This window comes from [Bacillus] enclensis (assembly GCF_001456935.1).
GTDB classification, from domain to species: Bacteria; Bacillota; Bacilli; order Bacillales; family Bacillaceae_B; genus Rossellomorea; species Rossellomorea enclensis.
Genome location: NZ_KQ758491.1, coordinates 2,219 through 59,889, shown reverse-complemented (window position 1 = coordinate 59,889; position 57,671 = coordinate 2,219). Strand labels below are relative to the sequence as shown.

Annotated in this window: 53 protein-coding genes, 2 tRNA genes, 1 pseudogene, 2 riboswitches and 1 other annotated feature (1 of these 59 cut by a window edge); of the genes and pseudogenes, 16 read left to right on the top strand and 40 right to left on the bottom strand. The window is 45.5% G+C overall.

Annotated elements, in window-relative coordinates:
• From AS034_RS20520 to AS034_RS20485, 8 genes are all read right to left on the bottom strand, one after another.
• Window positions 1-104, bottom strand: partial view of a PH domain-containing protein gene (locus AS034_RS20520; protein ID WP_058299998.1) — the beginning only. 376 nt of this gene lie to the left of the window's left edge; the window shows 104 of its 480 coding nt (coding positions 1-104); it begins with the start codon at window positions 102-104; its stop codon lies off the left edge, out of view.
• A gap of 163 nt (window positions 105-267) precedes the next feature.
• Complete coding sequence (gene uvsE / locus AS034_RS20515; protein WP_058299997.1) at window positions 268-1,230, bottom strand: UV DNA damage repair endonuclease UvsE; 963 nt, start codon at window positions 1,228-1,230, stop codon at window positions 268-270.
• 240 nt (window positions 1,231-1,470) lie between these two features.
• Window positions 1,471-2,439, bottom strand: coding sequence for a nuclease-related domain-containing protein (locus AS034_RS20510; RefSeq protein WP_058299996.1), 969 nt, complete (start codon window positions 2,437-2,439; stop codon window positions 1,471-1,473).
• 152 nt (window positions 2,440-2,591) lie between these two features.
• Entirely contained in the window at window positions 2,592-2,717 is a 126-nt protein-coding gene (locus tag AS034_RS23385; RefSeq protein WP_272867415.1) for a hypothetical protein, read from the bottom strand.
• 287 nt (window positions 2,718-3,004) lie between these two features.
• Window positions 3,005-4,516 (bottom strand): degradosome RNA helicase CshA, encoded by a 1,512-nt coding sequence (gene cshA / locus AS034_RS20500; RefSeq protein WP_058299994.1) that lies wholly within the window; start codon window positions 4,514-4,516, stop codon window positions 3,005-3,007.
• Window positions 4,517-4,851: 335 nt separating this feature from the next.
• Window positions 4,852-5,541, bottom strand: a complete 690-nt coding sequence (locus tag AS034_RS20495; protein WP_058299993.1) for an alpha/beta hydrolase — start codon at window positions 5,539-5,541, stop codon at window positions 4,852-4,854.
• A 96-nt stretch (window positions 5,542-5,637) separates the two neighbouring features.
• Window positions 5,638-7,014: a UDP-N-acetylmuramoyl-tripeptide--D-alanyl-D-alanine ligase gene (locus tag AS034_RS20490; protein ID WP_058299992.1), complete on the bottom strand. Its 1,377-nt coding sequence runs from the start codon at window positions 7,012-7,014 to the stop codon at window positions 5,638-5,640.
• Between the two features lie 94 nt (window positions 7,015-7,108).
• Window positions 7,109-8,188, bottom strand: a complete 1,080-nt coding sequence (locus AS034_RS20485) for a D-alanine--D-alanine ligase (RefSeq protein ID WP_058299991.1) — start codon at window positions 8,186-8,188, stop codon at window positions 7,109-7,111.
• 301 nt (window positions 8,189-8,489) lie between these two features.
• On the opposite strand from AS034_RS20485, the gene AS034_RS20480 reads away from it, so the two are divergent.
• From AS034_RS20480 to AS034_RS20475, 3 genes and pseudogenes are all read left to right on the top strand, one after another.
• Window positions 8,490-9,677, top strand: a complete 1,188-nt coding sequence (locus tag AS034_RS20480) for a dicarboxylate/amino acid:cation symporter (protein ID WP_058299990.1) — start codon at window positions 8,490-8,492, stop codon at window positions 9,675-9,677.
• A 137-nt stretch (window positions 9,678-9,814) separates the two neighbouring features.
• Window positions 9,815-10,005 (top strand): annotated as a pseudogene (locus tag AS034_RS23250) (hypothetical protein).
• A 28-nt stretch (window positions 10,006-10,033) separates the two neighbouring features.
• Window positions 10,034-10,585, top strand: a complete 552-nt coding sequence (locus tag AS034_RS20475; RefSeq protein ID WP_058299989.1) for a GNAT family N-acetyltransferase — start codon at window positions 10,034-10,036, stop codon at window positions 10,583-10,585.
• Window positions 10,586-10,617: 32 nt separating this feature from the next.
• Here the strand turns inward: AS034_RS20475 and AS034_RS20470 are convergent, their stop codons facing one another.
• Window positions 10,618-11,274, bottom strand: coding sequence for a TVP38/TMEM64 family protein (locus tag AS034_RS20470; protein ID WP_058299988.1), 657 nt, complete (start codon window positions 11,272-11,274; stop codon window positions 10,618-10,620).
• Window positions 11,275-11,454: 180 nt separating this feature from the next.
• On the opposite strand from AS034_RS20470, the gene AS034_RS20465 reads away from it, so the two are divergent.
• Window positions 11,455-11,949, top strand: coding sequence for a BsuPI-related putative proteinase inhibitor (locus AS034_RS20465; RefSeq protein ID WP_058299987.1), 495 nt, complete (start codon window positions 11,455-11,457; stop codon window positions 11,947-11,949).
• Window positions 11,950-12,110: 161 nt separating this feature from the next.
• On the opposite strand, the gene AS034_RS20460 is transcribed toward AS034_RS20465, so the two are convergent.
• The gene (locus tag AS034_RS20460; protein ID WP_058299986.1) at window positions 12,111-12,884 is read right to left on the bottom strand and encodes a hypothetical protein; all 774 of its coding nucleotides are present in this window, start codon (window positions 12,882-12,884) and stop codon (window positions 12,111-12,113) included.
• 505 nt (window positions 12,885-13,389) lie between these two features.
• On the opposite strand from AS034_RS20460, the gene AS034_RS20455 reads away from it, so the two are divergent.
• The 3 genes from AS034_RS20455 (at window position 13,390) to AS034_RS20445 (ending at window position 18,126) form a co-directional block, all read left to right on the top strand.
• A complete protein-coding gene (locus tag AS034_RS20455; protein ID WP_058299985.1) occupies window positions 13,390-14,565 on the top strand; it encodes an FtsW/RodA/SpoVE family cell cycle protein in 1,176 nt (391 codons plus the stop codon).
• 55 nt (window positions 14,566-14,620) lie between these two features.
• Window positions 14,621-14,828 (top strand) — a binding site (T-box leader).
• A 218-nt stretch (window positions 14,829-15,046) separates the two neighbouring features.
• Window positions 15,047-16,735: an arginine--tRNA ligase gene (gene argS, locus AS034_RS20450; RefSeq protein WP_058300010.1), complete on the top strand. Its 1,689-nt coding sequence runs from the start codon at window positions 15,047-15,049 to the stop codon at window positions 16,733-16,735.
• 809 nt (window positions 16,736-17,544) lie between these two features.
• Window positions 17,545-18,126 (top strand): YqaA family protein, encoded by a 582-nt coding sequence (locus AS034_RS20445; protein ID WP_058299984.1) that lies wholly within the window; start codon window positions 17,545-17,547, stop codon window positions 18,124-18,126.
• Window positions 18,127-18,199: 73 nt separating this feature from the next.
• Here AS034_RS20445 and AS034_RS20440 read toward each other — a convergent pair whose 3' ends face one another.
• The 3 genes from AS034_RS20440 to AS034_RS23245 all read right to left on the bottom strand — a co-directional run bounded on the left by AS034_RS20440 (window position 18,200) and on the right by AS034_RS23245 (window position 19,756).
• Window positions 18,200-19,102, bottom strand: coding sequence for a diacylglycerol/lipid kinase family protein (locus AS034_RS20440; protein ID WP_074440096.1), 903 nt, complete (start codon window positions 19,100-19,102; stop codon window positions 18,200-18,202).
• A 155-nt stretch (window positions 19,103-19,257) separates the two neighbouring features.
• Window positions 19,258-19,539, bottom strand: coding sequence for a hypothetical protein (locus AS034_RS20435; RefSeq protein WP_231937980.1), 282 nt, complete (start codon window positions 19,537-19,539; stop codon window positions 19,258-19,260).
• 67 nt (window positions 19,540-19,606) lie between these two features.
• Window positions 19,607-19,756 (bottom strand): Lmo0850 family protein, encoded by a 150-nt coding sequence (locus AS034_RS23245; protein ID WP_098351100.1) that lies wholly within the window; start codon window positions 19,754-19,756, stop codon window positions 19,607-19,609.
• 225 nt (window positions 19,757-19,981) lie between these two features.
• On the opposite strand from AS034_RS23245, the gene safA reads away from it, so the two are divergent.
• The 4 genes from safA to AS034_RS20415 all read left to right on the top strand — a co-directional run bounded on the left by safA (window position 19,982) and on the right by AS034_RS20415 (window position 23,342).
• Window positions 19,982-20,542, top strand: a complete 561-nt coding sequence (gene safA, locus AS034_RS20430) for a SafA/ExsA family spore coat assembly protein (RefSeq protein ID WP_232354006.1) — start codon at window positions 19,982-19,984, stop codon at window positions 20,540-20,542.
• 137 nt (window positions 20,543-20,679) lie between these two features.
• Window positions 20,680-21,096: a CBS domain-containing protein gene (locus AS034_RS20425; RefSeq protein WP_032085336.1), complete on the top strand. Its 417-nt coding sequence runs from the start codon at window positions 20,680-20,682 to the stop codon at window positions 21,094-21,096.
• Window positions 21,097-21,237: 141 nt separating this feature from the next.
• The gene (locus AS034_RS22845; RefSeq protein ID WP_156416157.1) at window positions 21,238-21,402 is read left to right on the top strand and encodes a hypothetical protein; all 165 of its coding nucleotides are present in this window, start codon (window positions 21,238-21,240) and stop codon (window positions 21,400-21,402) included.
• 509 nt (window positions 21,403-21,911) lie between these two features.
• Complete coding sequence (locus AS034_RS20415; RefSeq protein WP_058299980.1) at window positions 21,912-23,342, top strand: alanine/glycine:cation symporter family protein; 1,431 nt, start codon at window positions 21,912-21,914, stop codon at window positions 23,340-23,342.
• Window positions 23,343-23,466: 124 nt separating this feature from the next.
• On the opposite strand, the gene AS034_RS20410 is transcribed toward AS034_RS20415, so the two are convergent.
• From AS034_RS20410 to AS034_RS20390, 5 genes are all read right to left on the bottom strand, one after another.
• Complete coding sequence (locus AS034_RS20410) at window positions 23,467-24,492, bottom strand: ABC transporter permease (protein ID WP_058299979.1); 1,026 nt, start codon at window positions 24,490-24,492, stop codon at window positions 23,467-23,469.
• The gene (locus AS034_RS20405) at window positions 24,489-25,757 is read right to left on the bottom strand and encodes an ABC transporter permease (protein ID WP_058299978.1); all 1,269 of its coding nucleotides are present in this window, start codon (window positions 25,755-25,757) and stop codon (window positions 24,489-24,491) included. Before AS034_RS20405 ends, AS034_RS20410 begins: the two co-directional genes overlap by 4 nt.
• A gap of 12 nt (window positions 25,758-25,769) precedes the next feature.
• On the bottom strand, window positions 25,770-26,702 hold the full coding sequence (locus tag AS034_RS20400) for an ABC transporter ATP-binding protein (RefSeq protein WP_058299977.1): 933 nt from the start codon (window positions 26,700-26,702) through the stop codon (window positions 25,770-25,772).
• Window positions 26,703-27,015: 313 nt separating this feature from the next.
• Window positions 27,016-27,648 carry a response regulator transcription factor gene (locus tag AS034_RS20395; protein WP_058299976.1) on the bottom strand — a complete coding sequence of 211 codons (633 nt, stop codon included), beginning with the start codon at window positions 27,646-27,648 and terminating at the stop codon, window positions 27,016-27,018.
• The gene (locus tag AS034_RS20390; RefSeq protein WP_058299975.1) at window positions 27,645-28,748 is read right to left on the bottom strand and encodes a sensor histidine kinase; all 1,104 of its coding nucleotides are present in this window, start codon (window positions 28,746-28,748) and stop codon (window positions 27,645-27,647) included. The genes AS034_RS20395 and AS034_RS20390 overlap by 4 nt, the downstream gene beginning before the upstream one ends.
• Window positions 28,749-29,140: 392 nt before the next feature.
• Here AS034_RS20390 and AS034_RS20385 point away from each other — a divergent pair, with 392 nt between their 5' ends.
• Window positions 29,141-29,410, top strand: coding sequence for a DUF2533 family protein (locus AS034_RS20385; RefSeq protein WP_058299974.1), 270 nt, complete (start codon window positions 29,141-29,143; stop codon window positions 29,408-29,410).
• A gap of 44 nt (window positions 29,411-29,454) precedes the next feature.
• Here AS034_RS20385 and AS034_RS20380 read toward each other — a convergent pair whose 3' ends face one another.
• The 3 genes from AS034_RS20380 to AS034_RS20370 all read right to left on the bottom strand — a co-directional run bounded on the left by AS034_RS20380 (window position 29,455) and on the right by AS034_RS20370 (window position 32,377).
• Window positions 29,455-29,727 (bottom strand): DUF2187 family protein, encoded by a 273-nt coding sequence (locus tag AS034_RS20380; protein WP_058299973.1) that lies wholly within the window; start codon window positions 29,725-29,727, stop codon window positions 29,455-29,457.
• Between the two features lie 133 nt (window positions 29,728-29,860).
• Window positions 29,861-30,715: a phosphotransferase family protein gene (locus AS034_RS20375; protein ID WP_058299972.1), complete on the bottom strand. Its 855-nt coding sequence runs from the start codon at window positions 30,713-30,715 to the stop codon at window positions 29,861-29,863.
• Between the two features lie 489 nt (window positions 30,716-31,204).
• Window positions 31,205-32,377: an MFS transporter gene (locus tag AS034_RS20370; protein ID WP_032085327.1), complete on the bottom strand. Its 1,173-nt coding sequence runs from the start codon at window positions 32,375-32,377 to the stop codon at window positions 31,205-31,207.
• A gap of 268 nt (window positions 32,378-32,645) precedes the next feature.
• Window positions 32,646-32,750, top strand: a riboswitch (SAM riboswitch).
• Window positions 32,751-32,834: 84 nt separating this feature from the next.
• Between AS034_RS20370 and AS034_RS20365 the strand changes: the two genes are divergently transcribed.
• Window positions 32,835-34,151, top strand: a complete 1,317-nt coding sequence (locus AS034_RS20365) for a Na+/H+ antiporter NhaC family protein (protein ID WP_058299971.1) — start codon at window positions 32,835-32,837, stop codon at window positions 34,149-34,151.
• Between the two features lie 45 nt (window positions 34,152-34,196).
• Here the strand turns inward: AS034_RS20365 and AS034_RS20360 are convergent, their stop codons facing one another.
• The 7 genes from AS034_RS20360 to AS034_RS20330 form a co-directional block, all read right to left on the bottom strand.
• The gene (locus AS034_RS20360) at window positions 34,197-34,955 is read right to left on the bottom strand and encodes a (S)-benzoin forming benzil reductase (RefSeq protein WP_058299970.1); all 759 of its coding nucleotides are present in this window, start codon (window positions 34,953-34,955) and stop codon (window positions 34,197-34,199) included.
• Between the two features lie 145 nt (window positions 34,956-35,100).
• Complete coding sequence (locus tag AS034_RS20355) at window positions 35,101-36,468, bottom strand: LVIVD repeat-containing protein (RefSeq protein WP_058299969.1); 1,368 nt, start codon at window positions 36,466-36,468, stop codon at window positions 35,101-35,103.
• 224 nt (window positions 36,469-36,692) lie between these two features.
• Window positions 36,693-37,163 carry a helix-hairpin-helix domain-containing protein gene (locus tag AS034_RS20350; protein ID WP_058299968.1) on the bottom strand — a complete coding sequence of 157 codons (471 nt, stop codon included), beginning with the start codon at window positions 37,161-37,163 and terminating at the stop codon, window positions 36,693-36,695.
• Window positions 37,164-37,178: 15 nt separating this feature from the next.
• A complete protein-coding gene (locus AS034_RS20345) occupies window positions 37,179-39,158 on the bottom strand; it encodes an ABC transporter permease subunit (RefSeq protein WP_058299967.1) in 1,980 nt (659 codons plus the stop codon).
• Window positions 39,159-39,291: 133 nt separating this feature from the next.
• Window positions 39,292-40,002 carry an EAL domain-containing protein gene (locus AS034_RS20340; protein WP_058299966.1) on the bottom strand — a complete coding sequence of 237 codons (711 nt, stop codon included), beginning with the start codon at window positions 40,000-40,002 and terminating at the stop codon, window positions 39,292-39,294.
• A gap of 82 nt (window positions 40,003-40,084) precedes the next feature.
• Window positions 40,085-40,166: riboswitch (cyclic di-GMP riboswitch) on the bottom strand.
• Window positions 40,167-40,274: 108 nt separating this feature from the next.
• Entirely contained in the window at window positions 40,275-40,877 is a 603-nt protein-coding gene (locus tag AS034_RS20335; RefSeq protein WP_058299965.1) for a DNA-3-methyladenine glycosylase, read from the bottom strand.
• Window positions 40,878-40,955: 78 nt separating this feature from the next.
• A complete protein-coding gene (locus AS034_RS20330) occupies window positions 40,956-42,011 on the bottom strand; it encodes a DmpA family aminopeptidase (RefSeq protein WP_058299964.1) in 1,056 nt (351 codons plus the stop codon).
• 496 nt (window positions 42,012-42,507) lie between these two features.
• On the opposite strand from AS034_RS20330, the gene AS034_RS20325 reads away from it, so the two are divergent.
• Window positions 42,508-43,296 (top strand): CAP domain-containing protein, encoded by a 789-nt coding sequence (locus AS034_RS20325; protein ID WP_052011216.1) that lies wholly within the window; start codon window positions 42,508-42,510, stop codon window positions 43,294-43,296.
• Window positions 43,297-43,412: 116 nt separating this feature from the next.
• Here AS034_RS20325 and AS034_RS20320 read toward each other — a convergent pair whose 3' ends face one another.
• The gene (locus AS034_RS20320; protein WP_058299963.1) at window positions 43,413-43,859 is read right to left on the bottom strand and encodes a GNAT family N-acetyltransferase; all 447 of its coding nucleotides are present in this window, start codon (window positions 43,857-43,859) and stop codon (window positions 43,413-43,415) included.
• A 218-nt stretch (window positions 43,860-44,077) separates the two neighbouring features.
• On the opposite strand from AS034_RS20320, the gene liaG reads away from it, so the two are divergent.
• A complete protein-coding gene (gene liaG / locus AS034_RS20315) occupies window positions 44,078-44,941 on the top strand; it encodes a LiaG family protein (RefSeq protein WP_032085322.1) in 864 nt (287 codons plus the stop codon).
• Between the two features lie 43 nt (window positions 44,942-44,984).
• On the opposite strand, the gene AS034_RS20310 is transcribed toward liaG, so the two are convergent.
• The 8 genes from AS034_RS20310 to sigW all read right to left on the bottom strand — a co-directional run bounded on the left by AS034_RS20310 (window position 44,985) and on the right by sigW (window position 55,514).
• Window positions 44,985-45,683 (bottom strand): YqcI/YcgG family protein, encoded by a 699-nt coding sequence (locus tag AS034_RS20310; protein ID WP_058300008.1) that lies wholly within the window; start codon window positions 45,681-45,683, stop codon window positions 44,985-44,987.
• Window positions 45,684-45,814: 131 nt separating this feature from the next.
• A complete protein-coding gene (locus AS034_RS20305) occupies window positions 45,815-48,013 on the bottom strand; it encodes an FUSC family protein (RefSeq protein WP_244888212.1) in 2,199 nt (732 codons plus the stop codon).
• 267 nt (window positions 48,014-48,280) lie between these two features.
• Entirely contained in the window at window positions 48,281-50,083 is a 1,803-nt protein-coding gene (gene glmS, locus AS034_RS20300; protein WP_032085320.1) for a glutamine--fructose-6-phosphate transaminase (isomerizing), read from the bottom strand.
• A gap of 511 nt (window positions 50,084-50,594) precedes the next feature.
• Entirely contained in the window at window positions 50,595-51,944 is a 1,350-nt protein-coding gene (gene glmM, locus AS034_RS20295) for a phosphoglucosamine mutase (RefSeq protein WP_032085319.1), read from the bottom strand.
• Between the two features lie 25 nt (window positions 51,945-51,969).
• Window positions 51,970-53,214: a CdaR family protein gene (locus tag AS034_RS20290; RefSeq protein WP_032085318.1), complete on the bottom strand. Its 1,245-nt coding sequence runs from the start codon at window positions 53,212-53,214 to the stop codon at window positions 51,970-51,972.
• The gene (gene cdaA, locus AS034_RS20285; protein ID WP_032085317.1) at window positions 53,207-54,043 is read right to left on the bottom strand and encodes a diadenylate cyclase CdaA; all 837 of its coding nucleotides are present in this window, start codon (window positions 54,041-54,043) and stop codon (window positions 53,207-53,209) included. Before cdaA ends, AS034_RS20290 begins: the two co-directional genes overlap by 8 nt.
• A 244-nt stretch (window positions 54,044-54,287) precedes the next feature.
• Window positions 54,288-54,935, bottom strand: coding sequence for an anti-sigma factor family protein (locus AS034_RS20280; protein ID WP_058299962.1), 648 nt, complete (start codon window positions 54,933-54,935; stop codon window positions 54,288-54,290).
• A gap of 15 nt (window positions 54,936-54,950) precedes the next feature.
• On the bottom strand, window positions 54,951-55,514 hold the full coding sequence (gene sigW / locus AS034_RS20275) for an RNA polymerase sigma factor SigW (protein ID WP_058299961.1): 564 nt from the start codon (window positions 55,512-55,514) through the stop codon (window positions 54,951-54,953).
• Between the two features lie 169 nt (window positions 55,515-55,683).
• Here sigW and AS034_RS22540 point away from each other — a divergent pair, with 169 nt between their 5' ends.
• Entirely contained in the window at window positions 55,684-55,848 is a 165-nt protein-coding gene (locus AS034_RS22540; protein ID WP_071617040.1) for an aspartyl-phosphate phosphatase Spo0E family protein, read from the top strand.
• An 89-nt stretch (window positions 55,849-55,937) separates the two neighbouring features.
• Here AS034_RS22540 and rocF read toward each other — a convergent pair whose 3' ends face one another.
• The 3 genes from rocF to AS034_RS20255 all read right to left on the bottom strand — a co-directional run bounded on the left by rocF (window position 55,938) and on the right by AS034_RS20255 (window position 57,649).
• Complete coding sequence (gene rocF / locus AS034_RS20270; protein ID WP_032085314.1) at window positions 55,938-56,840, bottom strand: arginase; 903 nt, start codon at window positions 56,838-56,840, stop codon at window positions 55,938-55,940.
• Between the two features lie 606 nt (window positions 56,841-57,446).
• Window positions 57,447-57,522 (bottom strand) — tRNA-Ala (locus AS034_RS20260).
• A gap of 54 nt (window positions 57,523-57,576) precedes the next feature.
• Window positions 57,577-57,649 (bottom strand) — tRNA-Lys (locus tag AS034_RS20255).
• Window positions 57,650-57,671: the final 22 nt, after the last annotated feature.

The window sequence follows — 57,671 nt, the reverse complement described above, 5'->3', positions numbered from 1 at the left end:
ACACCTGCCACCGCAAGCGCCAGCACCGCTGACTGGATCACACCATGCAGCTTCCAAACCTTCAAAGCCTTCGGTGATATCCGTTTCTGAGGCTCTCCTCTCATACCCGCTTCCTCCTTCATGTCTCTCTTTATGTATAAATCTTACAGTATATTTACGTTTGAGGATAGGATTGGTTTCGCCGCGCGGGTGGAAAAGTTCGGTTGGATGCTGCAGCTGTTAAAAATGCCTGCAGCATTCCAGCTATGATAAAGATGGGTATTGTCGTTAAGTGATTTCAAAAGAGGTTTCGTCCACCCAGTCCAAACCTTTTTCACCTTTCAGTTCCTCCGCCAGCCGGAAAAGGGCATCATCCTTTTTCTTCGCTTCAATCATACAGTCCACTTGATCGACCGTGCCCTTGATTCCCTGGAGGAATTCCATGAACATTTCCGGTTCGATAAAATCGGCATGGGCTTTATACTCGTTTTGAGAGCGGGGACTCGATATATGCATTTTGACAGGAAGCGGCGACTGGCTCCACGAGGAGACGATCCGTTCCCAATCTTCCTGCCAATCCCGCTCATGATGGGCTAGGTGATGATGATAATCGAACACCTGCGGAACACCGAGCTTCTCACACAAATAGAGGGCATCCGCAGCACTGAACACGGTATCGTCATTTTCAAGGATGATCATTTCCTGCAGGGAAGCAGGCGTCAGCCCCCAATTATGGATGAACTGTTCAAGTGCCTTTTCCTTATCATCATACGCCCCTCCCACATGCAGCACACAGCGGTGCACCGGATCGACACCCATTCCCCTGAGCAGATCCCGGTGCATCTTCAATGTCTGAAACGTATTCTTGAGTACATCAGTATCACTCGTATTCAGCAGGACAAAATGATCCGGGTGAAATCCCACCCGCATCGGATGCTCCTCCAAATACTCTTTTATTTTGTTCAGTTCCGGCTTTAACGGCGAGATAAAATCCCACCCCTTCAGATCAGGGTGGTTCGCAAGCGGAATCAGCTTCGAGCTGAAACGGAAAAAATGAATCTCATGAAGAACATTATGCTTCAACAGGCGCAGACAATTCTCCAAATTCGAACGGGCAATCCTCTCAAGCTTCGCAATCGCCGCTTCCCGGTCTTTTAGCGAAGAAAACTGCTTATATGTCATCGTCTGTGACGGCGAAGCGTTCTGAAGATTCATGCTCATGGCAACATAGCCGAGTCGGATGAGGGTCATGGTGGGCGGATCTCCTTTTTTAGTGGTAGTATGTGCGTGGCGATCGTGATTCATGTTTATTATGAAGGCTCTTTTTGCATATTTTGTTGCTTTGGATATTAGAAAATACCGAAACTTGGGTATTTTCGGCTTGTCCGCCCCTTTTTAGTTTGGACTAGTATTCAAAAAGAGCACGTCCAGAAGCTATTTTTAGGCTAGAAGCCAATTGACGAAAAGCAACAATCTTTTAATAAGCAGCCTTTATGAAAATTCTTTGTGGTAGGTTGTGCTTTTTCCTGTGCCTTGGATTTTTAGGTTGGAAGAGTTTAATAGAAGATGAGCTGTTCTTGGCGACGGAATATCTAAGAAGGTCCTTAGTTCTCTGTTTGTGATAAATGGTTTAAACAGAAGGAAATAATCTTCCATTGCCCGCTCATGAGCTGTTTTAGAGGAGAGGTTGCATTGGGGACAGTGCCAGCAGCCAAACTTCCGAGTCATGATGGAAGCACAATATTCACATTTGACTCCGTTGATAATTTCATGTTCTTCAATCCCAAATGTTTTTAGCACACTTGTCATGCTCGTATCATGTTGGGCGAGAAGCACCCTTTTTATTTTTCTAAGATCCTTTTTTGTCGCAGCCATTTCGTTATAAGAAGAATTTAATTTACTGATTTCACTGATTAAATTCTGGGCATGGATGATTTTATTATAGGGGGTATAAAGCTTTTGACCCGGGGCCATTTTTAGTATCGTAGATGGATTACTGATCACAACAAGGTATTTGATTGGCGGAAGCACCAAATTATGTTCGTAGAAAAAACGTTGAAGAAAAAGTCTTTGGCGATTGGCTTGTGTTATGGGATCGGAAAAGCCTGTTTCGATCCCATTAAAATTCCTTGTTAATTGATTAAATTCCGAGTCGATCGTCAACGTTCCGGAAATGTTTTTAATTTCTAGGATCAAAGTGTAGAAAGGGGTGAAAAGCAGCGAATCTATTTGAAAGTGGTAGGGAGTCAACGGGAGCTTTAAATCGTTGAAAATCATATACTTTTGGCTATCAAGAAAACTTAAGTGGTAGTCAATCGATTTTTCTCCGTTATAGCCGGCGTTTCTTCTCTTTAAATCCTGTTCAATGAGGGGAATCTTCGAATGGTGGCGGTTTAAATTTCTTATTAATGCTTCATTTTGTTCAATTCTTATTGGTATTTTCCTCTCTTTTGCAAACAATTGATCACTCCTTCAATATTTATCTATAATTACTTCTTTTTAAATTGCGAAATTCCTCTTTTGGATTGCTACAATAGATACCATTTTAGTTTTTCATTCCACTTTCAGAGATTACCGTGCAGGTTTTGAGATTTTCATGCAAGATTTCAGATTTACATTCCCTTTTTTAAAAATACATTCCACTTTTCAAAAATACGTGCATCTTGTCGAATTTTCTTCACCCCACGCACGCCACTACACCCATCACAAACCCCAAAACCCCAATTTGTCAAAACCATTTTCCAATCCCCCATCCCTCTACACCACTCCAATCAAAATCACCATCTCCAACCCAGCGCCAACCCAGCCAAAACAGACAATCATCGTTTTTACCCGCCAAGTGCGTGCCCCGTACATCTGGTTGAACAGAAAAACCTGGTCCAAATGCCACCCCGGGCTTCTGGTCAAAACTCGGAACCCCAGTCCTAACGCCAGTTCCCTTCGCACACCCCTTCCCCCAATCCAATCCCCCCAAACAAAAAAAACACGACAACCCAAAAGGGTCATCGTGTTCTCACCAACCATATTAGTTATTATTATAAGACTTGCGTCGGCTGCCTGATGATTGTGGTCTGCCGCCGCCGCGACGATCGCCGCCACGGGATGATCCACCGCGTGAACCACCGCCGCGTGGGCCGCCGCTGCCTCCGCGTCCGCCGCCTTTGCCGCTGCGTGATCCGCCTTTGTAGCCGCCGCGGTTACCGCCGCCGCCTCTAGATGGCAATGGACGCTCTTCTGTGATTTCTACAGGAGTTGTGTCCGGCTCTTTTGTAAGGACTTTGATCGCTGCTGCCACTGCCTGAATTGGATCTTGATCATTCAGGAATTCCTCAGCAAATTGGTAGTAATCCTTGATGTCATTTTCTTTTGCCGCTTCAATCAGCTTTTCCAAAGCAAGACGCTGCTGGCCTTCTAGTGCTTCGTTATGGCTTGGCGGCTTAAGGCCCATCATTTTCTTCTTCGTTGTTTGTTCAACTACACGAAGGTAACCCATTTCTCTTGGTGTTACGAATGTGATGGACATACCCTTCTTGCCTGCACGACCTGTACGTCCGATACGGTGAACGTAGCTTTCAGGATCTTGCGGGATATCGAAGTTGTATACGTGTGTTACGCCGGAGATATCAAGTCCGCGGGCTGCAACGTCCGTTGCGATCAGGATATCGATGCGGCCTTCTTTGAACTTCTTAAGAACCGTCATACGGCGTGCCTGTGAAAGGTCTCCGTGGATTCCTTCTGCAAGGTAGCCGCGGATGCTGAGTGCACGGGACAGTTCGTCAACACGGCGCTTTGTGCGTCCGAATACAATCGCAAGTTCTGGTGATTGCACGTCGATCAGACGGGACAATACATCGAACTTTTCTTTTTCTGTTACTTTTGTGAAGTACTGTTCAATATTTGAAACTGTCACTTCTTTTGATTTCACCTTGATCAGTTCAGGTTCTGTCATGAAGCGTTCTGCGATGCGGCGGATCGGATCCGGCATTGTTGCAGAGAACAGAAGTGTCTGTCTTGTGCTTGGTACGGTTTCAAGGATGCTCTCGATGTCTTCGATGAAGCCCATGTTCAGCATTTCATCCGCTTCGTCAAGAACAAGCGTTTCAACGTTATCAAGCTTCAGCGTGCGGCGCTTGATATGGTCGAGAAGACGTCCTGGAGTACCAACGATGATGTGCGGGTTCTTTTTCATCGCACGGATTTGGCGCTGGATATCCTGTCCGCCGTATACAGATAATACGCGCGCACGCTTATCTGCTCCAATGCGGTATAATTCTTCAGAAACCTGGATCGCAAGTTCACGTGTCGGAGCGATGACAAGAGCCTGGACGTTCGGGTTCTTCATATCGATCTTTTCGATCATCGGGATACCGAATGCAGTCGTTTTACCTGTTCCTGTCTGTGCCTGGCCGATGATATCCTTGCCTTCAAGACCTGCCGGGATTGTACTTGCCTGAATTGGGGTTGCTTCTTCAAAGCCCATACGTTTGATTGATTTCAACGTAGATGCGCTTAAGTTTAAATCTGAAAACTTTGTCAATGCTATTCATTCTCCTTTTAATTTACATCTTTTATAACTAATCAATTATGCTGATTATATTTTTAAATCGGAACGAAATCTCACACACCGAAAGACTTCGGTATCTAATCTAAAATCGTCTATTTGAGATGTTTATTTGTTTGATATTCCATTGGAATGTTTGCTGCAATGTGTGTGCCGGCCCAGATTACAGGGCGGTTGAAGGATCCTGCATGTTCAATGCAAAAAAATACACTCTTCTAAATCGAAGAGCTGCACGTCCAACAAATAGAACAATGTTGTAGTTATGTTACCACTTATAGAGATGAATTTCAATCTATTGTAAAATAGTCAATCTATTCACTCTGCAGGAAATGGTAGATCTCTCCAAATAATTCGTGCTTATCTTCACTGTGACAAATTAAGTGTTTCGCTTTCGGGGAATAAAAAAGGTTCTTTTCCTCAGACGAAATGGTCTCATAAATATATTGGGCACTTTTGGGAGGAACAATCCCGTCGATTTCCCCCTGGGCGATAAAGGTAGGGATGTTCACTTCTTTAAGGAGCGGCCGTGCAATACGGACCACCTTTTTGAACTCATAGGCAGAAAGGATCGGGGTATTGGTCATTTTAAATTTATAGCGGTTGTAAAGTTCATTTTCAAGTATTTTTCCCTGGAGCCCTTCCTTGATTAAATTACCAATATCTTTTGCCAGCTGCCTGTAATTTATATAGTAGGCAGCCGCACTCAATAAGACAAGTTTGTCTACCTCGTATTTGACGGAGAGGTAGGAAGCGATCAGTCCGCCCATCGAAAAACCGATGACATAGACTTTTTCACAAGTTGAGAGGAGCTCTTTCAATTCATCTTCTGCATGTTGAATCCACTCGGCATGCTTGATTCCCCTCAAAGCCAGCGTTTCCCCGTGTCCCGGCAAGGTCGGTACAGCGATTTCCCATTGTGTCCGTTCCTTCAGATAATCCGCGAGGGGCTCGACTTCATAAGGACCGCCGGTGAAGCCATGTATAAGTAAACATCCAATCATACTGATCCCCACTCACTTTGAGAATGGCTTATTAAGAAAAGGAAGGGGGCATCCTCCCTTTTCTTCACTTTCTCATTTTAAACACTTTCCTCGATTCTAATTCGTCAATGTTTCAATGACTTCTTCCAGTTTCATTCCCCTGGAAGCTTTGAATAAAACCAGATCTCCGCTTTGTGTCTGCTTTTCAAGCATGACGGCAAGCTCTTTTTTATCCTGAAACGCATGGACATTTTCAGCTTCGAAACGTTCGCTTGCACCTTTCGCAATGAGTTCCCCGAGTCTTCCGTAGGTATAGACCTGCTGAATACTTCCCGGATCGATCATCCTTCCGATCTCAAGATGGTACTCCTCTTCGTTGTCGCCAAGCTCCAGCATATCACCGAGTACGAGGATTTTTTTGTTGACGCCGTCAAGTTCAGAAACAAGACCGATCGCTGCCTTCATGGAAGTCGGACTGGCGTTATAGGCATCATTGATAATATTTTCGCCCTTTTTACCGAGTGACGTTTCCATCCGCATTTGCGTGAGTTTAAGCGACTTTAATCCTTCTTTCATTCCTTCAACCGTCACATCAAATTCCTTGGCGATCAGGATCGCGGCCAGAGCGTTATGGATGTTGTGCTGTCCGAGTACAGGAAGAAAGAAGGTTTGCCCTTCATACAGAGACGTTTCAAATTGACTGCCGTCGTTGTTCATTTCGATGGTCACCGGGTAAATGGTATTCGCTTCACTTCTTCCGAATGTCTCGATCCTGCCCAGTGAAAGGTCCTTTACCTGTTCTTGTAAAAGAGGCTCGTCTCCGTAGTAGGCAAACAGGCCGTCTTCCTTAAGTCCTTGAACGATTTCAAGCTTCGCTTTGGTGATGCCTTCCCGTGAGCCGAGATCCTGAAGATGCGACTCTCCGATGTTGGTGATGATTGCGGCATCCGGCTGGGAAATTTCAGACAGCAGCTCGATTTCGCCAAAACCGCTCATCCCCATCTCCAGGACCGCCACTTCAGCATCCTGCGGGAGGGCGAGGATCGTCAATGGCAGGCCTATATGATTATTGTAGTTCCCCTGCGTCTTATGGACTTTGTATTTCGTGCCCAGCAGGCTTGCGACCATATCCTTCGTCGTGGTCTTCCCGTTGCTTCCGGTGATGCCGACCACTTTCAAATCCAGTTCATGGCGGTATTGATTTGCCAGTGACTGCAGGGCAAGAAGCGGATCATCGACGACGAGGACCGGAAGATCTTCAGGAGGGTTTGTGACATTTTTATCCCATAAGGCTGCTCCTGCTCCCTTTTCGATCGCCTGCCTGACAAATTGGTGGCCGTCCACATTTTCACCTTTGAACGGGACGAACAGATTCCCCTTTTCGATTTTGCGTGTATCGATGCTAACGCCTTTTATGATGGTATCTTCGAACTTTGTGAGATCATTATGGACATGCAGCATATCACATGCTTGTTTTATCGTTTTTTCAAACATTGTCTTTCTCCTTTATGCGTTTTCGGATGACAAACAGAGGAGGGACTGCTTTTAGATGATGATCTTCCAGTCAGTCCCTTCATTCAGGTATGTGTTACATCGTATGTTTGATTGTCTGCTTTTCCTGATGGCGTTCCATGCCAAGTTCTACGAGTTTGCCGATCAGGGTCGGATAGTCGACGCCTGTGTGCTTCCACAGCAGCGGGAACATGCTGAATGGTGTGAAGCCAGGCATTGTGTTTACTTCATTCATGTAGATCTGGCCGTCTTCTGTCAGGAAGAAGTCTGCACGGACGAGGCCGGAGCAGTCGAGGGCCTTGAAGGATTGGATCGCAATCTCCTTCAATTTCCCGTATGTTTCCTGATCGATTTCCGCCGGTATGATCAGGGCAGTATCTCCGTCTTCATATTTTGCCTTGTAATCATAGAAATCTTTCTTAGGGACAATCTCACCCGCAACCGAACATTCAGGCTGGTCGTTTCCAAGGACGCCAAGTTCGATTTCACGTGCTTTCACGCCTTCTTCGATGATGATCTTGCGGTCGAATTGGAACGCTTCCTCGAAAGCAGCCTCGAGTTCTTCTTTGGATGTACATTTGCTGATGCCGACGGATGAACCGAGGTTTGCCGGTTTGACGAAGCACGGATAACCGATTTGCTCTTCCACCTGCTTATAAGCATTCTCAGGATTCGCCTTCCACGTACTGCGGATAAACCAGGTATAGTCCACCTGCGGAATACCTGCCTGTGCGAAAAGATTCTTCATGATGACTTTGTCCATGCCTGCAGATGAAGCAAGGACACCGTTCCCCACATAAGGGAGATTCAGTAATTCAAGCATCCCCTGAACCGTTCCGTCTTCCCCGTTCGGTCCGTGCAGCAGCGGGAAGATCATATCGTATCCTTCACTTTCCCTGGAATCTGCAGGGACCATCGCCGTACCCAGTGCATTCGGGGAGATTTCCTCACCGTCATTGAATTGAAGTGCTTTTACATCTTCAACGGGCGCATTCAGCTGCGGTCCTTTGATCCACTGTCCTTCTGTTGAAATAAAGACAGGATGGATTTCATATTTATTTAAGTCCAGGGCACCGATGACTGCCTTGGCTGTTTGCAGAGATACATTATGTTCGGCTGATTTGCCTCCATATAATAAACAAAGCTTGGTTTTCATGAGCTACCTCCAATATTAACAATAGATGTTTCTATTTTATCACTTTCAACTCAAAGGAAAAGAATGATGTGATGGAAATTAAAAATTACCACCATGGTCCTTGAAAAGAAGGCAACCTCCCTCAGTATTCCGTCCTTATATATGTATGTTGACCCAGCCTAGTCCCGCAACAGGGGGATGGGCTTTATTTTATCAGAATACATTTAAGATTCCGCCTATTCGTTTCCCTCTTAAAATATCAGTCTCACGGGTGTATAATCCTTCTAACGAAAACATTTGTACATTTAAGGAGGACACCCAGATGAGAAAGCTTGGTTTACTGCCTAAGATCCTGTTGGGGATTGCCTTAGGTATTGTCATTGGTGCATATGCGCCGGAATGGATCGTGAAATTATTTGCTACGTTTAATGGACTTTTCGGTAATTTCCTCGGTTTCGCGATTCCATTGATCATCATCGGTTTCATTGCACCGGGTATCGGTTCAATGGGTAAAGGAGCAGGGAAGCTGCTCGGACTGACTACCGCACTTGCTTACGGATCCACAGTGATTGCGGGGTTACTCGCATATTCAGTCGCTAAGAGTATTTACCCATCTCTCTTGGCCAATCAAACTTCTCAATCATTCGAAAATCCGGAAGAGGCTCTCTTAAAAGGATTCTTCTCAGTGGACATGCCTCCGATAATGGGTGTCATGACGGCCCTCCTGATCGCTTTCACTCTTGGTCTGGGGATGGCCGCCATAAAAGGGGACGCCCTTCAAAAAGGAATGAATGAGTTTAGAAGCATTATAGAATTGGTGATTGAAAAAATCATCATCCCGCTGCTTCCGATCCATATCCTGGGTATTTTCGCCAATATGACTCAGGGCGGTCAAGTCAGTGCCATCATGTCGGTATTCGCCAAAGTCTTTGTGATGATCATCTTATTGCATCTGTTCTTTTTGGCAGTACAGTATACAGCTGCCGGCACACTGCGCAAGCAAAATCCGTTCCTGATGATGAAGTCAATGCTTCCCGCCTATTTTACGGCGCTCGGAACGCAGTCATCCGCTTCAACAATCCCGGTGACTCTTGAACGGACGAAAAAACTCGGGGTCAAAGATCGTATCTCTGATTTCTCAGTGCCGCTGCTTGCTACAATTCACTTGTCAGGCAGTACGATCACACTTGTCAGCTGTGCGATGGCCGTCATGTTCATCCAGGGTGAAGCCCTGCAATTCTCGCAGCTGTTCCCGTTCATCCTCATGCTCGGCGTGACGATGATTGCTGCACCGGGTGTCCCGGGCGGCGCCGTGATGGCCGCTCTCGGTCTGCTTGAATCCATGCTCGGATTCGGCCCGACCATGACATCTCTCATGATCGCCCTTTACCTTGCACAAGACAGTTTCGGAACAGCGTGCAACGTAACAGGCGACGGAGCCATCACATCCATCGTGGACAAACTGACCAACAAGAAAAAACCAGCAATCTCTAATGTAAAAGCAAGCTGATTTTTTGAAGGTGCTATATCAGTAAGTTTTTGGTCTATTTTAAACCCGCCCTAATTTGGAATTCAGCGATTCTAATTAGGGCGGGTTTTTTTATTATGAGGTGAAAGTGTTCGTTTAATTTTCGCTACTTACAGCGGTTGATTGGAGTGAAAGACGAAGACTCCTGCGGGAAAAGCGCGTTAGGTGAGACCCCGCAGGAGTAAAGCGACGAGGAGGCTCACCAACCGCCCGCGGAAAGCGTAGTCTTTCACGGAAATCAATAGCGTTGTTTAGAGCTTGTATTAGATTTCTTAACAGGAAAAACCATGCCTCCTGGAGAATTAAGTAGATAGACCTAAACAAAGGAGTGCGGATTTTTGAACTCAACCAGCAGCCGTGTAACACTCAGGAAAATAGAAGAAAAGGATCTTGAAACACTTTGGAACTACATATACAAAGAAGAATCACCTCAATGGAAACAATGGGACGCTCCCTATTTTGAACACAAACCGGTGCCATTCGAAGACTATAAAAGTAAATTTCTCAAAAATACAGATCAGTACAATGACCGTCAGCGGATCATCGAAGTCGAAGGGAACATCATCGGGACAGTCAGCTTTTACTGGGAGTACGAGCCCACAAGGTGGCTGGAAGCGGGAATTGTCATTTATGACCCTGCCTACTGGAACGGGGGCTACGGCACAGAGGCGCTGTCACAATGGGTCGATCATCTTTTTGAGACGAAGGAAATCGGCCGGGTCGGCATCACCACCTGGTCCGGGAACGAACGGATGATGAAGGCCGCTGAGAAAGTGGGCATGAAGCTTGAAGGCAGGATGAGGAAATGCCGGTATTATAACGGCGTTTATTACGATTCCATCAGGATGGGGATCATCCGTGAAGAATGGGATCAATTGCACACCCGTTAAAAAGAGGGGGACGGCGTTTTGCTGTCCTCCTTCTATTTTTCATCCTTCGAGTCGCCAAACCAGCTCTTCAGCTTCTTTCTCGTGAAAAAAAGAAGCAGTGAAAATAGGATGAACATGGCCACAGCCACATACAGATGCACCCTGTCCTCCCCGCTCAGTCCGGAACCAAAGAAGACAAATCCGATCGTCCCCGGGATGATCCCGACAGCGGTAGCTGCAATATAAGGCAAGTAGCGCACTTTCCCTGCCCCGGCTAAATAACTGACCAAATCAAAGTTCAAAAATGGAAGCAAGCGGAGAATCAATATATAAAAGAAACTGTTTTCAGCCATTTTTTCGCGGACGCTGCTCATTTTAGGAGACGGTTTCCTCCAAAACTTCATCCCCAGAAAGCTGGATATGACATATGCCAGAGACGCCCCTCCGATGGCACCAATGAAAATATAGATAAACCCGTTGTACGGGCCGAACGCCAGGCCGGCTGCAATTGAAAAGATGGATGTTGGAAATAATACAAGGGGACGGAATGTCAGCAGCGCAATGAATACAACCGGTGCCCACCAGCCGAACGAGATGACGAGATCTCTGATATCGGACGGCCTCACTTCCCAAAAGCTGCGGCTTCCCCACACGATTAGAAGGAGGACGGCAACGAAACCGAATACCTTTAAGACATCATTTATCTTCATTGCCTTCCCTCCCGTTCATTCCAGTGATGGTGTAATCTTTCTTCCATTGTACTGTTCTCATTAAATAAAACCAACTTTGCCGGTTATCCTATGGGTGATTGGTCTTACTTTTATAATAAGGAACAAAGTAGTGAAACTTTTCTGACCCGGACAAGTCTAATAGTATAGAGGTGATAGCAAATGAAAAAGCTGATCATGGCATTTACAGGGTTATTTCTCCTTGCAGGTCTCACAGGATGCGGGACAGACAGCAGCCCGGAAACTGAGACGGATTCCCAGGAGACAAACGCGGCTCCTGATTCAAACCAAACAGAGAAAGGGATTGTGGCAGGCAGTATGGAACCTTCATTAATTGAGCAGGAAGCAAAGAACGGAAAGCTGGTCTACGAATATAAAATTAAAAATCAAACCGAGAAAGAAAAAACCTTTGTGTTTTCTACCGGACAGACAATCGACTTTGAAATAAAAGATAAGAACGGTGAAGTCGTCTACCGGGATTCTGAAGGCAAGATGTATACACAGGCCATCCAGGAAATCACGGTCAAACAGGGCGAAGAGTTCTCCAGGAGCCTGACCCTTCCAAACCTTGAGAGCGGCACTTACACACTGACAGTATGGCTGACAGCAAAAGGCGAAGATCAATATAAAGTAAAGCAGGAAATAAACGTGCCGTAAGAAAAAAGGATTAATCCACATAAAGAGGTTCAATCAACTCAGGCGGTCGATGAAGCCCTTTATGCAGATTAATCCTTCCCTTTTGCAGGCATATAAAGGTGGTTCCGGGTACCGGCCCTCATCCCTATACCCTATTCCCCGAAAATTAAGGGTGTGCCTGCCTAACGTATGGAGGAACTCCAGCTTTTTGTTTTACGGTCAAATACAAGCAAACCATTTGCCGGTGATTTACTGAACTGCTGATAATCCTCGATCATTTCATCCATATTGAAATAGTCTCCGATGACCCAGATCGGGATTTCGATTTTCCCCCTGCTGACAATGGCCTTCTCCAGGGAAATGATCATTCCTTCTTTTATTTTTTCTTTAAAAGAGGTGATGATCTGAGATCCGATATCAGGGTACCGTTTTTCCTTTTTCATGCCGAACAAGCCTTTACCGCCTTTCATGCTTCCCAGTTTCGACGCTACCGTCGACCCCAGCATGTGATAGAAATCAGCGAAGTCACGGTAATAGACTTTGTTGAACCACCCATCATCATGTGAAAGATAAGCATACCGGTTATTCAATTTCGAATAAAAAGGAGCATGGAGGGGCTGTTTCAGATGGCCCATATAGAGAAGCTCCGCAATCTCCTGGCCATTTAATTCATTGACGCCTGCTTCCTCGTCGAAGTCGATCCAGCAAAAGTCACCATAGTTATCTACATGATCATGGGTGATCTTGTTCATTTCTTCCTGTTCTACATATTCAAGATGAGTGTGAATGTTGAACGCTCCATGCTCATACTGATGTTTGATCAACAATAGATTCTTCAGGGGCTTCGGAAGATTAGAAGCAAAATCCTGAAAGTTGATGCCGTATGAAACGACAAATTGCCGATCGGTATTCTTATGTACATAGATGATATCTTTTGTTTGCTTGTATGTCTTCAAAACATTCCCTCCATCTGATTTACACGATGCGTATCTAATAGTATCTATTTTATCAAAGATATGAGGGTACCGTTCTTTTCTATTTCATTTCAAAATGATGACAAAAGTCGCAGGGAATTGTCGAAAAAAGTCATTGTTCGGTAAAAGGAGCTTATGAAGCCGGTTAAAACGGTATAGGACTTGGGGAGGCAGGGCCAGGGGAGCGGCTGTTAAAGTGTAGAAATACTTGTTTTTTACAATTATGACTGTTCTGGCTATATATCTCAGGAAATGTTACATTTGAAATTGGACCTTTATGGACTTCCTGAACAGGAAGATTGATGTAATATATGGAAAATGAATGGCGGCTGCCGGCTTATTTCCTCTTTATTATCTTGTTTGATTGATTCAGTTCGTAAACGGGTTGAAAAAAGAAGGGAATTTCAGGATGGCATGCAGTAGAAATTTTCCTTCGTATCTATTAGACTAGGAATGTGAAATCTTACGAAATTCAGGTGAATTGATTATGGAAACTCGCCAGCGTTTTGCTGATAAATTTGACTGGGGTCTCCTCTTTTTATTGATGATGTTTTTTATCGTCAGCGCCCTTGGGATAAGCAGTGCCCAAACCTCAGGTCAATATGAAACAAACTTTGTCATCCGGCAGGCCTTTTGGTATGTTGTCGGAGGAATCATCATTGGTGGTGCACTGTTCTTTGATTCAGATCAGTATAAACGCCTCGCATGGTATATGTACGGATTTGGCATATTCCTGCTTCTTGTGCTCCTTATTTCTCCCGAGAGCATTGCACCTTACCGGAATGGAGCAAAAAGCTGGTTCATGCTCGGACCGCTCGGTTCCATCCAGCCTTCAGAATTCATGAAGACGTTTCTGATTATTGCCCTTGCCCGAGTGATCACGAACCACAATGAAGTCACTGTCAGGAAGACATTGAAGTCGGACTTTCAATTATTATTGAAAATCGGATTCACCACCCTCCTCCCGCTTGCTTTCATCATGCAGCAGCCGGACCTTGGGACCTCCCTTGTCATCCTGGCCATCATGACAGGTATCATCCTGGTATCGGGGATCACGTGGAAACTGATCGTCCCGATTTATGCTTTTCTCGGAGTGGTCGGCGGCATCCTGCTCTCACTCGTCATCTGGGCACCGGAATTCCTGGAAAAATATACAGGCTTTGAACCTTATCAATTCGGACGGATCTACGCTTGGCTCGATCCTTATAACTATTCCAAATTGGAAGGATTCCACTTGATAAATTCATTGAATGCGATCGGCTCCGGCCAGATTTTTGGAAAAGGCTACGGCGACGGGGAAGTGTATATCCCGGAAAATCATACGGACTTCATCTTCAGTGTCATCGGTGAGGAATACGGATTTATCGGTGCAAGTGTGGTCATCAGTTTATTCTTCCTGCTGATCTACCACTTGACCAAGACGGCCCTTGATACAAAGGAACCATTCAATGCCTATGTATGTGCAGGGATCATCTCAATGATCACTTTCCACGTGTTCCAAAACATCGGCATGACGATCCAGCTATTGCCGATCACGGGAATCCCGCTTCCTTTCATCAGCTACGGGGGTAGTTCCCTGATGGGGAATATGCTCGCTCTAGGCCTCGTATTCAGTATGAGATACCATCATAAAACGTATATGTTCTCTTCTGAAGAATCTTAAAAATGGTTGTTGTAATTATCTCCAGAATGTGTAAAATAATATCTAACCATATACAGGATATTCAATGATGAAGAGAGTAATTCCCGCGTGGATCTAAAAGCGAACCAGGGACGGTGCAAGCCTGGTGTGAAACCCGGAATGAAGCGCACTTCTGAGAAGTCTTTCCCCAAATTTCAGTAGGGAAAGACCGGGTAAAACCGTTAATTTATGAGCGCCCTTTCTGGGAATAAGAGTGGTACCGCGAGTCAAAACTCGTCTCTACATAGTGTAGAGGCGGGTTTTTTTATTTGGCTCTTTTCGCATCCTTTGTTGCTTTGCACACAAGAAAAACCGGAACTTTGGGATTTACGCTTGTTGTCCGTTGTTTAAGCTTGAGTTCGAAAAGAGCACGTTCACAAGCTATATACAGGCTGCAAGCCTATTCACGAAAGGCAGCAATCTTTTAGAAAGCAGTCTTTTATTTTATCTGGAGGTGGAGAAATTGGATTTGAAATCAGCATTCGCAAACGTATTGAAATCCCAGGTCCTTTCATCATGGACCGAGGAAGATCTTCTTTCCTTAATTGAAACACCTAAGCATGTTCATTTAGGCGACCTTGCATTTCCTTGTTTTAAGCTCGCGAAGGAATATCGGAAAGCACCTGGCGCAATAGCCGAAGAACTGGCTGGAAAACTGGCTTCCCCCCTTTTTTCAAAAGTGGAAGCAGCCGGTCCGTATGTAAATGTGCACTTTGATTCCGCAGCTGCCGGTAAAGAAATTGTGGACTCGATCTTGCAGCATGACGAACAGTATGGAAAGCATTCCTTTGGCAGCGGCAAAACCGTTGTTCTAGATATGTCCTCACCGAATATCGCCAAACCCTTTTCAATGGGGCACCTACGTTCCACCGTTATTGGAAACGGAATTGCCAACCTGGCGGAAGCCTGCGGGTACGAAACCGTAAAGATCAACTATATCGGTGATTGGGGCACCCAATTCGGAAAGCTGATCGTCGCATTCAAAAAATGGGGCGATGAAGAAAAAGTGAAAGAGAACCCAATCGCCGAACTGTTTACCCTTTATAAGAAATTTCACGAAGAGGCAGCACTCCACCCCTCTCTCGAAGAGGAAGGCCGGAAAGCATTCAAGCTCCTGGAAGATGGAGACGAGGAAATCACAAGGCTATGGAAATGGTTCAAAACGGAATCCCTAGAGGCATTCAAAACGATTTACTCCCTGCTTGGCGTTGAATTCGATTCCTATAACGGCGAGGCATTCTTCAATGACAAAATGGATGAAGTGGTGGAACTTCTCGAAGAAAAGCAGCTGCTCGAGACCTCTCAAGGGGCAAAGGTTGTCCGGATGGAAGATGAATCCCTCCCTCCATGCCTGATCAAAAAAACAGACGGCGCCACTTTGTACGCTACAAGGGATCTTGCTGCCTCCCTTTACCGCCACCGTGAATATTCGTTCGACGAGGCACTGTATGTAGTCGGCCAGGAGCAGACTGTCCACTTCAAGCAAGTAAAAGAAGTGCTCCAAAAGCTTGGATATGAGTGGGCCCGTAATATGAAGCACATCCCATTCGGCCTCTATCTGAAGGATGGAAAGAAAATGTCGACTCGGAAAGGCCGGGTCATCCTCCTGGAAGAAGTACTGCAGGAAGCAATTTCGATGGCGCACGATAATATCAAGAAGAAGAACCCCGATCTTAAAGATGCGGACCAAGTGGCACGGGACGTTGGAGTCGGCGCGGTACTCTTTCATGATCTGAAAAATGACCGATTGAACGACATCGAGTTTTCCCTAGAACATATGCTTACGTTCGAGGGAGAAACCGGACCTTATCTGCAATACACTCATGCAAGGGCCCAGTCGATATTAAGAAAGGCCGGTGTCTCACACCACTCCACTTTTGTAGGGCTCGAAGACAAGGCAAGCTGGGAAGTCATCAAGCAGCTGAGACTATTTCCGGAAACGGTGGAACGGGCTTGGAAAAACTATGCTCCTTCCATCCTTGCCAAGTATTTATTGGAGCTCGCGAAGTCGTTTAACAGCTATTACGGGAATACCAAGATCCTCAACGATGACAGCAAGCAGGCGTCACGTCTGACGCTAGTTTACTCTGTTGCGTCCGTGCTGTCAAAAGGGTTGGGCATGTTAGGGATCGGTGCGCCGAAGGAAATGTAGAAACCCGCTGGTTCTTGTCGTTATTTCCCGAGAAATGATTGATTTTGGTTGGGTGGTAAGTTGGGAGTGTTGATGTTTTGGGGTGAAGTGGTGCTCGTTGGGGTTGGGTGGTATTTTGCAGCGGTGAAGGCTTGATCATTTTAATAAAGGCAGGAATGGTGTTATTGATTTGTGGAGGTATTTTCGAAAAGACACGGCTTGAAGGGAACAGGCTTATGGCTGTGGGTTGGAAGGTGTTGTGTTGAATTAGATGCAGTATTTAGGGTATTTAGAAGTGATTTAACCTGAAATCTATTGTGAATCCGGGGGTTATGGATCCATTTTTGAGGGGGTTAGGGGCTTATCGGAGTTTTTTTCTTCTTTTTCTGTGGATCTAAGCGGCAGGTTTAGGATTTGCGTTCCTGATTGGGGATTTACGTTCCTGTTTCAGAAAATACGTTCCTAATTCAGGATTTACGTTCCTGATTTCTGATTTACGATCCTAAAACAGAAAATACGTTCCTGATTCAGAATTTATGATCTAATAAGAATCATTCTAATCAGCACAGCATACCAAAACCCCGCTCCACGGATTCAAAACAGCCTGCCCGATTGCACCAGTCCAACAACCGAACGCAACCAGCCGATACACCAAGACCAAGACGAACTAGTGCCAATACTAGCCGCTTCCCCCAACACCAGCCCCAGTCCCCTCCCCGCCCACAAACAGATAATTCATGACGCTCTCCTCGAAAGATGATATACTTTTTTAGTATTGACGAAACAAAATGAAGATTGACTATAATTGCTTATCATAAAGGAGATATCTCATGTCTGAATTACTTCACACGTTTGAAGCCTGGCTGATGGATTACGGGGTTTGGGGGCTTATTGTTGTATCGTTTGCCGATTCATCTTTCTTCCCGATTCCGCCGGATGTCCTGTTGATCCCGCTTGCCATCGCCAATCCTGAAAATGCCCTGCTTTATGCGTTATATACCACCGCTGCTTCAGTAGTCGGCGCCTTATTCGGATGGTGGATCGGAAAGAAGCTGGGACGCCCAATCCTGGTCTATCTGTTTTCTGAACAAAGGATCCAGAAGGTAGAGGAATACTTTAAAAAATACGGCCCGATGGCACTTCTCATAGCAGGCCTTACACCCGTTCCTTATAAAATTTTCACGATTTTCGCCGGTGTTTCAGGCGTGAGGATACGAACTCTTGTCATCTGGTCAATTATCGGACGAGGCATCCGTTTCTTCCTTGAAGGTGCCATCATCTTGACACTTGGCGCCAAAGCGAAGCCGTTCATCGAGGAAAACTTCACCATGCTCACTCTTGCAGCCGGTGGAGTCTTAATCCTTGCTTACATTGTGTATCTTGTCATCAGAAAGAAGAAGCATACGGTATAATCCGAATGCCTCATTAGCTGATTCATCACCAACCACCCAAAAAGAGAGTATCGGGCTGCTACCCGATACTCTCTTATTTTTCTTCACCTGTGATGAACCGCATATGGTGTTTCAAAACTTTCAAAGTCTGTTTCTGTTCCTCATAGAGTTCTCCGTCCATATCGACCTTTTTCATGTCATCCAGGTGAATCGTGACTTCAGATGCCTGGATGTGGATGATGTCATCGGAAGGGGAACTGATATCCCCGGTGCTTCTTATCTTGAAAGATTCCATCATAAGAGGAAAACCCGTTTTCTTGACCATATAAAGATCGATCAATCCATCCTGAAGCGAGATCGACGCAGGCAGCGGGTGCGTGCCGATTGAACGTCCATTAGCCGCGAGCAGCATGACTACTTCTTCGTTATATTCCCGTCCATCGGCAGTGACCGCTGCATTCAACAATACAGGATCCTGGATGGACTGAAAGGCACTTATATAGTAGCTGAGCTTGCCGAGTACGCTTTTGGATCCCGTATCGATATTGTCACTTGTCTGGGAAATGAGGCCCGTCCCCCAGAAATTGCTGAAGTAGCGGTCATCCGATTTGACGATGTCGATATCTTTTTCGTGAAGATCATTCGCAATCGTCTCGGCGGCAAGCCTTAAGTTCATCGGGATATCCAAGGAGCGGGCGAAATCATTGCATGTCCCTCCCGGCAGGATGGCTGTCTTTGGCCTTGAGGAGAGCCGCGCCAGACCGTTGACGGCTTCATGGACCGTTCCGTCTCCCCCGAGGATGACGACAAGATCATATTCATTTCCTGTTTCATGGCAGATCTTCTCTGCGCCGCCTTTATCTTTGGTTTTATGAATTGTCAGCGTATCACAAATTTCCAAAAGGGGCGGGGTGACTTCCATCAATTGAGTCTCCAATTCCCCACGCCCTGCTTTTCCATTGCAGACCAATAAAATCTTCGAGTAAAGAATTGTCATTATCTCACCACGCTTTATTAAAGTTTTTAAGAATAAAAAAAGAGGCTGACCCAAAAAGATGAAATGCTCATCCTTAAAGGATCAGTCCTTTATGAGCCAATGCGTCTGGTGGATGGAGCATCTTAGACTTTCGTATTCTTGGGTCAACCTCTTTATTATGCTGTGTTCGACTCTTCTTCCTGAGGAAGGATCGATCGATATGCTATCCGCAGACGGCCCTTGATATAGCTTTGTCCGTCACATGCAATATGGGTGTTCTGCATCCGATGGATTTCCATCTCTGCGAACATGGCCAGTGCACGGGATACCTGATCCAGCGCCAAGTTGATGTTATAGAGGTCAGAAGGGCGGTCCCCGCTCATACACCGGTATGAAATCTCATCTGCCTTCTTTCTGATTTCCATTAATGTCTGTACATCAAACATCACTCTCTCCATATCTTCCCCTCCTTTTCACTACTATGTAGTATATCGTGAAAAAAAGAGAAATATGCCTGGCAGCCTGTTATGAATCCTGTGTTAACGTCTTGGGTAATGGCTGATATTGCTTTAGTGAATGGAGAATCTCACGTCTGGACTTCGTCTTGGAGATGTTGACACCGACATTCGACAATTTGGTTATCACCTTTTTAAAGCGATCGTTCTCCTTTACCACGTTATTCACCTCTTTGTTTGTATTCGTTATCTATTTGTACGTATGAAAATAAAAAAGGTTTCACTTTATTCTAGATGGTTTACCTATTCCCTTTAAATGAAACAATAATCCTATTTTTTAATTTTTCCTAAGAATATTTCATCTGTAAATACACAATTTATACCTATGAAAACAAAATTCGTTTGTCTGATGGTCGTCCTGTCCCTTGTCTTTGGTATTTGTGGAATGCAAAGCGCTCAAGCAGCGCAGTCTTATCAAGTAAAGAAAGGAGACACTCTCTGGAAAATATCCAAGAAGTTCCGGGTCGGGCTATCTGAAATCATTGATGCCAACCCTCAACTGTCAAACCCGGACTTGATCTATCCAGGTCAGGAGATTCACATCCCCCGCCTGAAATCAGTAAAATCGGTCGAAAGACAAGTAATAGACCTTACGAATCAGGAGCGGCAGAAAGCGGGACTCGCTCCTCTTCAATTGGACTGGCAGCTGTCCAGGGTGGCACGGTATAAATCACGTGATATGAGGGATACAGGGTATTTCGCACATAGGAGCCCTCAGTATGGATCACCTTTTGAGATGATGAAGAGCTTCGATGTCCAATACAGCTCTGCGGGCGAAAACATCGCTGTCGGTCAAACCAGCCCGGAACAGGTAGTAAGAGAATGGATGAACAGCCCCGGTCATCGCAAAAATATCTTGAATGGCACCTACACCTATATCGGGGTCGGTTATGCCAAAGGCGGTTCTTACGGAACATACTGGACGCAGATGTTCATTTCGAAATAGCCGGGTACCCCCGGATCATCCAGGGGTATTTACATTGGTGCATCTTGACATCGCTTCCTGTAATGAAAAGGGATATGGACCGCAAAATTTCAAATAATAATGGTTGTACTGCCACAACAACTTTAGGGGGAATCAGAATGATGAAAGTACGCGATCTTATGTCGACAAATGTTGAAGCTGCAACCAACCAGGATTCTTTATCGAATGTTGCATCAAAAATGCAATCCAAGAATGTTGGTTCGGTGCCTGTAGTTGAAAACGGACAGGTTGTCGGTATGATAACGGACAGGGATATCGCCACCCGCGGATTGACAAACGGTACGCAGGACAACGTATCCAATGTCATGTCCCAGAATGTTGTAACCATTTCTCCTGATGCTTCAGCAGAAGAAGCTGCGGCTTTAATGTCCCAGAATCAGATCCGCCGTCTTCCAGTTGTTGAAAACGGAAATCTTGTCGGAATGTTGGCACTCGGAGACTTGGCAGTACAGCAGAAATCCGATCAAAGTGCAGGAGGCGCACTCAGTCAGATTTCTGAAAACCATACACGATAGTGAGATAAGAGAGGCTGGTTTCTTTCAGCCTCTCTTTTCATATCCTCGATTACGACAATTTTTTCACATCCAGGAAGGATTTTCTTGATTTTTTCGAGAATATGTATATATCGCTCGAAAATGGTTCAAGGAGGTTTAGGGATGAGTCGTTCAGCTTATTATCGTAAAGAAGTACGGAATTTCAGACGCGAGAGCCGCAAGAAATTATTTGTAGACAGCATTCTTGATTTCTTATTCATGTTGTTTGGCATTTCCATGATCACTGGAGTATTACTCTTTGTTTTAAGCTATTGGAACTACTTCTGATCCCGCACTTATTCTTACATACATCTTCTTGAAAGGCTCTTTTCGCATACTTTGTTGCTTTGCACATCAGAAAATACCGGAACTTGGGTATTTTCGGCTTGTTAGTCCGTCTGTTGTTTAAACTTGAGTTCGAAAAGAGCACGTCCACAAGCACTGTTCAGGGTGCAAACCTATTTACGCAAAGCCACAATCTTTTAGAGAACAGCCTCTTGAAAAGAATAGCAGCACCTGAATCAGCCGCGGATGAGGACGTGGCTTTTTCTTTTGAAGTCAAAAAAATATTATTCTCCACTTCGCTTTTAATTATTTCAGAATAATTTTTAGCCGAAACCTCTTACTATTCTTCTATTCCTTAATTCCATATATATCAACAATTTACTATGACAGTATACTTCGAACCCCTAAATAGTTTTTGGTAATATTTAAATATTCAGATAACAACTTGACAAGCGGTTTCAATTTTCAGATAATAATAAACGTAACCGATTCAAATTTTCGAGGGGGTTATCATGGAGATTCTAAACAACTTAGTCAACGAAGCGAATTCATATTTATGGGGTTATATCTTAATCGGTTTATTGATCATCTTAGGGATTTATTTTACTGTTGGATCGAAATTCGTCCAGATCCGTCATCTGGGTGAAATGATCCGGCTATTAGGGGACAAGGATGTCCAGCAGGCAGACGGAGAGAAACAAATTTCTTCCCTGCAGGCATTCTTTATCGGAGCAGGTACTCGAATTGGTACAGGTAATTTAGCGGGAGTAGCCATTGCCTTAGCACTTGGAGGCCCTGGAGCGGTCTTCTGGATGTGGCTTGTAGCCATTCTGGGAGGCGCCAGTGCATTTGTTGAAAGTACCCTGGCACAGATTTATAAAGTGAAAGATAAAGTAGGATTCAAGGGCGGTCCCGGCTACTACATGGAGAAACAATTAGGGAAACGCTGGATGAGTTCAATTTTTGCGGTAACGATCCTTCTTTCCTTCGGGACAACATTCAATGCTGTGCAGAGTAATACAATTTCAACAGCGTTCAATAATTCATTTGGAATCAGCCCGCTTGCAATCGGACTGATCCTCGCCGGGTTGACGGCACTGATCATTTTTGGCGGAGTCAAGCGCATTGCCAACTTCTCTTCTGCCATCGTTCCACTGATGGCCGGATTTTATATTATACTTGCGCTATTTGTCGTCATCACGAATATCACGGAGATGCCAAGCGTAATCGCTCTTATTTTTAAAAGCGCATTTGGATTTGAACAGGTAGTCGGCGGCGGAATCGGTGCTGCCATCATGAACGGAGTAAAACGCGGACTGTTCTCAAATGAAGCCGGTATGGGTAGTGCGCCGAACGCGGCTGCGACAGCATCCGTATCCCACCCTGTAAAGCAAGGGTTCATCCAGGCACTCGGCGTGTTCTTCGATACGCTGCTTGTATGTTCTGCCACGGCGTTCATCATCCTTACTTCAGATGCGTATGGGTCAGGTCTGACGGGAATCGAGCTTTCACAGGCTGCTATGTCCGAGCATTTCCATTCATGGGCAGGTATCTTCCTGGCAATTGCGATCTTTACATTTGCCTTCAGCTCGATCATCGGAAGCTATTATTACGGTGAAGCAAATCTTCCATTCATCAATAAGAGTAAAACCGGACTCCTCATCTATCGCATCATCGCCCTTGGCATGGTCGTATTCGGATCTATGGCCAGCCTCGATATTGTCTGGGCACTTGCAGACTTCTCGATGGCCCTGATGGCGATCACCAACCTGATTGCGATCGGAATATTGGCACCTATCGCCTTTAAAGCGTTGAACAATTATATCGATCAGCGCAGACAGGGATTGGATCCAGTATTCTATGCGGATGACATCCCAGGCTTGAAGGGAGTCGAAAGCTGGCCGAAGCGGGAAGAACTGCGCAAGAAAGCCGCAAATGAATAAACTCTAAACAGAAGAACAGGCCCCTCGGGGGCCTGTTCTTTTTATATATGCCTCTTCTCCATCAGATTGATCCCAACGCCGATCATCAGCACACCCATCAATATCAGGATTGCAACGGGAAACATCAATTGTTTGCGCCCCATCCATTAATGGTTGCTCCTTTCAATGCTTCCATACCATAAGTGATCGGCACCACTTTTGACATCCCTAACAATATGTTTGAAGTGACGATTTCAAGCGGCCAGTAAGCCCCGCCGATCATCGCCATGCTTACAGCTACAATCGGGATGACTGCGTTGAAATGCTGAACTTTTTTCACCAGTCCGGTGATCAGCATCGACAGTGCCACGATGGAAAAGACATAAGGAATGAGCAGAAGCAGGACAGTCGTGAATCCGCCGTAGAATTCCACATCGGTTATATACCTGAACACGAAGAAGATCAATAGCAGCTGGATATACCCGAGGATAAAGCTGTAAACCAGGTTCCCGGCATACATTTCCCACTTGCGTATCGGCGACAGAATCATCCGGTCCCAGACCCCTTCCCTTTTTTCAAAAAGGATCGTCGCGACATTATAAGCGATCGTGTAGATGACAAAAAACAATGAAAAGCCAAAAAGCGACTGCAGTTTCGGGTCATAGATGAACGTATCGCTGCCTTTGAATGAAGACTGATCGATTGAAAATACCGGGGACGATTCTGCTTCTGAATACCATGAGTCCACCTCTTCTGCATAGATTCCTTTGGAATCTGCAGACACTTTCAATGCTTCCCTATATGCTATGCTGCCATATGCTTTACCGACTGCCTGCTGCAGCAGGGAAGTCGTGCCGGTTCGGGATGAAGTGATGATATTGAACTCACTTTCTTTTAAAATGATGCCTCCATCCCTTTTCCCTTCACTCACCAGCTCTGTTAACTCCTCCTGTGTGACCTCATGAAAAAGGAAGGCTTCTTCTTGGGACAGCTCCTTAATAACTTGGTCTGTCTTCGCGGATTCACCAGCAACACTGTATGGAATCTGAATTTTATCGACCCCGCCATTACTTGTGAAAAAAGCAAACATCACACAGACCGCTGACATGATGACAAAGAGCCAGGGTTTTCGAAGGAACATTTTCATTTTCGCAAAAAGGATTCCGCTCATTTCGCCATTCCACCTCTCTTCGGGAATAGTAACGCAGCTGCAGTCAGGATAATGAGGGTGAAAATCAGCAGCGTAAGCATTTCACTGTATACGGATGATAACGGGTAGCTCTGGAACAACTTGAAATAGGCTGCCATGCCGGCACCATTCGGTGTGAGTACTCCGACTTTTTGAATAAAGTCTGAGGAGAACATTTCTCCAAAACTCCCGCCGACAAAAGCAAATACCGTGACCGCAACAGTAGAGAAAAAGTTTGAGAATGTCTCAGAATTCGCCCGATAATTTAACGATGTCAACAGTGCCCCGATGCTCCCCACTGCCAGACTGAGTGCAGTCGTCACCAGTAAAAAGGAGCCGATATCAGGCCATGTTACATCAAAAATGATTGCACAGACCCCAAAGAGGATACCCAGCTGCAAAATCGCCAGAATGACCGTGGTCACCAGGATGCTGACAAAGTATTTCCAGACCGGGACGTTCGCCAGTATCATCCGGTCGAATACGTGGTCCTCTTTTTCCTGATAGGCGAATGATCCCATATTGGAGGCAATGTACAAAACAAACATGACGCTCATCCCTACCGCAAAATAAGTCACAGAAGTCAGGGGTTCCCGGTCTTCCACATTTGACACCGTCCCCTTTACCCCGGTATCCATTGTGTCTGTACTAAGAGCGGTCTCACTGGACCTGCCGATGACCGCGGATAGCGAGTATTGCTTCTGAAAACTCACCAATAAATCTTCTACTAGATTGGAGGTCAGTTCTTTTCCTTCGTTCCGGTAAAGCTTGAGCTGCGGAGTCTGTTCTCCTTCGAGGAACATAGAAGAAAGACTCTGAAGCGTGAATCCCTCTGGAATTTCGATGATGGCAGAGTAGGAATCGTCCTCTTTCGTCTTTGCCAGGTCACCCGGCTCCACCTCATCGACGGATATATATTTTTTCAGTTCCGGCCTCTTTAATACCTCACTCTTTAACAGTTCAACCGGCATTAGCCTTCTGGCAGATTGAGAGACGGCTTCCCTTGCTTCCGGGGGAAGGGTGGAGGTTTCCAGTTTCTTTTCAAAATCTTTTAGTTCCTGTGCATTGTCCCCGTGTTCAATGATCGCTACTTTTGCTTTCACGCTCACATCTTCTCCGTTCATCACGCTGCCGAGGGCGAATCCGAGAATCGTGATCAGGATGAGCGGCATCCCGATCAGAATAAGCAGGACCTGTGGATTCCGGATCATCATGAGAAGTTGTTTTTTTATGAATTGGACAATCATCTCTTACCCCTCCTAATCCCTCAATGCTCTTCCTGTGAGATGCAGGAATACATCTTCCAGGGTCGGTGTCTGCCGGTCGATCGTGACAATGATGGCTTCTGTTTCATCAGCGATTTGAAAGATCTGATTGAATGGGTGCACTTCTTTCGGAATGACGACCGTGACCGTTTTCTCATGGGAGGTGACGGACTTGAAGACTGCAAGTTCTTTCAACTTTTCCACAAATGCCGGCGAACTCTTATCCAGCTTGATGAGGATGGTCGATTCCGAAGAAAGGATGGACTTGATTTCATCTTTTGTTCCAGAAGCGATGATGGTGCCTTTATCCATGATATAAATACGGTCACACAGGAACTCCACCTCTTCCATGTAATGACTGGTGTATAAGATCGTCATGTTTTTTTCCTTATTCAGCCTTTTTACCTCTTCCAGGATATAGTTTCTGGATTGCGGATCGATTCCCACGGTCGGTTCATCCATGATGAGGATTTCAGGGTCATGCAGGAGTGCCACTCCTATATTAAGTCTTCTCTTCATTCCTCCAGAGAACGTCTTTACTACATCGGTCTGGCGGTCCGTCAGACCGATCTGCTCTAAAATGTCCTTTATTTTCCCCTGTAATTCCCTGCCGCTCAAACGGTGGATCTTCCCGAAGAATTCAAGATTCTCTTTAGCCGTTAAATCGGTGTATAATGCAATCTCCTGAGGGACCACCCCCAGTACCTTTCTAAGCTTACCCGTCTCTTGAAGGATGCTGTCATTATGCAGCCTTACATCTCCTTCTGTCGGGGAAATGAGTGAAGAAATCATGGAAATCGTCGTTGATTTCCCGGCTCCGTTTGGCCCGAGAAGCCCCACTGTTTCTCCTTTCTCCAAAAAGAGATTCACACTATCCACCGCTTTATTTTTCTTGAAACGTTTTGAAAGGTTCACCACTTCCAGCATCAAATCAGCCCCTCTGTCCTTTATACTCTTATTGTATTTCGTATTATTGAATCCTCACACTTACCTCTGTCACTACTTTGCCGGAATCGGTATGACCTCCGTCACTTTTTAAGAATAGTTCTTTTCGCATAGTTTGTTGTTTTACAGATGGTATTTTCAGCTTGTCTGTCCAATTATTGTTTGAACTTGAGTTCGAAAAGAGCACGTCTACAAGCTATATTCAGGCTGCAATCAAATTTTTCAAAAGCAACAACTTTTTAGAAAACAACCTTCAAAAAAGCGCAAAAAAATGACCGGCCCATGATCGGGTCAGTCAGGCGATGTCATGTTTGACTGCATATATAGCCAGCTGTGTCCGGTCCCGGAGTTCCAGTTTCTGAAGAATCTGGGTCAGGTGATTTTTTACGGTGCCGACGGATAAATGAAGCTCACCGGCTATCTCTTTATTCGTCCACCCCTGTCCCACCAGCCGGGTGACTGACAACTCCCTTTCGGTCAAAGGATGATCTGCTTCAGGGTTTTTCTTACGGAACAGCAGTTTGGGCACTACTTTCGCTGCTACTTCATCCTGCAGGCTCATGCCGCCTTTCAAGCAGCTGTGTATGGAACCGATCAGCTTATCCCCTTGAGAGGTTTTCAGCAGGAATCCGTTTGCTCCTTCTTTTAACGCCTGCAATGCATATTCATCATCATTGAAAGTGGTCAAAATAAGGATTTTCACCTGTGGCCATTGTCTTTTTATGAGCCGGGTCGCTTCCAGCCCATTCATTTCAGGCATGCGGATATCCATCACAACCAAATCAATGACATGAATACCCATTTGATCGACGGCTTCACATCCGTTTTCAGCTTCCGCAACGACCCTTAACGCGTCGTCCTGTTCAATCATCATTTTCAGACCCTGCCTTACGATCCCCTGGTCTTCAACCAATAAGATCCTTTTCATGCCGTCGCCACCTCTTCCACCGGGAACGCCCCTCTCAGTATGAATTCTTTATCTGTTTGATGGATTTCAAGCCTGCCGCCAAGCTCCTCCACCCGTTCTTTCATATTGGTTAATCCGAAGCCCATTTGGAAGGGACGGACATCATCGAGTTGATTGGTGATTTTAAAATGAAGATGCCCGAGCGCCGTCTTGCCGAGCATCACCTTCACTTCCTTAACGGAACTGTGTTTCATGGCATTCGTTATCCCTTCCTGAATGCAGCGGTACACCGCAATATTCTGTTTGTTCGACAGCCGGGTTGAGAGCACCCCCTGCTGGGTCGTCAGCTCAACCATGACGGCACTTTCCGATTCCAGTTTCCTGATCAACTGGATGACAGATTGGATTCCTTCGATTTCCCCTTCTTTCAGCGCCTTCACCGCTTCCCTTGTTTCATCCAGGCTGTCTGCGGCAAGGTTTTTTATTTCTTTGAAAAGGGAACGGCCATGCTGAATGGATAACATCTCGATTTTCATCAGGAGTGCCGTCAAGTTGTGACCGACAGAATCATGGATTTCCCTTGCAATCCTCGTCCTTTCCTCGGCTTTTGAATTCCGCTCCGTAACATACAGCACTCTTTTCAGCTTCCTGTATTCTCCGAGCAGCTGATCATAAAGATTTCTTTGTTCCTTCAAATCATGACTCCCCTCATTCACTTTCCATGTCATAAAGAAGAACATGGCGAAGAAAGGGATGACAGCAGGTGTATAGGAATCCCAAAAAAGAAAAGCTTCAATCCCAAAGAAAAGAATGCCACTATACATGAACATCCGGTATGTTCCGGGAAGAAGCTGGATGCTTGCTTCAAGATGGAAATAACAGAAGATGCACCAGGCCAGCAGCGGTTCCGGGCTCACTAAGCTTGAAATCAGAAGCAGCAGGGTCTGACATATGTAAAGGAAGAGCCTGTGCCTTGAAACAGGTGTGATGAAGAAGAGTGCAAATGAAAGAGAACAGATCAACATCAACACAATCATCGAAATGGAATTTTGAGAAGAATCGTAGATATACGTCCCCCAAAGTACGCTCAGAAAAATTGTCCGTACGATAATAGCTGCCAACAAGACTCCCCCTTCCCCTCACTTACTTTGAAACTACTAAAACAACAGGTTCAAGTCAATAACATAATTGGTATATTTTAGTGCGGGTTGGCGGATTTTCATTCATATTCGTCCTGAATGACAGATATACCTATCTAATGATTGATTGAGGAAACTGTTTGTTTTAGTTCGTTCCAGCAGTTGATTGGAGTGCAAGACGCAGACTCCTGCGGGAAAAGCGGTGCTGGTGAGACCCCGCAGGAGCCCAGCGACGAGGAGGCTCACCGCCCGCCCGCGGAAAGCGAAGTCTTGCACGGAAATCAACTGCGTTGTATAAAACCGGCATTGCCAATTCCATCAGATAAAAGCATAATAAAGACATAGAAAATTAACGGACTGAGAGGAATGAGACCATGAGTGTACATAAAGACATCACTAAACATTCAACCAGGCAAAACCAGCTTGTACAAAAGTTTATGAAACTGGACGAAGAACGGGAGAGGGCGATCGATGAAGCGGTGAAGCTTTGTCAGGCCGGCGAGGCTTTTACGACAGACCGGATCAACGAGGCAACCCGGGAAATCAACACCCTTGCACGACAGGGAGTCGTTCCGCAGAGGAAAACAGTGACCGTTGAAATGGTCGAGGAGTATGCAGCAAGGCTGAATCTGAATAAACAATAAAGAAAAGGCTGACCCCGCAGATTCGGGGTCAGCCTTCTTCTTACTTATGCTTTTAACGCACTGTTCCAGCCGTCATAAACGAATACCGGCTGTGTGTCATTCTCTGCTCTTTCGACGATGACGTAATTTTTATGGGCGACAACCGTCTGGTTATCTGGAAGATCCAGTTTCTTGGCAGTCTCATTATCTACTTTAATGATGACGGTGTTTTCTCTTAAAGTGGTCACCACTCCGTTTACTATATGCTTCTTACGTTTGAATTCAATTTTATCTCCAAGGTTTGCATAATTTTTCGAGTACACGAAGTTGTTATTCATTTGAATTGTCTCCTTTTATAATTAGTGGCCTATGGCTCGATCTATTTAAGTTAATTGATTATAATTTTCTTACCGTATTTGTACCACTTGTTGAGAAAATTCAAACCTTTTCTGATAAAATTTTTTCCGAAAACTATTTTCTATACCCTGCCAGTCCACTTTCAAAAGCTTGCCTGTCTCCGTTTTCTGCACCAAACAATGCTTCTTGCAGTGCAAACGTACTCTTGTAAAAATGGATTCTCTCTTGAAATGAAATTATTTCAGGATAATGAGGAATCATCATATTCATAAATTCTTCACCATAGCTCGCTAATATCCCCGCCACATCATAGGCAGGGTCCCCGATACCGGCCCCGCCGAAGTCGATGATGCCGGATACCCTCTCATTCTCCCATAGAATATTCGAGCATCCGAAATCCCCGTGCACGATACTTGCTTCCGCAGATTGAAAGGACCTGAAATAAGCAGTAAAGCGCTTTTTCGTTTCTTCAATCGCCTCCTGTTTCATAAACGGAAATACCTTTGTCTCCAGCCTTCTATACAAATCTTCCATTTCTTCAACGACCGGATTCTGTTGAGCCGGGCTGAGTACAGTGTCCGCGGGAATGCTGTGCAGTTCTTTAAGGAATACAGCCATGTCCCCTGCTGCCTGCCGTCTCCCTGTATCGTCAAGGCCTGTCATATCTTCTCTCCATAATGGAGATCCGGGTAAAAGGCGGTAAGCTGTAAAAACCTGTCCCGGTTCTTCCGGTTGAAAGGATTGAAATTCCGGCTTCGGTACAGGGATGGAGAGCTTTGTTGAGACACTCTCCAGAATCACTGTCTCTTTCTTCAGCTGTTCGATCCCCCCTTTATACTTTGGAAAACGGAAAACCCATTCGTCATTGATGATCAACACATCATTATTCTGACCTTGTTCATTTTTATAGTAATTGCGGATGATGAAGTTCGGTATCTTCTCTTTAATAAGATTGATTTTATCTTGCATATTCTTCTCCTCTTCTCGACACATTTTTCATTTTCTTTATCTATTAATTTGATGTCACTTCGTTAAATACCTTTTCTGCCATTAAAAGAGGTTGGTCAAAACTTAATCAATTTTAGAGTGAATTCTAAACAACGCTAATGATTTCCGTGCAAGACTTCGCTTTCCGCGGGTAGCCCGTGAGGCTCCTCGGCAAGCCTGCGGGGTCACACCTGTCCAGCTGCAGGGCTTAGAGGCACATGTCATAAGTCAAACCGACCAAGAAGGCAAAGAACGCCTTCTTGGTCGATTCGCCTTATGCCACACGCCTCTGAGCAAAGCCCCTCCGCTTTTCGATTAGGAGTCTTCGTCTTGCACTCCAATCAACCGCTGATTGAACTAAACCCTAAATGTATAATTAACAAATTAAAAACCCGAACTAATTTGCCTCACCTCGTGCAAACTAGTTCGGGTTTTACTTAGACTAAATCATTTTGTCCCAGCCTCTTCTCCTTAATAGGCCAGTGCCTGCTTTTTTTCTTCTTTCATCAAGACAAAGCAAAGGAGGATGCCGATCATGGACAGGAAGGCGAAGAATAGATACACGGCGTAGATGGAGAAGGTCTCCAGGATAAAGCCTCCCACAAACGTGCTGAACCAGTTGCCGAGTCCGTTTCCGATCGCCGAATAAATCGTGACGGCTGTTGCGGTGATGTGAGCGGGCGTAATTTCCCGGATATAACGGAGGCCTGCCGGGACGAACAAACCGATTGCAAGACCCTGCATGACAGCAGAGCTGTATACAAGCCACAGGCTCGGTTCAGTGAAATAAAAGAGCCAGCGAATCATTGAGGCAGCTCCTGCGAGGGCTGCGACCGACAAAAGTCCGAACCTGTCGATCCAGCTGCCTGCGATTCTCATGAAGGGAACTTCCGATAATACAGCAATCAAGAATGCGAGCCCTATCCCTGCATATGTCCCGCCCGAATCTTCGACGAATAATCCGAAGTATGTATTATTGGCGAGGTTCGGTCCGAATACCATGAAGGTGACGACCAGGAATATGAGGAATTTTTTCAGTCCGAACAATTCTTTCATACCCGCTTTCAAATCGAGCTTGGCCGAGGCTCGTTCCTTTGGGAACCGGAAAGCAAGTACAGCCGACAGCACCAGACATATGAAGAATGTATAGAAAATGATAGTCGGGCCGATGAACCCTTCGGACAGTTTTCCCATCACATATACCGCGACACCAAAGCCCAATGAACCAAATAATCGTATATTTCCATAATTATATTTCACTTTACTCGTATATTTCAGGCTGATACTGTCAGAAACGGGTATGATCGCGCTCTGGAAAACAGCGACAAGGATGGCTGTCAGGAGAATACCGTAATACAGGTCAGTCACCAGGTATCCCAGTGCAAAAATCCCCGCAACAAGTGACGTAAAAGAGAGTACCTGGGTCGGACGGTTTGTCGAGTCGCTCACCATCCCCCAGACCGGCTGAAAGAAGATCATCATGATGGGTCCGATCGACATGATGGTCCCGATCTGGTAGCCGTTCAAACCGACACTTTCACTTAAATAGACGCTTAACAGCGGGTATAGACTGCCCACCCCAAAAAAAGTCAAAAAATAAAAGCCTTGCAAAGTAAAGACTTGATTACGCACCGTTTTTTCCACTTCCGTATCCCCCAGATGTTTTTTTATCCCTATAATACTAGACCTATTTTAGAAGATTGTAAATCCTTTTTATGGATAAAAAAAGACCCTGCTTCTTTCGTCCATTATAAAGGATCCTGTTAGCATAGGGCTTCCCCGGATTGGATTGAATGGACTGGAAATCTTTTATAGTCCCATTAAAAGAATACGGACAAATTTACGTTTGACTTTTTCTCTTAAACGCCTTAAAGTATGTAAGTATAATTTTTAAATGAATATAAACGTATTCTTCTTATCCAGAGAGACGGAGGGACTGGCCCTGTGATGTCTCGGCAGCGGACTCATTTTGAGTGCTGTGCCACATCCAGCAAGCATGATGCTTGAAAGATAAGGGGAGAGTTTCTTTTAATGGAAACCTCTTCTTACCCAAGAAGAGGTTTTTTATTTTCCAACACCATATGCCAAAGGAGTTGTTCAAATGTTTAACGAAAAAGGAAATCTTCTGGCGTTACTGCCATTAGTCATATTTGTTGCACTGTTTCTCGGTGCGGGAATCATTTCAGGTGATTTCTACGCATTCCCGGTACTCGTTTCCATTATTATCGCAGCCGTAGCGGCACTGCTTATGAACCGTAAAGAGTCACTGAATGCAAAAGTGGAACGCTTCGCTAAAGGGGCGGGACACCCAGATATCATGATCATGGTGTTCATTTTCCTGTTAGCAGGGGCATTCTCCGGAGTAGCTGAAAAAATGGGTGCCGTTGATTCAACGGTGAACCTGGCTTTATCTGTACTTCCGGAAAACTTGATTATCGTTGGTTTGTTCATCATAGCAGCATTTGTTTCATTATCCATGGGGACCTCAATGGGTACGATCGCAGCGCTTGCGCCGATCGGTGTCGGAATCAGCAACGGCACTGACATCAGCATGCCTATTGCCATGGCAACAGTCATCGGGGGTGCGATGTTCGGTGATAACCTCTCCTTCATTTCCGATACAACAATCGCGGCAGTGCGCACGCAGAAAACAGAAATGAAAGATAAGTTCAAAGTGAATTTCTTCATCGTCCTGCCTGCTGCCATCCTGACGATGGTCATCTTGTTCTTTATCACGGCAGGCAATCAGTCTGCGGTTGAGGCAGGGACGTATGACTGGGTGAAGATCCTCCCTTATCTCGGTGTCATCATTGGGGCATTGGCAGGACTAAATGTGTTCGTGGTGTTATTCGGAGGCATCGTTCTTTCAGGTATCATCGGGTTAGCCGATGGAAGCTTTACCCTTTCGAGCTATTTTGGAAGCGTCGCTGACGGAATGACAGGTATGGCAGAGATCGTCATTCTTTCCGTCCTGATCGGAGGCGTTGTAGAACTGATCCGGTATAATGGCGGCATTCAGGCGCTGCTTTATCTTGCAACACGCAAGATCCGCTCGCCAAAAGGAGCCCAGCTTGCAACTGCAGGACTTGTAAGCTCAACGAATCTTTGCACGGCGAATAATACAATCTCTATCATCATTGCGGGTCCGCTTGCGAAAGAAATCGGTGATAATTACGGTGTCGACGCACGTAAATCGGCAAGTATTCTCGATATCTTCTCCTGCTCCGTGCAAGGCCTGATCCCTTATGGAGCCCAGGCGCTGCTCGTCGCAGAAACAGCAGGTATTTCACCACTGAGCATCATTCCATATGCTTTCTATCCGATCCTGACAGCAGTATGCGGATTGGCCGCGATCCGCTTTGCCCTGCCGAAGTTCACGCGGGCAAAAGCACCAAAGGCAAGCACCGCACGCTCATAACATAAAAAGAGACAAAACCGATTAAGGATTTGTCTCTTTTTCTTTTTATAACAAGTCATTCACGTGATACAATTTGCCGGACTCCACATCTGTTTCCGTTACAAGATCCACAAGGGCGCCAGCTACTGTATCCGCACCTCTCAGCATCCCCTGCTCCTTGTATCGCTTGAAGTTTTCTACATCTGCGAAAGCTTCTTCAGAAGAAGAACGGATGGTGCCCTGCATATCCGTGTCCATCACTCCCGGACTGAACGCAATCACTTTGTGGCGGCTGCCCATTTTCGAAAGCTCAAGACTGACGGTTTCGGTCAGCATATTGATGCCGGCCTTCGTGGAACAATAGGTACTCCACCCATAGACTGGCCTGCTCCCCGCCCCGGAACTCACATTGACCATGATCAGCTTGCTTCTATCAGTTCCTTGCAAGGCTTTCAGCATTTCATTTGTAACAATCATGGGGGACAGCAGATTGACGTTCACACTTGTCTCAAGCTCGGCATTCTCCACCTGCCCCGATGGATTGATAGGTGTCACCACTCCGGCATTTTGAATCAAAAAGACTCGTTCGGCGTTGGCTTCCAATACTTTTTCTCCTGCCTTCTTCGCTGCCTTCCCGGTTTCATCGGGATTGGAAAGATCGCATGGCACGAACTCATAAGAGACTCCTTCTCCTTCACACATCGATTTTAGTGCCTCATTATCCGATCTTGAAATATTGATGAGTGAAATCCCTTTTTCAATGAAGAGCTTTGCGATTGACTCCCCCAGTCCCCTGGTGGCACCCGTTACGATTGCATAATCCATCCTATCCTCTCCTTTCTTATATGAATTGATTATATAGGAGACATTTTAAATCACAAAAACTTTTGACTTCTTTCATATTAAATCGTAATTCCCTTACTAAAAAAGCTCCACGATACTATATCGTGAAGCCATCAACTACTATTTATCACTCAGGTTTATTACTTTTTTGAAGCACTTTCAAGCCTGACCCCATATCTGAGGCAAGAATATAGTTCCGGTCGGCGAACACACCCCAGATAAACGAGTTTTCTGGAACGTAGCGCCCAATCTCTGATGGTTTTGCCGGGTCGGTAATGTCCACCGCTCTTACGCCGCCTGCATAGTGGGATAAATAAAGGGTATTCCCGACAACTTTCGGGTCATGGACAGTATTTGCGAATGTTACCCCGTCTTCTACATTATCAACAAGATCTGTCTTGAAATTGCTTAAGAGCTTAGGATTTGTTTTGTCCTTGATATCAAAGATCCTCGTGTATCCATAGGACTCTTCGTAACCCTCACGTTTTGGAGCGTATACTTCTCTCGTTTCAATCAGGACCGTTCCTCCCTTGGCAACCTGCGCTGAATGTGCAGATCCCTGCTGATCCGAGGCATATTCCGTTCGTCCCAGGTATTCAGGGTGATCCGGATCACTGATGTCCAGCATGATTGTTCCGAGATCCCAATAGGATAAGAAAGCAGTCTTTGCATTTTCATCTGTCATAACGCTGTGATTGAAGACCGGACGAGTCTTTCCATCCGGAGCTTCCCAGTGATAGCCGTTAAAGTCAGCTGGAACCTCTTCAAGCTGACGGGGATCAAATTCATAGATGGTTTCAGGGTTAGATGGATCGCTCACATCAATCAAAGAGAAATCCTTCTTCTCCCCGTGTGTATAATAGTCGGCATAGTTACTTGCCGCCAGGACAAAAGCACGGTCTCCCTGCTTGGCCAGATATAATTCATGGGTCCCCGGTGCTCTCTTATCCACCGCCCAGAATCCAAGCTTTTCAGGATGTTTGGGGTCCGTAACATCATAAAGAAGGACGCCTCCTACAGAGTCAGGGTTGCTGCGATCAAGCTGTTGAACACTGACTGCTGCCAAGTCTCCATTAAAATCTTTCGTATTTACCTTCTTCACGATGACCTTCTCTGTCCATGTACCTGGAATTTCATCGGCAAAAACCGCTACTTCCTCGGGGTTGGACGGATCTTTGAGATCAAATACACGAACGCCCCCGTTGCCTCCATTCTTAGTATGAGTGCCAACGTAGGCAAAGCCGTTATGTGCATAGACATCAGCCGTATTGTTTTGAACCCCATCTTTCTCTTCCAATTGAACCGCTGCTACTTCATGCCATCCGCTGAGATTCTTGCTGCCTTCAAGCTGCGGGATCACGGCTTCTGATCCTGCACCCTCGCCTTTTTCTATGGAAATGTCATCTAATACGTCATGGGCGATTGCACCTGGTGTCATCATTGCAAGACCTAATGCTCCAATAAAAACTGATTTTAATAGAAGTTTTCCTTTCACTTAAACAGCCTCCCTGACTTTTTTACCATTAATTTCTTTTTATGGTTTTATATGTTTTAACACATGTATAACAGCTTGTCAGCAGATTCGAGTAAAAACAGATGAAAAGAACTAGTTATTTTTTAAATTTTTAGATTATTTAGTCGGTAAGTCAGGTTAGGCCGTCTGCAAATTGACCCATAGAAAAAACATGCCTTATAAGACATGTTCATATCTGCTTTATTTTATCTCTTCACCGCGTCCCAAGCCTTTGTCGGCCGGTCGGTGGGATAGCCGTGTTCAGCCCTGTATGCTTTTCTTTCGGCCGTGAAGTCCCACCAATTCTTCTCACTTTCAGGATGCCGGGCATGGTGGACGACACAACGTAAGGAATCTTCTACACAGGGATCCATCCACACTCCGTATTTTTTCTCGAGTGCGATAATGAGGTCTTCCCCTTTTTCATCCTTGATCTCTTCAAATGTATAAAACTGCAAATCTTCGACGACGTTATGGGCCATGTTCGGACCGATGGAAGGAACCTGCTGGAAAATAGACATCCCGACCAGATACCGGGCTCTTTCAAGCGGGATTCCAAGTCTTTCTCCCAGTTCTGCCGGGGAAAATGTGTTGATTTCCTTCAATCTTATTTTTTCACGGCGCAAGGAACTTCTTTCTTCATCCGTCAAAGGAAGCTTCGGACTCTTAGCGCTCATTTTTCACAACTCCTTTTACCCTTTAAAATTCTGATGATTCGTCAATTTGAAATCATCCATGACCGGATGGTACTCTTTCTTTTTCATACGCTTCTTTTTGCTTTTGATCGGTGTGTTGTTCACAAGCACACCCACTTTTTTCTGCTGGATTTCCTTCACTCCCTGGACGATTAGCTGCATCGCGATGATAGCGATCATGAAAGCTGCAAGCGGGGCAAGGACAATCCAGTATTTCCCTGTCATCAGTGAATACCTTGCAGAGCTTATCAACCCTGACCATTCAAATGTACCTGACTTCGGAGGATCAGGCATGTCGCCGCCCGAGATGATCGTTCCCCCGAGAAAAAGGTGGAAGAGTCCCAAGTGAACGAGGATCAATAAAGTCTGGATGAACTGCTGGCCGAAGATAATGAACAATCTTGGTGCAAGGTGAGGGAATAAATGTGTCCAGAGCAAATGCTTATTGTCCCCTCCCAATAGTTTTGCGGAAAGCACAAAATCCTTTTTCCCTATCAATTTCAATTCATTCCCGATCAATATCGTGGTCAACGGCAGCACAAGGATTGTAAGGACCATGGCCTCAAATACAAGCCGCTCGAACATCGAGTTATCCCATCCGAGGACAGGCAGTCCCCACAAAACGGGTCTTAATAGCAGATAAGCAATCAGGCTGAGGGGAAGAAAGTGAATGGAATCAACCAATCGGTCAAGCCAGTTCTTCCTGCTCTCCTTTAAATGAAAATGATAGAATATCCCTAAGTAAAACCCGCCTACGACCCTTAGGACTGCTACAATCAAAGCAAACAGCAGCGTATATTTTGCCCCGACAATCAATTGATCCATAATGCTGTAGCCGTAAATATCCGATCCCAGTATCATTTGGTTCGACGGTTCATGCGGAGGACCGGAAACGATCCGCCCTTCATCATTTTTCATATATTTGATGTAATGGATTGGATTCTCCTTTAATAAAGGATAAAGGAAGCTGTAAATCATCATGATGAACAATGCACTGCATCCTAAAGCAAACTTAGGGTTGTGCATATGTTGCCACCACAATTTTCTGAGTGAATTGAGCCACCCCCAGACCTTCCATTCCGTCCACTTGGCTTTATCTTTCTTATATTTGGTATCATCTTCACTGCCTGAAGTGTTCACCCACAGATATACTCCTTGATAAACGACAAAGAATGGTGTGAAGATCAGGAGAAGAGAAATGGCAATCACCATCGGCCTGAAATCCTGGACGATATAATAAGTGATTCCTCTCATATTGAAAATCGTTTCAATGACAAACAAGCTTGAGAGCATGCCCCAAATAATGATTTTCCCATGGTAAAACAGGCTGGGTGAAATATTCTTAAAGACATGGGACAGCAGGATTCTCCCTTTGGACATCCCTTTACTTTGCGCAAATTCTATATGTGGTTTCAGGAGTTCTTCTTCTGTGATCAGGAGCAGGATTCGAAAGAACGAGATCATCGGGATGATGGAGAGGGTGATCATCGGTGCGAGATAGATTTTTTCATCCCCAAGTTCCGTGAACTGCATGAGCTCGAAGCCGAATTTCTTAAATATGAAGACAATGAACAGCTGAAGCAGGAAGGCAAACATGAGGTCAGGAACCGTTTCAAGCAAATTCAGCAGCTTCTTAATCGGCGATGACAGCCAACGGGGAAGAAAAACCGTAAAGACAGTCAAAATAAATGCAAAGCCCAAGCCGATTGCCAAAGCCCCTCCCAATACCTGCAGCGAATAAAGATACGGTTCCCACAGCATATCCATAAAATGTTCCGTATAGCCTTTATAGGTATAGCTCCAATTTTCTTTATTCCAAAATGCAAAGAAGAACTTAACCGCTTCTTCGGAATAGCCGATAAAGTTGTAGAGTCCCCTTTCTCTCATGGATTGAGGAGCAACGCTGATGGCTATGATGCCGATGAAGCCAAGAAAATAATAAAATACAAATTTAAGCGGAAACTTCAAGTATCTCATCGGGATCCCCTTTTTTCTTTTTTCTTCAGTTTAAAGGAAGATGTAAATTTTTTCAATTTTATTTCAATTAAAACAATCTCATTTCATATGAAGTTTCCGTTCCCCGACAACTCCTATTTCTGCCTTTTTATTATTATGCAAGCAGCTGACTCGGCTTCCCGAGAAAATATCCCTGTCCGATGGTGATGCCAAGTTCCATGGCTGCCAGCATATCTTCTTCCTGTTCAATTCCTTCCAAAATAATGATTGCATCATTTCCGTAAAATTGTTGAAAGAAAGAGATGAATCTCTGTTTCCTTTTACTCCGGGCAAGCTCTTTGGCAAAATACCGATCAAGCTTAATGATATCGGGTTCAAATTCGATGGACTTCTTTATCGAGGCCGTCCCTTGTCCGAAATCATCAATAGCATATAAAACATCGTATCGTTTAAGGCTTTTCAACGTTCTCTCCAATAAAGGGTTCTGCCAAAGTTCGTCCGGAGTCGATTCATTCAATTCCAGGATCAACCGGCCGCGTGCTCCGGGGTATCTTACCATAAGATGATCGAAGTAAGTGTGGAAGCTTGGATGTAAAAGTGTTGTCACATAGACATTCACGAATAGCTTCCCGCTTCCATTTTGATGGCAGAGAAAACCCTCGATTGCCTTTGTGATTGACAAGGTATCCAGCTTATATAAGATGTTCGCCCTCATCGCTGTCTGGAAAAGCGTTTCAGGATTTTCCTTATGGGTATTCCTCATCAGCGCCTCATATCCATAAACCGACGGGGTATGCCCCATCATGAATAACGGCTGATAATCATGATAGATATAGTCATTTTGAAAAATCGTAAAAATATTCATAAATCCCCTGTACTTTCTTTGTTAAGAGTTTTTGGACGTTTGCACGGCATAAAAAAAGACCACATGAAAGAACGTAAATTCCTTCGTATGTGGTCGGTTGCGCCACTAGCTCCCCTGAATGCAAGCGCCCATCTATCAGTCAGGTTCACAGCTCCCAATGCGAAATGTATCATTTTATGTAGAATAAGGTCTTATTAAGTAAAATATACCATAAAACTAGTACATTGGGATTATTTTTCTATTATTTATTTGAAAATTTAGAATCTGGTTGTTCATCTGGAGACATAAGGATTTCCCTTCACCCAGAAGCGCCACGGATAATCTTTTGCTTCCCCGGAGTTATCGATTCCAATTCTTTTACCGGCGGCAATCTCAGGCGGATTATATCCTTCTGTTATGATAAGCGGGGGTTCAGTATAGAACCTTCCATAATCCCCCATCGTGATTCCTAATGCTTTCGTCAATTTACCCGGGCCGCTCGTCCAGTTTTTCATCGGATGGCCCTTCCTTCTCTCTTTCATTAAGTCGAGTCCCTCCAGCGGTTCCACTGCCCTTATCAGGATGGCATTCGGCACCCCGATTTCTGCAGCGACAACATTCACAAGGCAATGGGTATGCATCAAATATGTATAAACCCGGCCGGCTTCATGGAACATGATTTCCGTCCGTTTTGTCCGGCGGTTGCCAAAGCTGTGGGCGGCCCTGTCTTCCGGACCGAGATACGCTTCTGTTTCCACGATATAACCCGAAGCGATTCCTTCTTCGGTTTCCTTCACGAGCACACATCCTAATAAGCCCTGCGCCAGTTCCAGCGTCGGCTGCTCGTAAAAAGAGAGAGGCAGCGGTGTGTAATTCATCGTTTCACTTCCTTTCATTCTTCAACCTTCATCTTATCTTTCCTCTTTTCCCTGGGAAAAAGTCATTTTAAAGGCAGGATACCATTTCCCTTTTCCTTATTTCCTTAAACCGGCAAGCAGCTCCGGCGGAATGGCTTCCACAAGCCGGCCATTCCTTCCGGTGGTTGTTTCTGCCTTGGCCAGGGCATTCCAAATCGCTTCTTCGACACACTCAACAGCCATTTCGAACAGGGTAGAAATGAGCTCTCCGTCTTCTTTGATGAACGGATAAGTGGTTGTATTGGACTCGTCCGGTTGATGCGGGACCTTATGGGCAGTGGAGAAGGCGAGGACAATATCACCGCTCCCGTGCGCAGCATACGATCCGGTTCTGGACAGGCCGAATGAAGCCCGCTTGGCCAGCCGCTTGAGCTGTCTATCATTCATTGGGGCGTCTGTCGCGAGGATGATCATAATCGATCCGTCAGGGACCTCCTGTTCTTCCTTCGGGAGGCCGGTATAGAGGGAAAGATCCCGCCGCCTGCCGAAATTAGCCACTACTAATGCTCCTACAGTATATTCATCCGCTCCAACGGTGCATCGCCTCGAGCTTGTCCCGGCGCCTCCCTTATACCCAAGACAAAGCATCCCGGTCCCCGCCCCGACACATCCTTCCTCCACCAATCCTGAACGGGCATTTCTAATCGCCTTGCATGCATCGTCCGCAGTCACATGAAGCCCCCGGATATCATTCAGGTATCCATCATTGCACTCACCGACAAATACATTCACCGTCCCTGTCGTGTCTCCAATCTCTGGACACCGCTCCATCAAAAACTCTACGGTCCCCTTCATGACATCACCGACTGAAAGTGTATTCGTCAGCATGATCGGACTCTCCAGCAGTCCCAGCTCTTCGATTTGGATCGTGCCCGCGGTTTTACCAAACCCGTTGATCACATGGCTCGCTGCAAAGACTTTTTCCCTGAATAGATTCCCTCCATGGGGCAATATAGCTGTCACTCCTGTCCGGACCACCCTCCCATCTTTCTCATAATGAAGCGTTTGATGCCCCACCTTCACCCCGCCAATATCCGTGATACTGTTATCCGGTCCGCATGGAAAAGAACCGATTTCCACACCGAGGTCCCGAAGCCTTTTTCTGTCCGTCATGATGAACCCTCCTTATTTAACATGGTTGTTTATGTATTCGATTGGTGGTTGGCAATCCCCTTTTTATAAGTATCAAATGTCCTGCCAATGCGTGGTGCCAGGCACAAACGAGGCATTTTGTCCCTGGCACAAATCGGCCGTTTTGTCCCTGGCACAACCTTGATACCTTGTACCTGATAACTACCAACGCTTCGTACCTGGTACAAAGTGATCTAATGTACCAGATACATCGGCGCCGGGATCCAGTTGATAATTGATGCCTGGCTCAAATCATGTGTTTTGTTCCTGGCTCAAATCATATGTTTTGTGCCTGGCTCAAATTCCCCATTTTGAGCCAGGCACCACTCCGGGAATTCCATACAATCTCAGAACGTCTTTTCCTCCCCATTTCCCACATATTTCACGGCATACCCCTCATCCCGGGTGCAAATATTAAGAACTGTCTCGACCGGCACCGGACGGGAAAATGCAGTAAAAACAACTGGAGGAAAATGACTTGAAAAAACATTTTAAATGGTTAAGCATATGCACAATGATTCCCCTTATGCTGTTAACGGCATGCAATACGAATAACGGGGATGACAACCTCACCGATACTCAAAACGTACGCTATGACCCTGTGAACTTTGAAAATGCAGACAGACCTCGTACCGATTTAAATCAGGACAGAATGGCTGATATGAACGGAAATAATGTAAACGAAGGTAATCAAAATGCTCTTCACCGCTTCATGGCCCCCATTGACCCTAATGGACAGTTACGAGAGTTCACCCACTTAGATCCGGGTGAAGATTTCACCCAGCAGGGCGGAGAAAATGCTCAGGAACCAAACAAAGCACAACCAGAACCGCCGGCCGGCCAGACTCAACAGAAAACTCAAGAAGCTCAGCCTTCAGAGGCAAGCGGATTTGTGAAACAGGTAATCGACTTAACGAACCAGGAACGCAAAAAGAACGGACTTGGCGAACTTAAGACAGATGGAGAACTTTCTAACGTGGCTGAAATGAAATCAGAGGATATGAAAGATAAGGACTATTTTTCACATACCTCTCCGACTTACGGATCTCCATTTGAAATGATGCAGAATTTCGGGGTCCAATATTCATCTGCAGCAGAAAATATTGCAGTTGGTCAAAAGACTCCCGAATCAGTTGTAAACGCCTGGATGAACAGTCCCGGCCACAGGAAAAACATCCTGAACGGACAGCTGACTCATATCGGTGTCGGAATTGCCAAGGATGACAGTCAGGGTATGTACTGGACCCAGATGTTCATCGCCAAGTAATCGTTAACTGAAAGACCCATATACTAAAAAATCCGAACTCATTCGAATTCTCCTTAAAAGAATATCAAATGATTGTTCGGATTTTTCTTCGCTTAAAACTTTTTCCCGAATTATTTTCACAAATCAAGCTTCATAAATTTATTTAAATCTCGGAACCCCATTTTTTCGTACAGCTTTATCGCTTGCTCATTGCTGCTGTAGACATTTAAACGGACTTCATCATAGTTCATCTCTTTCAGCTCTTCTACTGCCTGTCTCAATAAGGATGAAGCCAGGCCTTTGCAGCGAAATGATTTTTTTACGTACACATCATTGATCCATCCGATTTCTTTTCCACTTATCCAATCGGTGCTTTTATCTACCTGGACCCAGCCTGCCAACTGTCCCTCTATTCTGGCAGCAAGAAAATAAGCACCAAATTTTTTGGAGTGCTCATAAGCCTTTATCATTTCTTCCTTATGATTTTCAAAAGGAATTCCTGTTGCCTCTTCTCGGTTAACCCCTGCCAGTTCATAAATCTCGGTAATTTCTTCTTCAGTAGCTCTTCCAACTGTAACGGACATGAATGATCCTCTCCTCTGGTAATGACAGATTCATTTTGATTATAAATCAGAATAACCCAAGAAAAATATCTTTTTCTCTTTTCGCTAAGCATTGCTCGCTATCCAATACGCCTTAAGTCCGAGTGAAAAATAATCCTGCAGCGTCATTGTTGGAAAGGGATTCTTCGCTTAAAATGATAATATAAATTGGAAAATCAAACCAAAGTGAGGGGATCTAGATGAAAAACATCTTTGCTGTTATCATTGCACTATTGGCGTTAGGGGCACTTTACACCATCTTAAATGATCAGACATCGTTGTTTGCCAAAGAAAACAAATCCGGAGATTCAATTGAAGTCACAAGTGATATTGATTCACTTGATCTGATGCTGGAAAGCGGGCAAACGGAAATCATTCCAACAGATGCAAATGAGGTGAAAGTCGAAATCGACGGGAAAGGAAAGCTCTCCCTGAAAGAAAAGGGAAATGCAATCGAGGTCAAGGTTAAACATAAATGGTATCAATGGATATCCTTCAATCGCAAGTCGGATATCAACGTCTATATCCCAAAAGATTATGACCGCAGCATGACCATTGAGCTGGGTTCCGGGGAAGTCGATTTTACAGGAGGTACTGAATCCGCTCCAATGAAGCTGGATGAACTAACGGTAAAAATGGGTTCAGGCGACATTGAGCTTGCAAATCTGGAAACAAAACGATTCAGGCATAATGGGTCTTCGGGTGACTTTACTGCCGATCATTTAAAAACGGAAGACGGAATGGTGGATCTCAGTTCAGGAGATGTTGAACTATTACATTATGAAGGGCCGCTTAAAGGCGACGTTTCTTCCGGTGAACTCTCTATCATGATGAAGAAGTTGACGGGAGATATTGAATTTGATGTCAGTTCAGGCGACGTAAACCTGGATCTCCCTGAAGATGCTGACTTTGAACTCGATGGGCATGCAAGCAGCGGCGATATTTCCACAAGCTTTCCATTAAAGAATAAATCCAAAGAGGGTGGCGACCTGTCCGGCACGGCAGGAAACGGAAAGTATGAAGTAAAAGCTTCTGTCTCCAGTGGCAGTGTGGATATTTATTAGGGAACCCCACAAGAAGTGTCAGGCATCGCTGCCTGACACTTTTTTACGCTTTATGATGAAACGGACATTTGCCCTCGATAGGTTTTATATCATCACCGATAAAATACTGCTTCCATTCTCGGTGCTCGGGATCTCCATAGTGGCTGATATTCGGATGCTTCGGCAGTCCATCCCATTTCTCCACTCGCTCCCTTACTTTCTCGCGGGACATGATTCCTCCCCTGGAGGTGCCTTCAAGCCCTTCAAATATTCGTCTCGGCTGAAACCCCAATACAAGGCTGTTACCGAGGTCACGTGTTTTCCTTTGCTTATAAGCAGGGGTATTGCCGAAAACGAAATACGGCTCTTCAGCAAATGAAAAGGCCCATAGATGGTGATCGGGGTCATCTGGATAATCCTCAGGCCATGGTTTCTCATCCTTATCATGTAGGAACTGAAGGATATTCCAGAAATAATCCCTGTAATAAGGGATATCCTTCTCTTCTTTCTCAGGTTCGACAAATAGGAAAAAACCGTGGCGTATGAGCCGCTCACCTTCCGGGATATCAAATAGAGAATTGAATTCCTCAAGGGTATCGGGGAGATGCTCCCAGTCATCATGGCTGATGTAGGAGTATCGCAGCTCCCCTTTTTTCTCGCCTGTCATCCCGAAATAACATGGGAATGTCTTGTCCGTGACCACTTCATGAAACTTCTTGTATTCCTCTATCACCCACTGAGGCACAACCTCTGGATCGACCATATCTTCTTTCGTAAATAAGTAACTTCTTTTGTCTGACACAACTGCCACCTCACATTTTTTACAGATGGTAGTTTGTACCCTTCGATAAGCCGATGTAAACTAATCCTTGAAGTAAAAAGGAGAAAGCAGCCTCAGCCGTTTTCTCCTTTTGTTTCAATCACCTCTGCCCCGACATCCTTTCCGATGGCAAGGATCGACTGGTTGATACGCCAGACATAATAGAGATGGTGGATAATATCGAATTGTGATTGAAGCCTGCTCGGGGCAAGCTTTTCAATTGCAGCACGTTCTCCGTTCAGACTCATGAGCCGTCCTTTGCTCTCAGTCCCTTTCAACAGTGCGCGCAGTGTTTCTATGTTACCAATCAGCTTGCTTTCCGTTTCATCAAGGATGGCATGCAGGTGCTCCGTCACCTTCGGATCCGCTTTTCGGTTCGATGAGGCCAAAAGATGTTTTGCATAATAATTGATGGCAGTCGTCACCGTGATCCATCTTCCGATACCCGACCTCGTCAGCGCCCCCGGTCTCTGTAGGATCGATGCCGCTTCGTCCCTCACAGCCTGCAGCTTTTGATCAAGGTCGAATGCCTGATCGGCAAGGGGCGTGCTTTCGGTTTTCATAAAGCTCTTTAAATAGGAAGAAACATAGCTTTCCAGCTCATTAAAGAACTCATCAAGCGAATCTCCGACCTTATCCCTGGTTTTCTTCGGCAGTACAAAAGCCGATACACTGAGGGCGATAACAGCTCCGGCAATCGTATCAAGCACCCTTGCCCCCATGAGTTGAACGCTGATCCCGCCCAGCAGCAAGTCATACATCAGGGCGATGAGCATCGTTATAAATAAACTCATCATTGTATAGGAAACGGAAAATAAATAAAGAGCCAGAAATAAGACCAGGAATAAAAGGAAGACCTCAAGTTCGGATTGCCCGGACACAAGCCTCGCAGCACCGAAGCCGATGATCGCACCGATCACCGTACCGACCGAACGCTGGAATCCTTTCATATATGTCCTGCCCACCGATTCGGTACCGATCTGGATGATAAACGTAGTCAGGAGCACCCAATACGGCTGGGTCGGGGAGATGATTTCGCCGACGATGATCGCCAGGGTCCCGGCGACCAGCGCCTGAATCCCTTTTCTCGTCTGCGGCTTTAGTGACCGGTCTTTATCGGGTTCTTCTTCTTTTTCTTCCTCTTTTTCCTCAGCTGCTTTTTCAGCAGCTTCCATTTCGGCGCGTGGTTCTTTCAACGATTCCTGTATCGTCAGTGCCGCCTCCAGCACGTGATTGGCGATGGATTCGATTCTCCTTAGAAGGTACACCCCTTTAGGTTTATCCTCCTGATTAAGGAGCTCCGTCAAAAGCAGTCTGAGTCCTTGAATCGCTTTTTCCGCTTCCTCCAGATTGTGAGGCTCATAATTATGGGCGAGCACCTCTGCATCCCTCAATGAGCGGATGACCCAGATCAACAGGCGCCTCACTTCAATCGATTCCAATGCGTCGAGTTCCTTCAGCTGCCGGAGCGAATCCGTGAGCGTCTGGACAAGCATCTCCGTATCGAACACATATAGCCGCAGCTGGGACGATTCAATACCTGGCCATAGTTTCTTCAAATCCTCATCATTGATTTCCGAAGATACGATCCGTGCATAGTCATTTAAGCGGTTCACATTCCGATAGAGAACCTTCCTTCTCTTCCCGCTAGTCTCCGGATCTTCTATCATTTTGATGAGAATCGTAAAGGTGAGATTCGATTGGATATGAAAGGAACGCATGCTCCTTCTCAGAACGTGCACGGATCCCCTGAAGAGGACAAAGCTGTATACAAATGCATAGACCGCCCCGATGACGATCCCTATATAAAACCACATTAGATGAGCGGCATCCAATTGAAGGATGAACGACATATAGATGGCCATGAACCCGGCCATCCCCATTGAAAAATAGCGGATCGCAAACCTTGAAAAGTAAAAGGCTGAAAAGATCACCAGCACCATCAAACCATTCACAAGAAGGCTGTAATGTGCGAGCAGGGAACCGATTGTGATCCCTAAAGTGACCGATACCCCGATTAATATCGTCGTCACTTTCTTCTTCGCCTCGGTGTCATCCATCACGATCATGACACCGAGCATGCCGACCAAACCTGCAACGATGGCCGGGGTGATTGTCGGATAATCCCACATATTAAGAAGAAAAAGCGTCGTGAACACAGCGGAAATCAAACTGATCGTCGCCTTCCCGGCCTGCTGAAACCTCTTCCTTCCCGGGTCGGATGCCAAAAACCTCCCCAGCCATACATGTTGTCTATGTAAATGCTTCATCATCTCATCAACCCTCTGCCCTCAATGCTCGATTTCTACTATCGTACCCTTCTCAATAAAAAAGTAACCTGGACTGACTCGGTCAGCAGGTTACTTTTAGTGTTGGTGCAACATAAGGAACGATTCCTTTATGTTATTTTTTCGATTATACGGGTTTTCGTGTATACGGTAAAGCAATATGCTTATCATTGAAGGTCGAGGAAGAATGTCTCCAAATTAAAAACCCATTACCGCCTAAAAAAAGCGGTAATGGGTTTCATCTATATTTCCTTACTCAACCGTAACCGACTTAGCCAGGTTACGCGGCTTATCTACATCGCAGTCGCGGTGCAGGGCAGCGTAGTAAGAAATCAATTGTAACGGAATGACAGAGATAAGAGGTGTTAACATTGGGTTAACCTCTGGGATGACGAAGCGGTCTTCTTCGTCTTCTAAGCCTTTCATGGAAATGATGCAAGGGTTCGCTCCACGAGCCACTACCTCTTTCACATTTCCACGGATGCTTAGGTTTACAGCTTCCTGCGTTGCAAGAGCGACAACCGGTGTGCCTTCTTCGATCAGGGCGATCGTACCATGCTTAAGCTCTCCTCCGGCAAATCCTTCTGCCTGGATGTAAGAGATTTCTTTTAGCTTCAGTGATCCCTCAAGACCTACATAGAAGTCAAGGGAACGGCCGATGAAGAAGCAGTTGCGTGTTGTTGACAGATATTCGCGGGCGATTTCTTCGAATTCTTCCTTCGTATCGCAAAGAGCTTCCATAGCAGTCGCTACGATTCCAAGCTCCTGGATCAAATCGAAGTCCTGAACAGTACCGCAAGACTGGCCTGTTACGTGAGCCAGGATTGCCAATACAGCAAGTTGAGCTGTATACGCTTTGGTAGAAGCAACTGCGATCTCAGGTCCTGCGTGAAGAAGAAGTGTGTAATCCGCTTCACGGGATAGAGTAGATCCTGCTACGTTTGTAATCGTAAGCGCTTTGTGGCCCATCTCTTTGATTTGAACAAGAACGGCACGGCTGTCAGCCGTTTCACCGCTTTGAGAAATAAAGATGAATAATGGCTTCTCGGATAGAAGCGGCATATTGTAGTTGAACTCACTTGCAACATGAACTTCAACAGGGATACCTGCACTCTTCTCGATGAACTGCTTTCCTACAAGTCCAGCGTGGTAGCTTGTTCCGGCAGCGATGATGTAGATGCGGTCCGCTTCTTTCATTGCACCCACAACCGGCTCATCGATGTGAAGCTCGTTGTTCTCATTTTGGTATGCCTGGATGATTTTACGCATCACCAATGGCTGCTCATCGATTTCTTTCAGCATGTAATGAGGGTATGTTCCTTTTTCGATGTCACTTGCATCAATTTCAGCAGTGTAAGGAGCACGTTCCATTACTTCCCCGATCAGGTTTTGGATTTCAACCTTCTCTTTTGTCACGATGACCATTTCTTTATCCATCAGTTCAACGAATTGATCTGTTACCTGGATCATTGCCATTGCATCACTTGCTACAACGTTGAAGCCTTCACCAAGACCTACAAGCAGCGGGCTCTTGTTTTTGCCGACAAAGATTGTTTCATCGTTTTCAGCATCCAATAACGCGATTGCATAAGATCCTTTAAGCAGCATCAATGTCTGACGGAACGCTTCATCTACAGCATTTCCTTCTTCTACAAGCTTCTCGATCAGTTGAACGATGACTTCTGTATCCGTTTCACTTTTGAACTCAACATCCGTAAGATATTGACGCTTCAGCTGTGAGTAGTTCTCGATTACACCGTTATGAACGATTGTAAAACGGCCTGAAGTACTTTGATGAGGGTGAGCATTCACCTGGCTTGGTACACCATGTGTCGCCCAGCGTGTGTGTCCGATCCCTGTGTTGCTTGCTACGTTCTCATCAACGATTCCGCGAAGATCTGCGATGCGGCCTTTTTCTTTGAAGACGTGAATCCCTTCAGCATTCTGAACGGCGATGCCTGCAGAATCATAACCGCGGTACTCAAGCTTCTCAAGACCTTTTAATAAAATTTCCTTTGTATCCGAATTTCCGATATATCCTACGATACCACACATAATTAAATATCCTCCCTGAATGAAAAGGGGGCAAGATATCTTTTGGGGACAGCCTGCCCCCTTATCTCAATTGTCATAGTTTTTTAGTAAGTCACTGCTTATCTTCCCTTTGTGCATCAAGTTGCCTCGATGTTTTAAGAAAGAATCTTACGGCTCCGCGACTTTACGAACCGGGAGGCATCCGCCGAACACTCGATTGAACCTCCACCTCGTCAACTAAACGGCTCTCTTCCGTTTAGTCCTGGCGCTTTATTAATCGTTATTTATGAACAATCCACCTTTCCTTATCTGAATCAATTGCACTGTTTCCAAATTATTTGAAAATCAAAAACAAAATCATCATACACCAGCAGGAACTCTTGCGTCAATAAAAATATGAACGCCGGATAGAGTTGTTACCACTTTGTTAACTTCCCGAAACAAAGTAATGATAAACACATGATTTAAAAAATCTCACATTATTAAATATGCACAAGGAGTAAAAGATGTACCCCTTGTGCATAAAAACGGTTTATTCGTTTAAACCCATTTCTTCTTTTACCACATGTGCGATCTCATCGACGTATTGTACACACAATTCTTCAGTCGGTGCTTCAGCCATCACGCGGACGAGCGGTTCTGTCCCCGATGGGCGCACGAGGATACGGCCGTTTCCGTTCATTTCCTCTTCCACTTTTTCAATGACGCTTTTCACCTTTTCATTGTCAGTTACGTGATGCTTGTCCGTTACACGCACATTCACAAGCTTCTGAGGGAACTTCTTCATTTCCCCTGCAAGCTCGGACAATGATTTACCGGTCACCTTCATGATATTCACCAGCTGAATACCTGTTAAAAGACCATCGCCGGTCGTGTTGTAATCAAGGAAGATGATATGTCCCGACTGCTCTCCGCCAAGATTATATCCGTTTGTCTTCATTTCTTCTACGACATAGCGGTCACCGACAGCAGTCTGGAGACTTTGGATTCCGTGCTCTTCAAGCCCTTTATGGAAGCCAAGATTACTCATGACCGTGGAGACAACGGTCGATTGTTTCAATCTGCCTTCAGACTTCAGGTACTTACCGCAGATATACATGATTTGATCTCCGTCCACAATCGTTCCGTGTTCGTCCACAGCGATGATGCGATCCCCGTCTCCGTCAAATGCGAGTCCGACATCAGCACCTTTTTCCTTCACCATTTCAGCAAGTGCTTCCGGATGGGTCGATCCGACGCCTTCATTGATATTCAATCCATCCGGGGACGCGCCCATAGTGGATATATCCGCATCAAGATCAGCAAACAAGTGGGTCGCCAAGGAAGAAGTCGCACCGTGCGCGCAGTCCAGCGCGATATGTAATCCATCGAAATCTTCGTCTACAGTCTGCTTCAAATACTGAAGGTACTTCTGTCCGCCTTCGAAATAATCGCTTACCTGGCCAAGGTCTGCACCAGTAGGGCGCGGAAGGCTGTCTTCCGTTTGATCCAGCAGCTCTTCTATTTCCAGCTCCTGCTCATCCGATAATTTAAAACCGTCGGGGCCGAAGAATTTAATTCCATTATCCGCGACTGGATTATGAGACGCAGAAATCATCACTCCAGCTTGGGCACCCAGGGCTTTCGTCAAATAGGATACTCCCGGAGTCGAGATGACGCCGAGACGCATCACTTCCGCTCCGATCGAGAGCAGGCCGGCAACCAGTGCCCCTTCAAGCATATGCCCGGAAATTCGGGTATCTCTTCCGATCAGGATTTTTGGACGTGTCGCGTCCTTTGTGAGGACATAACCGCCGAATCGGCCAAGTCTAAATGCCAATTCCGGTGTCAATTCCGCATTCGCTACACCTCGTACACCATCTGTTCCAAAATACTTACCCATTGAAATTCTCTCCTTTTCACAGCTCTTATGCTGAAGTGTTCTTTTCTTTAATCTGTATTTTCACTGTATCTTGAGATAACGTCCAATCTATATTTTCAGGACCCTTCGCATCAATTTCGACTTCATGCTCGCCCGGTTCAAGACCCGTCAAATCAAGTGCCAGGTTGAAATCTTCCTTTGTTATTTTCTCGACTGCCCCGTTCTCTCCCGTTAAGGTGGCATCGACCGCTCCGCCCTCAGGCTCCAGGATCGTCACTTCGTACTCTTCTCCGAGGCCCTCAGGCGACAGTTCGAGACCCGATAGTTCTTTCTCGGTGCTGGTGGTTACATCCACATTCACCTTCACTTCTTCAGGCGCAACTTTATTTAAGCCATCCTTCAACGATAACGGTACAGTGAGGGTCGTATCTTTTTTGATCTTACTTAGATCGACTTCAGCTGTAAGCTCTTTGATCGTGTCCAACACATCCTGCCTTCCGAAAACGTCGGCCGTTTCGGGTTCAACCGATATGGACTCAAGGGTGACGCCTTCAGGTAAAGAACCTTTTTCCTTAACGGTAACCGGGACTTCCTTGCTCGGATTCACCACCGAGACGGTGACATCCACCACTTCCGGTTCGAATTGGACATTCAATTTGTTATATTCACGGTCAAGGACCTGAACTTTCGCTTCTTTTGTGACATTCTCACTTATTTCACCCTCTATATCAAGGGTTGCCTTTACATAGGCGATCTGATCAATCTGACTCTTAGCGCCAGTAACCTTGACCGTCTTAGGATTGACCGATAAGCCTTCCGCTTCGAATCCGTTTGAAAGGACTCCAGAATTGAACTCAGGTTCCACCCCGAACTCTTCGGTCACTTTCTCCTCCACGGTGACGGTTACAAATTCAGGATTGATCTTCACATCTAATTTGTCTGAGATATTATCGATCTCGACAGGGACCTGATGCTCCCCGATCCCGACGTCATTCAAATCGACATATACTTGAAAATCCTTTAATGTCTTCGTCGGCTGTACGATCGACTTCGGGCCGTCAACCGTCAAATTGACGGTTTCGGGCAGCCCCGAGACGACAAGGTTCTCTGAATCATAAAACACTTCCAGAGGAATATCCTGGATAGTATCAAAAGACGTCTGAGGATTTCCGCCTCCACTGTTGGATGCGGTTTTCTGGATGTCATCAAAGTTCACTGATAAATAGAGGATGAAAGCCAGAAGCAATCCAACCACTCGCATAAACCATTTCGATTCCATGAATTTATCCATTTTCTTTCTTCCCCCTCCAACTCCATTTTGATGAGGAAGCACTCGTCTTATCGCCTATCAATTCCACTGTCAGCATTTCCTTGAATCGCTCGATTGACAGGTCGCGATGCAGTTCTCCATTCTTCGTGATGGAGATTGCCCCCGTTTCTTCAGACACGACAATGGTAATACTGTCCGTCACTTCACTCACCCCAAGGGCCGCCCTGTGCCTCGTTCCGAGCTCCTTTGAAATAAAAGGGCTCTCCGATAGCGGCAGATAACACGCTGCAGCAGCGATCTGACGCTTCTGGATGATCACCGCACCATCGTGCAGCGGGGTGTTGGGGATGAAAATATTGATGAGCAGTTGAGACGTGATCTTTGCATCGATCGCGATGCCCGTTTCTATGTAGTCACTCATCCCGGTCTCCCTTTCAATGGAAAGAAGGGCTCCGATCCGGCGTTTCGCCATATAGCTGACCGCCTTCGTCATGGACTCGATCATCTGCTCCTGCTCCTCCTCCTCCTGCATGCCGGTACGGGAGAATAAATGTCCCCGTCCAAGCTGTTCCAAGGCCCGGCGCAATTCAGGCTGGAAGATGATGATGATCGCAAGGAAACCCCAGGTGAGCGCCTGCTCCATCATCCACCCCAATGTATCGAGGCCGAAGATGCTGCTGAGTCCCCTGACGATGATAATGACAAAGATACCTTTTAATAATTGGACTGCCTTGGTACCCTTGATCAGCATGATTAATTTATAAATAACAAACCATACCACAAGAATGTCTACGATATCCGAGACATAATCCAGGGCAGAGTAATCTGAAAATAGATCGATAAACGGCATATTACATCCTCCAATAGCTTAATCGAAAGCGTAAGCCGCCATGTGGCTTCTTTTTTCGTAACCTGTATATTATAGCACAATCCCACTCCGTTACAGAAAAGAACCCCATGACTCTATATAATTAAAAATTACCAAATACCTTACCTAAAGTATTCCGCAAAAAAACTGACATGAAACAAGGAACTTCCCCGCATGTCAGCCCATCAGGGACGAACATGCAGCTTTTCGTCCCTTTCATCATATCTTACTTTTCGTCAAGTTGCGAATTTCCCCATTCAACTAAATCTTTGGCCCCGCTTTTGATCTGGTACCAAAGCCACTCGAATGCCTCATCGATTTCCTTGATCTCCCCGGTCACCGTGCCTGCGGAAGCCAAGTATTGATTATTGTTGAGAACATTTCCATTGATGACGGTTACGTCACCTGTGACTTTTCCTTCTATTCTCACGTCGCCGTTACGGACCGTCAAATCTCCCTTGACTACTTTACCTTCGGGAACCACAACGGTGTGATCCTGTACGACCAGCGCCTCATCTTTCGTAAAGGAGAAATCCTGTTGATCATTCCATGAGGCAAAGAGGCTTCCCGTCATAAAGAAGATGAATAAAGCAGCCGCTGTCATCAGCGGATGGTGGCGAAGCCACCTCTGCACACCAACCTTTTTCTTTTCCTTCGGTAATCTGTCCATCACTTTATTTGTAAAATCATCAGGTGCACTGATGTGTGAAGTACTCTGTACAAATGCAATCGCTTTTTTCAGCTCATGAAAGTGATGCTGGCACTCCCCACACTGCTGCAGATGATGCTTTAATTCCTGTTCATTTTCACTTGATATGTCACCGTCTAGATAATCGTGCATATAGTCGATCATTTCTTCAGGACAAGTTTTCATTTCCACTCACCCTCTCTATAGAGATTTTAATTGCTTACGAAGAGCTTCCCGCCCTCTATGTACCCTTGTTTTGACAGTACCCAAAGGCATATCCAGTATTTCACTGATCTCCTGCAGCGGCAATTCTTCGATATATTTTAACACGATGACCGATCGATATTTCTCCGGCAGCTTGGAAATTTCCTTCTGTATCGTTTCTTGAAGTTCCATGTTTTCAACTTCATCCTCAGGCATCTGTACATCGACTGCAACCTGTGAATACATTGTCAGTCCATCCGTTCCTGCCACTTCTGCATCCAAATAATAATCCGGCTTCTTCTTCCTGATCCGGTCGATGCAAAGATTCGTCGCGATCCGGAACAGCCATGTCGAGAACTTCCTCTTCTGGTTAAAGGTTTCAATGTTGACATAAGCCCTGATAAACGCTTCCTGTGCTATATCTTCCGCTTCATGCCGGTTCCCGAGCATCCGGAAACATATCTGAAACACTTTATCCTTATAAAGCTCCACCAATTCTGAAAAAGCACTTTGGTCGCCTTTTAATACTTGTTTTATCCGTTTCTTCACTAATGCTTCCATCTCAGTTATACCTCCGCTCTATGCGGCTATATTTATATACGTTACACCCTATAGAAAGGTTTCATTTTTTTCATAATATAATCCTAACAAATTTTTGATTAAAAATGTTTACATTTTATTGAAAAGGGGTATAAAAGGACTAATATTTATTAGTACTGGGGGACTCACCATGAGTGGAAGGGTTAATAAAGAGCTTTTGTACCAAATTGAAGACTGTCGTCGCCAAATGGTAGAACTCGCAAAAGAGTCATCATACGCCGATGAAAAAGTCGTGCATTTAAGCACACGACTGGATAACCTGTTAAATCAATACCAATTAGTCAAACAAAATTGAAAGAAGATAGAAAAAGGCTGAAAACCTGTTTGGAGGTTTTCAGCCTTCTTTGTTTTAATCTATCGGACGAGGGGTGCCCCTGCCTTCAATCAGAGTAGTTTCTCACCAAACAAAGACCCCATTAATGCTACGGCTACGGTTGCCGTCTTATTCTTCTCGTCCAGGATCGGGTTGACTTCCACAAATTCCGCGGACGTAATGAGCTTAGACTCTTCAAGCATTTCCATGGCCAGGTGGCTTTCACGGTAGCTGATGCCGCCAAGAACCGGTGTGCCCACTCCAGGTGCATCGCTTGGATCCAAACCATCAAGGTCAAGAGACAGGTGTACCCCGTCCGTTTTATCTTTCAAGTACATAATCGCATCTTCCATCACCTTCGCCATACCCATGCGATCTACTTCATGCATCGTATATACCTTGATGCCTCTTTCCTTAATAAGCTCCCTTTCACCTTCATCGAGGGAACGTGCCCCGATGATCACGATGTTTTCAGGCTTTATTTTCGGTGTGTTTCCGCCGATGCTCGTCAAGTCTTCATGGCCGATGCCCAGACTCACAGCGAGCGGCATTCCATGGATATTTCCGGATGGAGAAGTATCACCAGTATTCAAATCGCCATGCGCATCATACCAGATGACCCCTAGATTCTCATAGTGCTTGGAAACCCCGGCCAGCGTACCGATGGCAATACTATGATCCCCTCCGAAAATCAACGGGAAATCACCGCTTGAAATCACTCCATCAACAGTGGATGCAAGCTTCCCGCTCGCTTCAGCAACCGCTTTCAAATTTCTCAAATTTGTATCAGGATTATTATGTACACGCTCAGCCTGGCCAATTTCAATATCGCCGAGATCCTTTATTTCATACCCCAGATTTTCAAGTCTTTCGACAACCCCCGCATAACGGATTGCACTTGGCCCCATGTCGACCCCGCGTCTCATCTGTCCCAGATCCATTGGTACTCCGATGATTGATATGTTTTTGTTCATGTAAATTCCTCCTATCCCAATTATCTGAATCTTCCTCTATTGTATCTTGATAGTGATGGATGACTCAACTGGACAGGATTGTGTATATATATGCGGTTGGGCGTGGGTTTGGGACGGGGTTTTTGGAAGAATATGAGGAGGGTGGTGAGTGTCGCTCTGGTGCTTGGAGTTGAACTAGCGTTGGAGGATGTCCAATTGGTCCTCTGTCGAGTTCATGGAGATTTTCATGGAGATTTTTCGACAAGTGGCGCAATTATTTCGAAAGTGGCGCAATAATCTGGAAAGTGGCGCAATAATCTGGAAAGTGGCGCAATTATCCTGAAAGTGGCTCAATAATCCAGATTCAGGCGCAATTATTTACATATCGGCAAAATTATCGACCAAACCGGCACCATTCTTTATTGGAGGAGGCAAGCAACGATGATTCCAAGTCGTATTTTGACTGAAAACTCGCCAAAGAATGCCGCCAACCTTGTAAATAAGAAAAAATTCTCTCTCAAATGAATGGTTTCACCCCAAATATCTACATTTCCCCCGCTGCCAAGGACATGCCACATAAAAAAACCCCAACTCCATAAAAGAGTTGAGGTTCCAATGTCGTATGTATGGTGGAGCCTAGCGGGATCGAACCGCTGACCTCCTGCGTGCAAAGCAGGCGCTCTCCCAGCTGAGCTAAGGCCCCGATTTAGATATAAGAATTTCTCACATCCATGGGTAAGATGTGAGAAATGTTTGATGAGCCATGAAGGACTCGAACCTTCGACCCTCTGATTAAAAGTCAGATGCTCTACCAACTGAGCTAATGGCTCTGGGTGGCTGGGCTAGCTGGAT

Coding starts and splice junctions, on each gene's coding strand:
- AS034_RS20440 (WP_074440096.1), bottom strand. CDS start 19,102: ATGACAATTCTTTACTCGAAGATTTTATTGGTCTGCAATGGAAAAGCA.
- AS034_RS23385 (WP_272867415.1), bottom strand. CDS start 2,717: ATGGTTTTGACAAATTGGGGTTTTGGGGTTTGTGATGGGTGTAGTGGC.
- AS034_RS20340 (WP_058299966.1), bottom strand. CDS start 40,002: ATGAATATTTTTACGATTTTTCAAAATGACTATATCTATCATGATTAT.
- sigW (WP_058299961.1), bottom strand. CDS start 55,514: ATGGAAGCATTAGTGAAGAAACGGATAAAACAAGTATTAAAAGGCGAC.
- AS034_RS20350 (WP_058299968.1), bottom strand. CDS start 37,163: ATGAGCGCTAAGAGTCCGAAGCTTCCTTTGACGGATGAAGAAAGAAGT.
- safA (WP_232354006.1), top strand. CDS start 19,982: ATGCAAAGCGCTCAAGCAGCGCAGTCTTATCAAGTAAAGAAAGGAGAC.
- AS034_RS20365 (WP_058299971.1), top strand. CDS start 32,835: ATGTTTAACGAAAAAGGAAATCTTCTGGCGTTACTGCCATTAGTCATA.
- AS034_RS22845 (WP_156416157.1), top strand. CDS start 21,238: ATGAGTCGTTCAGCTTATTATCGTAAAGAAGTACGGAATTTCAGACGC.
- cdaA (WP_032085317.1), bottom strand. CDS start 54,043: ATGCCGTTTATCGATCTATTTTCAGATTACTCTGCCCTGGATTATGTC.
- AS034_RS20435 (WP_231937980.1), bottom strand. CDS start 19,539: ATGGAGAGAGTGATGTTTGATGTACAGACATTAATGGAAATCAGAAAG.
- glmM (WP_032085319.1), bottom strand. CDS start 51,944: ATGGGTAAGTATTTTGGAACAGATGGTGTACGAGGTGTAGCGAATGCG.
- rocF (WP_032085314.1), bottom strand. CDS start 56,840: ATGAACAAAAACATATCAATCATCGGAGTACCAATGGATCTGGGACAG.
- AS034_RS20280 (WP_058299962.1), bottom strand. CDS start 54,935: ATGAAAACTTGTCCTGAAGAAATGATCGACTATATGCACGATTATCTA.
- AS034_RS20445 (WP_058299984.1), top strand. CDS start 17,545: ATGTCTGAATTACTTCACACGTTTGAAGCCTGGCTGATGGATTACGGG.
- liaG (WP_032085322.1), top strand. CDS start 44,078: ATGAAAAACATCTTTGCTGTTATCATTGCACTATTGGCGTTAGGGGCA.
- uvsE (WP_058299997.1), bottom strand. CDS start 1,230: ATGACCCTCATCCGACTCGGCTATGTTGCCATGAGCATGAATCTTCAG.
- glmS (WP_032085320.1), bottom strand. CDS start 50,083: ATGTGTGGTATCGTAGGATATATCGGAAATTCGGATACAAAGGAAATT.
- AS034_RS20395 (WP_058299976.1), bottom strand. CDS start 27,648: ATGAAAAGGATCTTATTGGTTGAAGACCAGGGGATCGTAAGGCAGGGT.
- AS034_RS20385 (WP_058299974.1), top strand. CDS start 29,141: ATGAGTGTACATAAAGACATCACTAAACATTCAACCAGGCAAAACCAG.
- AS034_RS20470 (WP_058299988.1), bottom strand. CDS start 11,274: ATGAAGATAAATGATGTCTTAAAGGTATTCGGTTTCGTTGCCGTCCTC.
- AS034_RS20465 (WP_058299987.1), top strand. CDS start 11,455: ATGAAAAAGCTGATCATGGCATTTACAGGGTTATTTCTCCTTGCAGGT.
- AS034_RS20305 (WP_244888212.1), bottom strand. CDS start 48,013: ATGATGAAGCATTTACATAGACAACATGTATGGCTGGGGAGGTTTTTG.
- AS034_RS20455 (WP_058299985.1), top strand. CDS start 13,390: ATGGAAACTCGCCAGCGTTTTGCTGATAAATTTGACTGGGGTCTCCTC.
- AS034_RS20375 (WP_058299972.1), bottom strand. CDS start 30,715: ATGCAAGATAAAATCAATCTTATTAAAGAGAAGATACCGAACTTCATC.
- AS034_RS20310 (WP_058300008.1), bottom strand. CDS start 45,683: ATGGTCGATCCAGAGGTTGTGCCTCAGTGGGTGATAGAGGAATACAAG.
- AS034_RS20335 (WP_058299965.1), bottom strand. CDS start 40,877: ATGAAAGGAAGTGAAACGATGAATTACACACCGCTGCCTCTCTCTTTT.
- AS034_RS20290 (WP_032085318.1), bottom strand. CDS start 53,214: ATGGATAAATTCATGGAATCGAAATGGTTTATGCGAGTGGTTGGATTG.
- AS034_RS20345 (WP_058299967.1), bottom strand. CDS start 39,158: ATGAGATACTTGAAGTTTCCGCTTAAATTTGTATTTTATTATTTTCTT.
- AS034_RS20405 (WP_058299978.1), bottom strand. CDS start 25,757: ATGATTGTCCAATTCATAAAAAAACAACTTCTCATGATGATCCGGAAT.
- AS034_RS20485 (WP_058299991.1), bottom strand. CDS start 8,188: ATGAAAACCAAGCTTTGTTTATTATATGGAGGCAAATCAGCCGAACAT.
- AS034_RS20410 (WP_058299979.1), bottom strand. CDS start 24,492: ATGAGCGGAATCCTTTTTGCGAAAATGAAAATGTTCCTTCGAAAACCC.
- AS034_RS20490 (WP_058299992.1), bottom strand. CDS start 7,014: ATGTTTGAAAAAACGATAAAACAAGCATGTGATATGCTGCATGTCCAT.
- AS034_RS22540 (WP_071617040.1), top strand. CDS start 55,684: ATGAGTGGAAGGGTTAATAAAGAGCTTTTGTACCAAATTGAAGACTGT.
- AS034_RS20400 (WP_058299977.1), bottom strand. CDS start 26,702: ATGCTGGAAGTGGTGAACCTTTCAAAACGTTTCAAGAAAAATAAAGCG.
- AS034_RS20330 (WP_058299964.1), bottom strand. CDS start 42,011: ATGACGGACAGAAAAAGGCTTCGGGACCTCGGTGTGGAAATCGGTTCT.
- AS034_RS20480 (WP_058299990.1), top strand. CDS start 8,490: ATGAGAAAGCTTGGTTTACTGCCTAAGATCCTGTTGGGGATTGCCTTA.
- AS034_RS20415 (WP_058299980.1), top strand. CDS start 21,912: ATGGAGATTCTAAACAACTTAGTCAACGAAGCGAATTCATATTTATGG.
- AS034_RS20495 (WP_058299993.1), bottom strand. CDS start 5,541: ATGATTGGATGTTTACTTATACATGGCTTCACCGGCGGTCCTTATGAA.
- AS034_RS20380 (WP_058299973.1), bottom strand. CDS start 29,727: ATGAATAACAACTTCGTGTACTCGAAAAATTATGCAAACCTTGGAGAT.
- AS034_RS20425 (WP_032085336.1), top strand. CDS start 20,680: ATGATGAAAGTACGCGATCTTATGTCGACAAATGTTGAAGCTGCAACC.
- AS034_RS20320 (WP_058299963.1), bottom strand. CDS start 43,859: ATGTCCGTTACAGTTGGAAGAGCTACTGAAGAAGAAATTACCGAGATT.
- AS034_RS20360 (WP_058299970.1), bottom strand. CDS start 34,955: ATGGATTATGCAATCGTAACGGGTGCCACCAGGGGACTGGGGGAGTCA.